This is a genomic window from Proteus sp. MB838 (assembly GCF_054767435.1).
The window spans coordinates 1-57,671 of sequence record NZ_BAABMO010000002.1 but is presented as its reverse complement, the minus strand read 5'-3'; the positions used below and the strand labels follow the sequence as shown (position 1 = coordinate 57,671).

Genomic DNA, 57,671 nt, shown 5'->3' with positions numbered 1-57,671 from the left:
TAAATCTATCATCTTCACCGCCGATCACTTCGCGTAAATGCCACGCGATAGCTTCTCCTTCGCGGTCAAGGTCCGTTGCGAGATAGATATGATCTGCTTTTTCAGCCAATGCTTTTAGTTCAGCGACTACCTTCTCTTTACCCGGCAGAATTTGGTAGTTTGCATGCCAACCATTATAAGGATCGACACCCATACGGCTGACTAAGGCTGATTTCTCATCCTTTTTAACCTTTTTCACGCCTTTCGTGGCGGATGAGTTTTCGCTCTTCTGGCTGCCAGAACCACTTTTTGGCAAATCACGAATGTGACCCACGCTAGATTTTACTACGTAGTCATTGCCAAGATATTTATTGATTGCTTTGGCTTTAGCCGGGGACTCCACGATAACAAGAGCTTTACCCATAATTACCTTTACCTAATTAAACTTTGTCATGACGGTATTGTTTAATACCCTCAGCTCAGAAAACTTTTGAAATCTCTTTTTATATTGCGTTAGTTTTGCAATATATCAACCTGTTTTTATTCAAAGCTTTTGTTTAAACGCAAAACACGTTACTTTTTTTTGAGGTATTTTAATCACCTCATCACTGATTCAGGTCTAAAACATAGCGATGTCTATGTATATAGAGTAGCTAAGCTTTTAAAAATGCCACACTCTACCTGATAAAAAGCGAGGCGCAACAAATTATTTTTCTAAGGAGCATAAATGATGTCGACACAAACTACACCTATTTCCGCAGAGATGCTACTTGAAAAAGCGAATAAAATCATACGTGAACATGAAGACTATTTACAAGGTATGTACGCAGATTCTGTTGAACAAAAAGGCAATGTACTGGTATTTAAAGGCGAATTTTTTTTAGATGAACAGGGCTTACCCACGGCTAAAAGTACCGCTGCATTCAATATGTTTAAACATTTAGCACATGTGTTATCTGAAAAATACCATCTAGCGTGATGATGTTTGCTGACTATTTTGGCACTTATTGCCAAGAAATCGGTTATTAACTATCAATATAAGATATAGAGAAGATTTTCAGAGCCTATCAATTCAATATGTAATATCAATTATATTTATTTTCTCTTTATCGCTATATTGAGTCTTCCTAGAAAGAGGAAATATTGCCCGATTGTTGTTAAAAATTATCAATTATTTTTATGCCAGTGTGTACCTCACTGGCTTTTTTTATTCGAAAAACGCTGAATAAATAATAAAAAAATAGCGATACTCAGCTTACATCTAACTGCTGAATATCGCTAATTTGATAGCAACTCGTTATTTGATAATGCTTATAACAGTGGGTTTTTACCCCTTTGTAGCCAACGCATCATTAATTTATCCACGCTTTCCATTGCGCCACCAGTAACTCGTTCTACCATTTTTTTCTTCAGGATATATTGAACGGATAATACTTCAAAATCATTAATACGACTAATGAGCCAATCATCGCTGACCCCCACTTCATCAATCAGCCCTTTATCTACAGCATCCGTTCCATACCAATACTCGCCGGTTGCAACACTATCGATATCTAATTCAGGGCGATATTTATGTACGAAAGACTTAAATAGCAGATGAGTTTCATTGAGATCTTGTTTAAATTTCTCACGACCTTCATCCGTATTTTCCCCTAATAGGGTTAGCGTGCGTTTATATTCACCGGCAGTATGTAACTCAACATCAATGTCATTTTTCTTTAATAAACGATGAATATTGGGTATTTGAGCGACCACACCGATAGAGCCGATAATCGCAAAAGGTGCCGCAACAATTTTATCAGCGACACAGGCCATCATATAACCCCCACTGGCGGCGACTTTATCGACCACTGCAGTTAATTTGATCCCTTTATCTTTTAAACGAGTTAACTGGGCTGCTGCTAGGCCATAACCATGAACCATACCGCCAGGACTTTCAAGACGAAGCAGTACTTCATCACCCGCTTGTGCCACAGAGAGGATAGCGCTTATCTCTTCACGTAATGCACCAACTTCATGGGCATCCATGCTACCTTTAAAATCAATAACATATAAACAAGGTTTAACAACGCCTTTGCGCCCTTCTTTAGCATTGTTTTTACTCAGTTTTTGCTCTTTCTTTTGTTGTTTTTTAAACGCTTTATGCCACACTTTTAATTCAGCCTCATCCATTTTGGCTTGTTGCATAACACGTTGTTTATCGTGGTAAGACTCAGCAAGATCAGTCACCTTTAATGTGCCTTTTCGATGTTGCTTTTTACTACCGATAACCACAAAAAACGAAACAATAGCAATAATAGCGACAACAACTGTCGCAATCTCAGCTAAAAACAGTCCATATTGTAAAATATACTCCACAAAGGCCTCTTTTAAGGTTAATAAAACACAGTGAAATCATAGCACCTAGTTTAACGAAATTTTACGCTGATGCCAGTAACAAAGGCGCCATTCTGGCAGTTATTATCTGTATCACTAGCCGTTAATCACTTTAAAAATGAGTCGCTAAACTGGTTCTTAAGCACATAAGACGTTACACTTTATTTATTTTTCAATAAACAGGATATTAATATGTTGCAATATCAACCCGATCATACTGTATTAAGAGATAAAATAATTCTAGTAACGGGGGCTGGTGATGGCATAGGTAAAGAAGCTGCTCTCACATATGCTCGCTATGGTGCGACATTAATCTTGTTAGGACGTACCTTATCTAAGCTTGAAGATGTACAAAATGAGATTATCACTTCAGGCGGGCAACAACCGATGCTTTACCCTTTAGATCTACTCACCGCAAGCGAGAACGATTATCAGGAATTTGCTGATACTATCGTAAAACGTTTTCCTCATTTGGACGGTGTATTACAAAATGCCGGCCTACTCGGTGTCGTTGAGCCGATAATTAACCAACCAAGTACACTTTGGCATGATGTGATGCAAGTCAACGTTAATGCAACCTTTATGTTGACTAAAGCCTTAATCCCCCTAATGCTTAAGGCACCTCATGCAAGCCTTATTTTGACAACCTCCAGTGTAGGTCGCCAAGGCCGTTATGGTTGGGGGGCTTATTCTGTCTCTAAATTTGCCACAGAAGGCTTAATGCAAGTGTTACATGAAGAATATAAAGACAGTAGCTTGCGTATTAACTGCATCAATCCGGGTGGAACACGCACCAGTATGCGAGCAAGTGCCTTCCCCGATGAAAATGCACAAAAACTTAAAACGCCAAAAGATCTAATGCCGTTATATCTCTATCTAATGAGTGATGACAGCATTGAAGTGAGTGGTCAATCTTTAGATGCACAACCCGATCGTAAAGCCGGACCTGCTGAATAACTTGAGAATATAAGGTTTATCCTATGAGTGATGCACAACACCAACAGCGCCAACAACGTTTGAAAGAAAAAGTTGATGCCCGAATTGCGCAGGCGCAACGCGAACAAGGCATTTTGATGATTTTTACTGGTAATGGTAAAGGGAAAACCACCGCCGCCATGGGAACCGCTACACGTGCGGTTGGTCATCATAAAAAAGTCGGTGTTGTGCAATTTATTAAAGGGACATGGGAAAATGGAGAACGTAATCTTTTAGAACAAGCCGGCGTTCCCTTCTATGTTATGGAAACCGGTTTTACATGGGAAACTCAAGATAAAGCTGCCGATACACAAGCCTGTTTAAATACTTGGCAATATGCACTGCAATTACTCAATTCACCTGACTATGATTTAGTTGTCTTAGATGAACTTACTTATATGATCAGTTTTCATTATCTACCACTTGAAGATGTGGTTGCGGCTATTACTTCTCGTCCTGATCATCAAAGTGTTATTATTACAGGACGAGGCTGTCATAGACAATTAATAGAATTAGCTGACACCGTTACGGAAATGCGTCCTATTAAGCATGCGTTTGACAGTGGTATCAAAGCACAAAAAGGAATTGATTGGTAAAATAAATGCGTATAATAAACTCGTATTATGTGTTCAGATTGCCGTAATATATTTATATCAATACCGGTTCACCTAATATACCTGCACCAAATATTCTTCCGGTCTCTTTTATTAATTGAAAGTAGGCTTCTTTATCATCCAGTATATCATTTTGTATTTGTTGGCTATAAATCCATGCCATAGACATGATATGCAGATGATAAATATTATAAAGCTCTTGTTTCTTATCAGGATCACGAGACGCTAAATACGAGTAAACTATTTCATAAATAGTATTAGCTTCTTGGACTAATTCTTTATTATTAAAATTTATTTCACTCAGTGTAGGATTAAAATCCTCAGTACGTGTATCTTTTTCATTTATCCAACTAAACTGTTCTTTCTTAGCTTGTTTGGTTAATAAATCGTGATTATTATCGAAATGAATACCATAAGGATATTTGGCTAAAAACGTTTGAAACTCCTCTTGAGAGAAGCATTTAGTCAATACATTGCCTACCCCAGAATTCTTCCAATCTGGTAAATAAGGAGGAATAGGCTCATTTAATGGAATGTCACAACGAAAGATATTGTTGTCGATAAACACAGCATCTGTGCTATTAATGGCACCATGTATTAATTGTCCATTGATCCAAACAGAGCGCGTATCTAAATAAAAGTGTTCTTTATTTTCTTCTGAAGTAAACACGGAAGTAAAGCTATAGTATATTTCCTGAGAGGGATGAATAATCCCCCCATTATTTCCAGGGTAAACCATAAATACTTTCTTTTCACCTGAGTTTGATTCTAATATATGCTCTCCATTGGTTAATGTTATTTTTTTTACCTCACCTTTATTAATCGAAAAATGATTAGTATCAATTTTAAATTGTAACGGCACATTGTTATTGTTACTGATATAAAAAATGCCTGTTTGTGTTGTCGATGTTGTTGCCTCATCACAGCCTAAACTAAGAAAGTTCATACACAACACTGTTGTTAAATAAATATAACGATGCATATTATCGCGTATACCTTATCGTAATAAATACAAATAAAATATTAATATGATAGAAACAGCTTATCATCGTATTAATATAAGCATCATAGTTTTATTTATTATAAAAATAAAGCTATCAAAAAAAGAAGTCTGCTAAAAATTAGCAGACTTCTGTATCTAACTGAAAATTTAATTTGAATTTATCAATAATTATTCGTTTATTTGCTTTTACTTCCCGCTGATTGGCGGCGGCTTGAGGCACGCTTAGCCGGTGAAGTTGAAGTACGCGCAGAAATTTTGGTATGGCGTTTCACCGCCCGACGAATTTGATTTGCTTTAATTCGACGCTGATCTTTTTCGACAGCCACTTTGGTTACTGTCTCATCGTTTAGTTCCACCAGCTGGCGTAAATAGTTAATTTGATTTAAGCCTAGCTCAACCCATCCGCCACGTGGAAGTCCTTTAGGCAAATCAATATCACCATAACGAACACGAATAAGGCGACTAACCTGCACACCTACCGCTTCCCACATACGACGGACTTCTCGATTGCGTCCTTCCGTTAGCGATACATTGTACCATTGGTTAATGCCTTCACCGCCGCGATAAGAAACTGAACGGAATGATGCCGGCCCATCTTCTAATTGTACCCCACGAGTCAATTGACGAATTTTTGCATCATCAATTTCACCAAAAACACGTACCGCATATTCACGCTCAACTTCACGACTTGGGTGCATTAAGCGATTGGCTAACTCACCATCAGTGGTAAAGAGTAATAAACCACTGGTGTTAACATCAAGACGACCAACGGCTATCCAACGCGCACTATTTAAACGCGGAAGACGTTGGAATACGGTCGGTCTGCCCTGTGGATCACTACGTGTACATAGCTCACCTTCTGGCTTGTAATAAGCTAACACTCGACAAACATCTTTTTGTGCTTCGCGAATACTTAATATACGACCATCTAAACGGATTTTGGCTGTAGAATTGGCATCAATACGATCGCCTAATTTTGCCTTCACGCCATCAATACTGATACGGCCTTCTTGAAGATAGCCTTCAATCTCACGTCGAGAACCATGACCAGAACGAGCAAGAATTTTTTGTAATTTTTCAGTACGTTGCGATTTATCGCTCATGAAACAACCTCATGTGTCGCCTTCACAGGCGTCATAAAATAAATTAGTTTTAAAATCAATCAGGTAAAAAATAACCCATGTTTATTAAACTGTTTAACAAACACAGGTCTATTGATTCAGGGATAAGCCATGCCAAAGTGACAATAAAATGAGCATGACAAATAAAATCGTGTTGATAAAATAACGCCTTAGGCTTCCATCGTTACTATGCCGTTTACTTCAAAAACAGCTTTCTTGATGTCACTAACCACAAGATGCGCCCAATGGCTTTATCGCAGTGCGTAAATTTAACACAAGCAATAAATCTCTTCACCTTTTATCTCACTATAATAAGTCCCCTATGATGCATTTACCAAATTTAAAAGGTTATTGAAAAGGCGTAATATCGCCCATTCCTTCACGGACAATAACGGGGCTATCTTCTGTTAAATCAATCACCGTGGTTGGCTTTTGCCCCAAGTAACCGCCGTGGATCACTAAATCAACCTGTTTACCCAATAAGTCATTAATCTCTTCCGGATCTGACTCTGCAAAATCATTACCCGGTAATATTAAGCTGGTAGACATTAATGGCTCACCGATATTTTCCAATAATGCCAGCGCAATAGGATTAGAAGGTACACGTAAACCAATTGTTTTACGTTTATCATTCATTAAACGCTTAGGTACATCTTTGGTGGCTTTTAAAATAAAGGTGTAGTTACCAGGCGTATTATTTTTAATTAAACGGAAAACAACATTATCAACATAGGCATAAGTGGCAATTTCTGATAAATCTCGACACATTAGAGTGAAATTATGATGTTTATCGAGTTGGCGAATTCGACAAATACGCGTCATCGCATCTTTATTATCCAAACAACAACCTATCGCATAGCCTGAATCTGTTGGATAAATTACCACTCCGCCTTTGCGTAAAACATCCGCACTTTGTTCAATTAAACGAGCCTGCGGATTATCAGGGTGAATGTAAAAAAGTTGGCTCATATATCCCTCAACGACTTTTTGATGTTATCCCTGCCATAATGTCCATACAGGTTCAACATTAGCGGGTAACCATAAATTACGTCCTAGCTCTATCCACGAGCAAGGGCGATGAAAATCAGAACCTAACGAAGCTTTAAGATCATAAGCTTGTGCTAAAGCTGCGTGTTGTTCTCGCTCTTGTGGTGGTTGTTGGCATTGTGCCACTTCTATAGCATCACCACCTTGTTGTTTAAAATAAAGCACTAATCGCTTTAACCATTTAGAGGATAGACCATAGCGACCAGGATGTGCCAATACCGCAACTCCCCCCGCTTGATGAATAGCCGTGACAGCGTCACCAATTGAGCACCATTGTGGCGGTACATAACCTGTTTTTCCTTTTGCTAAATAGCGTTTAAATACTTTATTGACCGATGCCACATGCCCTTCATTAACCAAAAAACGCGCAAAGTGTCCTCGTGTCACTTGCCCGCCTTTCGCTAGGGCACTTGCCCCTTCCCATGCCCCAGCAATACCCGCTTTAGCTAAACGTTCGCCGATCATTTTAGCGCGAGTTTCACGGCATTGACTCTGTTTTGCTAGGCATGTCGTCATGGCTTGATGTTCGATATCAATCTGTAATCCAACAATATGGATTTCTATATTCTCCCACAAAGTCGATATCTCGACACCTGATATCAAAGTTAAAGGTAAACTTTTTTCTGCAATATAATTTTTGGCAGGTTGGATAGCAGCAGTAGTATCGTGATCGGTTATCGCTAATACCGTAATTTGTTTTTCAATGGCTCTATCGATTAATTCATCAGGTGAGAGCTCGCCATCTGATGCAGTAGTATGGCTATGCAGATCATAAATCACGCGTAAATCAGATAGCAATTCAGTCATTCCTTCTCCCTGTTTATCCTCAGTGATACAACGAATTTTTAAGAGTATGCCATAAAGTACTTGACGAACCCAATATAATCCAGTTTACTAGTACACAACATGAGCTAGTCTATTAAATATAAACTTATCATCCGCTGTAAGGAGATCTTATGAATATCAATCAACATATTATTGCTCTGTGGTGGCGCAAAACTCTTTTATGGGCGGTTTGATCTCCTGCTTAGCATCAGTGATATCTAAAACCCGCCTACCGCGGGTTTTTTTATATGCCAATTTTGTGCTTATCAGCACCAGAAAAAAGAAAATAGAGCGATAATAATGAATACTTCACTTGCATTCCCATTAACAACTAAGGTAACGGCATTGCCTTATCACAGCGAGCCGGCGTTACTTTTCAATACGTTGTGTGAACATCGTCATCACACCTTATTGTTAGAATCCGCACAAATTGATACCAAAGCCAATTTAAAAAGTTTGTTAATCGTTGATAGTGCATTGCGTATTAGTGCAAACAAAAATCAAGTGACTGTCGATGCGTTAAGTCTCAACGGCCAATATATCTTAGCGTTATTAAAAAACGCACTAAAAGAAAAAAGCACACTCTCCGTAGAGCGAGCGGAACAATGTGTATTTACTTTTGCATCATCATCTTTCCCACAAGATGAAGAGAGCAAGTTAAAAGCGGCTAGCGTATTTGATGTTTTACGTTTTTTCCTAGCAAATAGCACCGCAAAAGAAGCCAATGCTGTTTTTGTGGGAGGGTTATTTGCCTATGACTTAGTGAACGGATTTGAATCCTTACCTGATTTAGAAGCGGTTTTTTCTTGTCCTGACTACTGTTTTTATTTAGCTGAACAGTTAATTGTGATCGACCATCAACATCATCATAGCCAATTAATTTCCGTTGCCTTTACGGATAATCCACAAGAGTGTCAGCGTCTTGATACCCGTCAGGCACAATTAGTTGCACTCGCACAGCAACCTTTAAAACAACCACAACGTCAACCATTAACACCTCAGCAAGCGGTTGTAAGTAGCAATATGAATGACGAAGAGTATGGTGCTATTGTTGAAGCGATGAAAACTTATATTCGTCGTGGCGATATTTTCCAAGTTGTTCCATCGCGCCGTTTTCAAATTAACTGCCCTTCACCACTGGCTGCCTATCAAGTTTTGAAACAAAAAAACCCCAGTCCCTATTTGTTTTATATGCAAGATGCGTTATTTACCGTTTTTGGTGCGTCACCTGAAAGTGCGTTGAAATATCAAGCAAGTGATCGCCAAATTGAAATTTATCCTATCGCAGGTACACGCCCAAGAGGTCGCAATGCCGACGGCTCAATCAATGCTGATTTAGATAGCCGCATTGAGCTTGAAATGCGCACAGATACCAAAGAGTTATCAGAACACCTTATGTTGGTTGATTTAGCACGCAACGATTTAGCGCGAATCTGCCAAGCTGGAAGCCGTTATGTCGCCGAATTAACCAAAGTAGATCGCTACGCTTTTGTTATGCACTTAGTATCAAGAGTGGTAGGAACATTACGTCATGACTTAGATATTTTTCATGCCTATCAAGCCTGTATGAATATGGGGACACTCTCAGGAGCACCGAAAGTCAGTGCTATGCAACTGATTGCACAATATGAAAAAACCAAACGAGGCAGTTATGGCGGTGCAATTGGCTACTTTACTGGTAACGGTGATTTTGATACTTGCATAGTTATTCGTTCTGCTTATGTAGAAAAAGATATTGCAACTATTCAAGTGGGCGCTGGTATTGTGCTCGATTCTGATCCCAAAATGGAGGCAGAAGAAACTCGCAATAAATCACAAGCGGTTATCAATGCCATTTTACAGGCGCATGCTGAAACTCACATGCAGGAGGCTTGCTAATGGCGACGCTCTTACTACTCGATAATATCGACTCTTTTACTTATAACTTAGTCGACCTTTTACGCAGTCAACATCATCAAGTGATCATCTATCGCAATGATGTCAGTGCTTCTTTTATCGAAAAACAATTAAACCTGTTAGATAACCCTATTCTTATGTTGTCTCCCGGCCCTGGTACACCATCACAAGCGGGTTGTATGCCTGAGCTACTTAATCGCATGTTAGGTAAATTGCCTATTATTGGTATCTGTTTAGGGCATCAAGCCATTATTGAAGCTTATGGCGGTAAAGTCTCTTCTTGTGGAGAAATTTTACACGGTAAAGCTACGCTCGCCACCCATGATGGGCAAGCGATGTTTGAACATCTGCCAAATCCTCTACCCGTCGCTCGTTATCATTCACTCTCTGGCGAAATTGTACCTGAGCAACTTATCGTCAATGCGTGGTGTGATAACACCGTGATGGCCGTGCGCCATCGCCAACATCGAACTTGTGGTTTTCAGTTTCATCCAGAATCAATTTTAACCACTAAAGGCGCACAACTTTTACAACAAACCATTGCATGGGCACAAGCACCAAGAGGAGACGCATAATATGGATACTATCTTCAATAAATTATTTGCAGGACAACAATTAAGCTTAGAAGAGAGCCAAACACTGTTTAGTGCGATTATTCGTGGTGAATTAACAGAATCACAGTTAGCAGCCGTATTGATTAGTATGAAAATGCGTGGTGAGCACCCTCAAGAGATTGCCGGAGCGGCTCGTGCCCTATTGGATAATGCCTCTCCTTTTCCACGCCCAGATTATCTATTTTGCGATATTGTGGGTACTGGCGGCGATGGAGCCAATAGCATCAATATTTCAACAGCCAGTGCGTTTGTCGCGGCAGAAATTGGTCTAAAAGTGGCTAAACATGGTAATCGTAGCGTGTCTAGTCGCTCAGGATCATCAGATTTATTAGCGGCATTTGGTATTCCGCTAGATAAAAGTGCCAACGATGCCCGCCAATTGTTAGATGAAATTGGACTATGCTTTTTATTTGCGCCGCTTTATCACAGTGGTTTTCGCTTTGCCGCCCCTGTGCGCCAACAGCTAAGAACACGCACGCTCTTTAATGTGTTAGGCCCATTAATTAATCCAGCGCGTCCGCCTTTAGCATTAATTGGTGTTTATAGTCCTGAATTATTAATGCCTATTGCAGATACCTTAAATGTCTTGGGCTACAAACGTGCGGCAGTGGTCCATAGTGGTGGAATGGATGAAGTGTCATTACATGCTCCCACACAAGTGGCTGAGTTACACAATGGGGAAATCACTCGTTATCAATTAACCCCAAGTGATTTTGGTCTGCGTCCTTGTGCGATAAGTGATCTTGAAGGCGGTACACCTGAGGTTAATCGCCAATTATTGGCTAATTTACTGCAAGGACAAGGTAAACGCGCGCACACTGAATCCGTCGCTGCCAATGTCGCCTTATTAATGCGTTTACACGGACAAGAAGATTTGAAAGCCAATACCGAAGTTGCTATGCACGCAATCTATAGCGGTAAAACCATTAATCGAGTTAATGCGCTAGCCGCAAGAGGATAAAAATAATGACTGTATTAAATGCCATTGTTAAAGATAAAGCCGAATATTTAGTTGCACGTAAAGCACAGCAACCTTTATCAACCTTTATAGATAAGATTGCGCCATCGACACGCTCATTTTATCAAGCATTAACACAATCACACCCAGTGTTTATTTTAGAGTGTAAAAAAGCATCGCCTTCAAAAGGGATTATTCGCTCTGATTTTGATCCCGTTGCCATTGCGAAAATTTATCAACCCTATGCAGCCGCTATTTCGGTACTGACTGATGAAAAATATTTTCAAGGCAGTTTTGATTATTTACGTCAAGTCAGTGATGCCGTTCATCAACCTGTTTTATGTAAAGATTTTATTATCGATGAATACCAAATTTATTTAGCTCGTTTTTACCAAGCTGATGCCATTTTATTAATGCTTTCTGTTCTTAATGATGAACAGTATCGTGCGCTTAGTGCCGTTGCTCACCAATTAAACATGGGAGTATTAACAGAAGTGAGCACCGAAGAAGAGCGTCAGCGAGCCATTGAGCTTAAAGCAAAAGTGATCGGGATTAATAATCGTAATTTACGTGATCTCTCTATTGATTTATCCCGTACCGAACAACTTAGCCAAGGTTTACCGCAAGAGGCTATTGTTATCAGCGAATCTGGAATTCATACCCATCAACAAGTTAAAACACTAAGTCAATATGCTAATGGCTTTTTAGTGGGTAGTGCCTTGATGTCACAAGAGAATATTGCCCAAGCGGTAAGAGCACTTATTTTGGGAAAGCATAAAGTGTGCGGCTTAACCCGTACACAAGATGTTAAAGCGGCCTATCAAGCGGGTGCCTATTATGGAGGATTAATTTTTGCTGAGAAATCACCACGAAGAGTGACACTGTCACAAGCGCAATTATTGATAACACAAGCGCCATTAGCTTTTGTGGGCGTTTTTCAAAACCAATCTATTGAGCTTATTTGTGACTATGCTAAACAACTTAATTTATCTGCGGTTCAGTTACATGGCGCTGAAGATGCACAATTTATAGCCCAACTAAGGGAAAAAATCGCCCCACAATGTGAAATTTGGCAAGCGCTTAATATGGCTTATCACCATGATATTCAGCACATTGCGCAAGTTAACAAATATGTATTAGATAATGGTACGGGTGGCACAGGCAACACCTTTGATTGGCAAACTATTCCGCCTACTTTACGCCATAAAGCATTACTTGCAGGTGGCCTAAACAGTGATAACTGTTTAGATGCTCTAAACACCGGTTGCTTAGGACTTGATTTTAATTCAGGGGTGGAATCTTCAGCAGGTATCAAAGATCCACAACGTCTATCGCAAGTCTTTACACAATTACAACAAAGCAAATTTTCACAAAATTTCTGACAAGGACAACATCACAATGAGAAAACTTAATCCCTACTTTGGTGAGTTTGGTGGTCAATATGTACCAGAAATATTGATCCCTGCATTAGATCAACTTGAACAAGCCTTTATTGACGCACAAAACGATCCGTCATTTCAGCAAGAGTTTCAAGATCTACTCAAAAATTATGCAGGTAGACCAACGGCACTGACACTCTGTCGCAATTTGACCCAAGGTACTCGTACCCGTTTATATCTAAAACGTGAAGATTTATTGCATGGCGGTGCTCATAAAACAAACCAAGTATTAGGCCAAGCACTGCTAGCAAAACGGATGGGAAAAACAGAGATTATTGCAGAAACGGGCGCTGGGCAACATGGTGTTGCCACTGCGTTAGCTTGTACTCTGTTAAATATGAAGTGCCGTATTTATATGGGGGCAAAAGATGTTGAACGTCAATCACCCAATGTATTTCGTATGCGTTTAATGGGTGCCGAAGTTATTCCGGTGCATAGTGGTTCATCAACATTAAAAGATGCGTGTAATGAAGCGTTACGTGACTGGTCTGGTTGCTACGAGCGTGCTCACTACTTATTAGGCACTGCGGCAGGCCCACATCCTTATCCCACTATTGTTCGCGAATTCCAGCGCATGATTGGGGATGAAGCTAAGGCGCAAATTTTAGCCCGTGAAGGTCGTCTCCCTGATGCCGTTATCGCCTGTATTGGCGGTGGCTCTAACGCCATTGGCTTATTCGCCTCATTTATACCAGAAACCTCAGTACAATTAATTGGTGTTGAGCCGGCAGGAAAAGGGATCGAAACAGGAGAGCACGGAGCACCATTAAAACATGGCAAGTTAGGCATTTATTTCGGTATGAAATCACCGATTATGCAAACCGAAGAAGGCCAAATTGAAGAGTCCTATTCTATTTCTGCAGGATTAGATTTCCCATCCGTAGGCCCGCAACATGCGCATTTAAACAGCATTGGCCGTGCCGATTATGTTTCTGTAACAGATGATGAAGCCATTGAGGCTTTTAAAACGCTATCACGCCGTGAAGGGATCATCCCCGCATTAGAATCGTCACATGCTCTGGCCTATGCGTTGAAACTGATTGCCCAAAATCCAGATAAAGAACAACTCTTAATTGTCAATTTATCCGGACGAGGTGACAAAGATATTTTTACTGTTAACGATATTTTAGCTGCACGAGGAGAAATTTAATGAGCCGTTATCAATTATGCTTTGAAGCATTAGCACAAAAACAACAAGGCGCGTTTGTTCCCTTTGTCACTTTAGGTGATCCCGATGCTGAACTGTCGTTAAAAATTATTGACGCATTAATTGAAGGGGGTGCAGATGCGTTAGAGATAGGCATTCCATTTTCTGATCCACTGGCTGATGGCCCTACTATTCAAGGGGCAAACTTACGGGCATTAAATGCTAATGTCACCCCAACCCTATGTTTTGAGTTATTAAGCCAGATCCGCCAAAAACACCCCACTATTCCGATTGGACTATTGGTGTATGCAAATCTTGTTTTTAGCAATGGCGTTGATAATTTTTACCATAAATGCCAACAAGCGGGTGTTGATTCAGTACTGATTGGTGATGTTCCCTTGCGTGAAGCAAAACAATTTCGAGAAGCGGCATTAAGCGCGAATATTGCCCCGATTTTTATTTGCCCGCCCAATGCAGATGATGAGTTATTACAAGAGTTAGCCACCAGCGCAGAGGGATATACTTATCTATTATCAAGAGCCGGTGTTACGGGGACAGATAAACGAGCAGAACAGTCACTCACTCATTTAACCAGTAAACTTAAAGCTTATAATGCACCACCTGCATTACAAGGTTTTGGTATTTCTGAGCCACAACAAGTTTCACAGGCCATTAGTAATGGTGCATTTGGCGCTATCTCAGGATCAGCCGTTGTACAAATTATTGAAAATAACCTACATCAACCTGATGTGATGTTAAAAATGTTGACGCAGTTTGTGCAACAAATGAAAGCCGCAACAATAAGCGTTTAAGTCTAAAATTATTATCGCCGTCTGCTTAGAGAAAACTTTTTCCTAAGCAGATTTTTCCTAATTTAATCATTAACAATCGACCATCACTTCCCCATCAGCCTCTATTCATAGCGCGAGTAATGCTTGATTCGCCTAAACAAGCATAAAACTATTTTTGCTCAGTCAGTTGGCAATCTGTCATTTCTTGCACATACTTTATATAGGGTATACAGCTTTAGGTTTTCTATTCAGTAGTACTCAATCAATAATGTCATTATAAGGAGTTTGATAATGAAACTATGGGCAAAAATTTCTACCGTATTAGCGGCATTACTTATGGCCATGACTTTATCTGCATGCTCTCCAACGGCAACATCAGAAGGCACTGGGGGATATTTTGATGACTCGGTGATCACCACTAAAGTAAAAACAGCTTTAATTGGTGAGAAAAACCTAAACTCAACACAAATTAGCGTTGAGACATTTAAAGGTAAAGTTCAGTTAAGTGGTTTTGTCTCTTCACAGGCTGATGCAAATCGCGCCATAGAAACCGCACGTAAAGTCACTGGCGTTAAAGGTGTCATTAACTCAATGGTTATCCGTTAAGCTATTTTTTATAAGTCAGTAAGAAAAAAGCCACTTCGGTGGTTTTTTTCTTGTCTCATCTAAAGCAATCCACACTCTTTGGTATGAAGATCAATTTTTGACAAATTCTCTGTTTTACTAAAATAAGCCGTTTGTTTTTTGCGGGTAAATTATCCCCAAAAAACCGTTAAAACTAAAGTTATACTTATCTTTTTTCGATGTTATTTTCACCACACTGGTGACTTTCACTTAAATTTGATGCGACCATCATTTTCTTAATAGTACTATTCAATATCAGTAATAATATTTTTGGCCGATTTAGGCGCTATTTTTTAATTATTATTAGGCAATATCATGGGCAGATAAAACATGCAAATAAAATACATCTATACATTCCCATTTATGCGAGCCAATTAAATGCTCATCGAGAATAGTGATTATTTTTTTAACTAATAAAAAATATAAAGATGCATTTTTAATGCACCATTAAAATATACCTCTATTATTTTAGTTATAATCAGCTAAGCCTTAATACACATAATAGAGGTAATAAAATTTTTTAGTCTAAACACGATAACTGTAGATAAGCAATTATGATTAACACAGATAAAAAAAAAGCGGAGCCACTGCCCCGCTGATACTTAATAGCATATTCTGTTATTGCAAGAATAATTAGAAACGATAACCAACACCGAACATAAACACAAATGGGTCTAAGCGAGTATCCACTTTATAGTGGTTTCCATCGCCATCTTTAAATTTGACATCGGTTTCGATATTCATCCACCAAACAGAAGCGTTCAGCATCCAGTTTTTATCTAGGTTATAGTCTAAACCTGCTTGTGCTGCAAAGCCCCAAGAGTTTTTAAGATCAAGATCATTTAATCCAAGTTTGCCTACCGCTGGATTATTATTGAATTTTTCATCAAAGAAGGTCGTAAAGTTTAGACCAGCACCTAAATAAGGGCGTAATTTATCTTCAGCACCACCAAAGTAATACTGTGCCATTAATGTTGGTGGTAAATGTTTAACTTTAGCAATTTCGCCCACACCAGTTAAAGAAACTTTATGCTCAAAAGGTGTTGCTGCTAATAACTCAACCCCAATATTATCAGTTACCATATAACCAAAGGTTAAACCTAATTGAGTGTTGTTATTAGCATCAAAATGCCCACCTAATATAGTATCTGAACCTGTATTAGGACGAACTGTTGCAGTACCCGCACGGAATAAAAAATCACCCGCTTGATGAGCAAAAGAAATAGACGGTGCAAGTGTTGCAGCCGCTAGAATAAGCGCAGAAAGTTTTTTCATTATTTAACCCATTCCTGTAATAAGTAAAATCTCCGCTAAAATATACCCATTAATAAGTAATTATGATCTAATGCCGATCACAACTTTGGAATTATTTTTGCAGAAAGTGTTATTCCTCTCTTTATTATTTATGATGCTGATTATTTATAATTGATCCACATCAAATTTAGCATTAATACAATATTTTCTTATAATTAAATTTATTGTTTTTAAGAATCATTAAATAAAAGAACCTCATTAAAAGATGATATTTGACAACATCGTTATTTAATTGTTAATTTAATGTTTCATCTGATTTGATTATTTAATTTTCATTCACCAAACGAATGAAAAAAACCTTTCAATAACAATAGCTATAGAAATAACAGAAATGATCCCTTTTTGTTGTCTTAAAAGGTACAATATGTCCCATTGACTTAGTCTATTTGTATAGGAGCAGTTTCATGCCTACCCCGGCACGCACAATCTACCGTGATAGTCTTAACTTTTATAAAAATGAACAACGTAGCATTATCACGCTATCTGCAGTTTTGGCCCTCATTTTAGCTGTCATATATCTATTGGTTGGCCCTAATGCACAAGAATCACAAATAATTAATGACTTTATTATTAATTTTCAAAAAACCAGATTCGCTGATGTCTCACCCGCTGAATTAGAAGCGATGAATAACAGTGTTATTGGGGTATTTCAAAAGGTCTTACTGGTCTATGTTTTTGAGCTTTTTCAGCAAAGTATTCTGGTTTTAGTGATTTTAATGTTGGCAATGGCACTTTCTGCCGGTCATAACGTGACATTGAACCAAACGTTTAATGCCAGCTTACCCCGTTTACCGAAGATGTTTCTGCTAATTTTGCTCTGCTCTATTTTAATTAGTGCAGGCTTTATGTTGATTATCCCTGGTATCATTTTATTAGTGGGATTTGCACTAGCGCCAGTCGTACTGGTACGCCAACAATCTATTGGTAGCGCAATACGTCTAGGCTGGAAAATGGGCTTTGGTGAATCAGGGGCGCTGATCCCTGCCTTAGGAATTTGGATTTTATTACAATTTGGGATTGGCTTCTTAAGCAATATTACGGGGGAATTGCCTAACATGATCCACAAATTTTTATATTATTTTTTAAAGAATATTACGTCTGCATGGATGATTATTTATCTATTCCGTCTGTTTATGCTGACTGAAAATAAATATATCACCAAGTAACCCCCTCGCAGCAAACAATGCCGTGCTAATGTGATTAATAGATTAGCACGGCATTGTTATTAACATAATCATTTAAAAATAATCAATTAACCTTACACACCTATCCAGCCACTAAACCCCATGTTATTCATTCTATCCCCTCGTTTCCGTATCCTTGATGAAAGTGGCTTGGTTATCTTCAGCAAACGGCACTTGTTGTTGCTGTTTGTGTTTTTCTTTTATTTGTTGTCGACTTTGATATAAACGAATAACAAAATAGAGATCGGGGGCAATAATTAAATCATCATCATTGATAGTGATCTTGTTACGTGCAATCCAACGATTTAATTCTGTTCTGCGCCCAGCCAATACCAATTTAACGCCTTTGATCCTAAGCTCTCTAATTAGCTCATCAATAACAGCAAAAACACTCACATCGTCATAAGTAAAACTTACGGTAGCATCAACCGCTAACCATGCAGGACGTTGTGGCGCGCTGTCCACTAGCTGTAGTACCCGCTTTTTAAAATAGCCAACATTGAAATAGGTTAAGGGGGAATTAAAACGATACATCATCAATCCTGATATCGATTCAATGCCGTTACCTTGGTTGATTGAGTGGATCATTCCTTGTTCATCAACACCTAATAACTGATCACTTGGGCGGAATACAATACGTAAAAATTGCAATAACCCAAGTAACACAGCAAAACCAATGCCGTTAATCAATCCCGCTAACAACACCGCTAATAAAGTAAACGTTGCTAAGGTAAAAGCTTGTCGATTTCGTTTACGATAAGACCAAATATGACGAATACTTAGCAATGACCAAGAGGAAACAATCAGCACAACGCCTAAAGAAGATAACGGAATGTAGGCAATAAAGTCGGTCATAAAAAGCAACACAACTAAAATCACTAACGCTGCCACAATAGAGACCAATTGTGTTTTACCGCCAACAGAATCATTCACCGCAGTACGGCTACTGGCGGCACTTACTGCAAATCCTTGCGAAAGTGCCGATGCGATATTAGCAATGCCTAATGCCTTTAATTCTTGGTCGGCATCAACATCATAACCATTTTTGCTAGCAAAACTTCTTGCCGTCATCATAAAGCTAACAAAACTAATCACCGCAAGGTTAATAGAAGGAACAATTAATTCACGAAGTGATCCAAGATGAAAGCCACTCATTGAAACGATGGGTAAAAAGAGATCACCGTTGTCTGCTTCTTTATCAACAATAGCAATCCCATAATTGACTAAATCAAATTGCCAACTTAAATAGGTCATCACCACCATAGCAATTAATGGAGCGGGCCAACGTTGTCTAAAATGACGAATACCTAATAGTAATGCTAAGGTTAGCGCCGACATCAACAGTGTTGGCCAATGTGCTTCTTTTAATCGAAAAGGTACTTCAAGTAATTTTTCAATTAAATATTCTGGGGAGGTGGTAAAACCAAATACTTTACTCAATTGCCCCACCATGATAGTGATGGCAACGCCATTTAATAGACCTTGTAATATAGGTCTAGAGAGAAAGTCCGTAAATGCGCCAAAGCGAAAATGACTCGCAAGAATGCACCAAAAACCGGTCATTGCAGTCATTATAATGGCCAGTTGCCAACGGGTATTTTCATCCCCCGCAGAAAGAGGGATGACAACTGCGGCTATCACGGCACAAGTTGCAGCATCAGGGCCAGTAATTAATTGGCGTGAAGTGCCAAATAAAGCATACATGATCATGGGTAAGATACAGGCGTATAATCCCACAATGGCATTGATACCGAGTAATTCGGTATAAGCGATAGCAACAGGCAATGCAACCGCAGCAACAGAAAGCCCTGCTTTAATATCATATCCAAGATATTCACGCTGATAATTAAACAATAAGCCTAATCCAGGCATCCATTTTATTATTCTTTTTCCGTTCATTGATTTCCTCTTATCTGAATTACTTTTTCGCGCATTCATCAAAAAGTCGCGTGAAGAGATAATGGCTCAATGAATCATATACTAGAGTGATGTTTTAATCTCCTACCATAATCAATACTTTATCTTTAAATGACGCAAGATTAAATTAAACCTTATATTCAATGAGTTAATCTAATATAAAACCGCCATATTGTGATAAATAAGCCTGATCTTATTAAAGATATGCAATTGTTTACCCTTTTCATGTCGCTTTGCATTAGAATAACCTAGTTTATAAATTTAACGACAATAGGTTTCTATCGGTTATGAAAAACGGCTGGCTTAAGCAATTACTTGATTTCGCTCCACTATTAGTGTTTTTTATCTTTTATAAATGGCAAGATATTTTCTATGCTTCTGGCGCATTAATTGTAGCAACATGGATTTCAGTCGGTTTAACATGGCTTATTTTCCATAAAGTCGAAAAAGCACCACTGATCACCGCAATCGTTGTAACGATATTTGGTACATTGACTATCGCTTTCCATTCAGATGTCTTTATTAAATGGAAAGTCACCGCAATCTACGCCATTTTTGCGCTAGTGCTTATTGCGATGCAACTCTTTACGCCGAAAACATTAATGGAAAGAATGCTAGGTAAAGAATTAGCGATGCCAGCGACTAATTGGAAAAAACTCAATATCGCTTGGGTACTGTTCTTTTTAGCTTGTGCGCTGGGTAATCTTTATGTCGCATTTTCTTTATCTCAAGAAACTTGGGTAAACTTTAAAGTCTTTGGGTTAACAATATTAACCTTAATCTTTACTGTGATTAGTGTTGTGTATATCTGGAACAACCGGTTACCCGAAGAAGAGACGAAAGAGGAATCAACAGAAAGTCATACATCTGAAACATCAGATAACGGAACAACATCAACATCTAAAGTATTACATAAAGATGTGACATCTAAATCTGAATAATGACCTCTATTTTATCGGGAGACTGCCTCAAGGGAGTCTCCTTAGTTTTAACATTGATAGATAGTATTTCCCCATGACTGAACAACAATCTTTGCCTAATGGTGAGCTAGTATTACGTACGCTTGCCATGCCAGCTGATACTAACGCCAATGGTGATATTTTCGGTGGCTGGATAATGTCTCAAATGGACATTGGTGGTGCCATTTTAGCGAAAGAAATTGCCTTAGGTCGCGTTGTTACTGTAAGTGTAACAGGCATTACCTTTCTAAAACCTGTTGCCGTTGGCGACGTCGTTTGCTGCTATGCTCGTTGTTTAAAAACCGGTAACTCTTCAATTACTGTTAATATTGAAGTGTGGGTTAAAAAAGTAGCGACTGAGCCGGTAGGTCAACGGTATCGTGCCACTGAAGCCGTGTTTACTTATGTGGCAGTCGATGAGAATAATAGCGCTCGTCGCCTACCTGAAGGTAAAACCAATTTTACCTTAGCAAGTACCATGGAATAACCTTTTTAAGCTCAATAAAACCAACAAAAAAGGCACTTATCAAAAGTGCCTTTTTTTATCATTGAGTGATGTGACGCTTTATCAATCAATGGCTTCTTATTAACTTGCAGAAACACCATCTATATTAAAATCAATGATAACCACTTTACCTTTATAAGGGATTTTCTCATAACGCCATTGACGCATTGCTTTTCTCACTTCGCGCTCAAAGACATTTTTTGGGTTAGCAGAGAGAATTTCTACATTATCTACCCGTCCATCGGCATCGATATCAAAGCGTACTTTTATTGAACCCTCAATACCCACTGCCTTGGCACGAGGAGGATAGATAGGTAACCCTTGGCGAAGCACATTAGGTACTTTTCCTTCCCCTTGGCTAGTTGTCGCAACAGGCTTTTCCTCACCTTTATTACTCGGTGTAGCGTTGGGATTAAGATTTTTCATCTCATTTCCCTTGTTCAGCGCCAATGGCTGTTGCTGTGGCCGTTCGACAGGTGGCTTTGGTTTTTCCACCGGTTTTGGCTTAGGTTTTGGTTTCGGTTCGGGCTTCTTCTCTATCGGTTTTTCAATCACCGGTTTTACATCTGGGATCGGTTCTGGTTCTGGCTCAGGTTCTGGCTCGACAACAGGCTCAGGCTCCGGAGGCGTCACCTCTTCAACTACAGGCTCAGGCTCTCCTACCGGCTCATCTGCAGCAAAGGCTAGCATCTGTATAGAGATAGGTTCTGGTGCAATTGGCTTATCTTCTACAACATACAGTATGGCAGCCGCAACAAGCGAGGCATGCAAACACAGTGATATAAATACCCAAAGCTTAAAGCGCATAACTGATCTTATTTCACCTAAACAAAAAATAATGCCTCTAGTTTAAATGCAAATAGCAATCATATTCAATAACGTTTATCAAAATGATTGCTATAACAACTAAAAAAGCTAAAGATCAATTTAGTTCGGTGTATTGCACGAACAACAGCGCTCTATGTTTTCTAGAAGTATCAAGCTTACGCATTTGGTAAATACGTAAGTTACGGCGTGATTGACCCTCTAACCAACGGCGACGGCGACGTAACGCTTGTCTCATCATTCGCCAACGTGCCACTTCATTCCTGCTATGTCTCATTGCAATCAATACCTATTTTTTCAAATAAGTGGTGTATTATAGGACGTTCATTTTATGATCCAAGGGGGGATTGATAATTTGCCTTATTTTTTATTTATGCTTTATACCTTTCTCTCAAAAATAAAATGTATCAAAATAAGTATATAGCGACTTATTTGATGTTTATCTCTTACCAGAGAGATTTGACAGAGAAAATAATCCTGATTTAATAACAACATTTGGCAAATAATAGAAATAATGAACTATTGTTAGTAAATTGCCTCCGACCTATTCATGCGATTCTTTTTCAACGGAAAATAGCTTTACTATGACAACATTTTATACTGTATTAAGTTGGCTAACTTTTTTCTTCTATTGGCTATTGATCGCAGGGGTCACATTCCGTGTCCTAATGCATCGACGACCTGTCACCTCAACGATGACATGGCTACTGATTATTTATATCCTCCCTTTAGTCGGTGTTATCGCCTATTTTGCCTTTGGTGAACTTCATCTTGGTAAACGCCGTGTCGAACATGCTAGGCAGATGTGGCCTTCCGTAGTTGCCTGGCTTGAAGAATTAAAAAAGTGTAAACATATTTTCGCTAAACACTATAGTGATGTTGCGGAGCCCATCTTTCAGTTAACCGCTAAACGCCAAGGTATTAATGGTGTAAAAGGTAATAAGATCCAGCTACTAACAACTTGCGAAGACTCATTAAATGCCATCACGCGTGATATTAATAATGCGCGCGATAATATTGAAATGGTGTTTTATATCTGGCAATCCGGAGGATTGGTAGAGGAAGTCACTGAAGCCCTTATTCAAGCGGCTAAACGTGGTGTAAAATGTCGCATTATGGTGGATTCTGCAGGAAGCCGTAGTTTCTTTCGCACCAATGGTCCTGCAAGAATGCGAGCCGCCGGCATTGAATTTGTCGAGTCATTACAAGTCAATCTGTTCCGTTTCTTCTTGCGTCGTATGGACTTACGTCAGCATCGTAAAATAGTATTAATTGATAACTACATTTCCTATACCGGCAGTATGAATATGGTCGATCCACGCTATTTTAAACAAGATGCGGGTGTCGGTCAGTGGATTGATATTATGGTCAGAATGGAAGGCCCTGTTTCTACGACACTGGGTATTATTTATGCTTTCGACTGGGAAATGGAAACCGGTGAACGCCACTTACCACCGCCACCAGATAACAATATTATGCCATTTGAACAAGCAAATGGACATACTACACAGGTAATTGCCTCAGGCCCCGGCTTTCCTGAAGAACTCATTCAACAATCATTAATTACGGCCATCTATTCAGCCAGAAAAGAATTAGTCATGACAACCCCCTACTTCGTGCCAAGTGACGATCTGGCTCATGCCATTTCAACCGCCGCTATGCGTGGTGTTGATGTCAGTATTATTGTGCCACGAAGTAATGACTCTTTCCTGGTACGTTGGGCAAGCCGAGCCTTTTTTACTGAAATACTTGAGGCGGGTGTAAAAGTTTTTCAATTTGAAGATGGCCTATTACATACAAAAAGTGTAATGGTTGATGGTCAACTGAGTATGGTTGGCTCGGTTAACCTTGATATGCGTAGTTTATGGCTTAATTTTGAAATAACTGTTGTGATTGATGATGAATGTTTTGCTAGTGATCTTAGCATCGTACAATATGATTATATTGCACGTTCAACACAACTTACTCTTGATGAATGGGAAAAACGTCCATTTATGAATCGGGTGTTAGAACGCCTTTGTTATTTCTTTAGCCCACTTCTCTAGAAAGAGTGATACAATCAGCTCAGTAATTATATCAACAATAAAATAGTTAGCGAAAACAGCTAACTATCGATATAAATAGCGCGACAATATTGACATAATTTATAGGCATGACCATGAACCAACCAACCTTAATCAGTGAAGAAGAAGCTTTAGAACAAGCCTATGATCTCTTTTTAGCGCAAGCCGCTGATAATCTTGATGTAGCCGATCAGCTGCTTTTTAATTTACAATTTGAAGAACGAGGTGCAGCTGAAGTTGTTACATTAGGGAATGATTGGCAATTTATTGTCGGTTTACCTGTTTCATCAGCCCGATTTAGTGAAGTGATTATCGGTCTTGCACCGGATGAAAACGCCGATCTTGATGATATTTTTGGTCGTGTATTAATTAGTCGTGATCCCCTGCAACCCATGTACCATATTATTTGGAAATCTTAACTTCTTAATAACCACACAATTTGTCTGTTTAACTACACTGGCGAACTTATCAATTTTAATTTGTTTAAAAGTAGCTTATATAAAGACTAAAAAGGTCGCAAAAGCGACCTTAAAAAATATATTGACTATCGTGTGTGACACCTTTGATTAAAAACGATAACCGATACCCACTACCCAAGTAGTAAAATCAATATCATATAGTTTGGAGTATTCATAAGAAACATCAATAGCCAAGTTAGTGATTGGGTTTACTTGTACACCTAATCCATAAGCCATTGATATCTTATTTTCTTTTTCTCTTTCATCATAGTAGTGAAAGTCTTCATGAAAATAGCCAAAACCTATTAGTCCATATGCACTAACATAATTGTTAAGGCGGTAACTTGGACCTGCCGTTAACGAATAGTAGCTAATCTTTGAAGTACCTGCATATCCCCAATGATCATAACCATCATTTTTATTTTTTGCATATGAAAACGAACTGATAACGCCCCAATCATTAGCTACTTCATGATTATATTTTAAGTTAATACCTTTAAGGTTATCATTTATTAAATCTTCATCGACTTTCAATTTAGATTTAGCATACCCTATCGACACTGTATTTTCTAATGTTGCATAAGCATTAAAAGAAAGAGTAGAAACAACGAGTATTGAAGTTGAAAGCAAAAAATTAAATTTCATTTTTATTCTCTATATAAAATAACAAAAAAACTAAAAAAATTATATTTTTTATGAAGTTAAGCATCTTTAAACAATAAAAACGATACAATAAAAAACATTTATTATAAAGAAATTCTTATTAATAAAAGGAAAATAAAATCTCTCTATTTAATTAGAGTAAACTTATATTATTTTTATCCACCATTAAGTAAATATTAAGAATAGTTATTGTTTTTGATTATTCTAAATTAACCAAAATATAAAAATAAAAAATTATACGCTTATATAAAATAAATATTATTAAATCTATTATTTTATGCTATCTTTATAACATAATTTATCTTATGTTATTTTTTTATTAGTTGAGTTATCAATGTTAAAATTAAATAAAATTCATCATGTGGCGATTATTTGTTCCGATTATAAGATCAGCAAACATTTTTATTGTCAAATACTGGGGCTTACCCTATTAAATGAAAAATACCGTGAAGAAATACAATCTTGGAAAGCTGAGCTTGCGTTAGGTACAGTCTACCAAATTGAATTATTTAGCTTCCCAGATGCGCCAGCACGTTTAAGTTACCCAGAAGCACGTGGTCTACGCCATGTGGCATTTGCAGTGGACGATCTTGATGCTTCAGTTGCTTATTTACAACAAAACAATATTCAATGCGAGCCAATACGTATAGATCCTAGTAGCCAAAAACGTTTTACCTTTTTTCAAGATCCCGATGGCTTACCTTTAGAGCTTTATTCAATATAGTTCACAAAATATAACAAGGCCGCAATAAATAATGCGGCCCAAATTAATATATTATTTATTAATACGTTAAAATATAGACATAAAATGATTAATCTATATTTTTATCAAATACACTATTGACTAAAGTGATTTTTGACTCTGCTTTTGTATATTGTTTAATCATCGGAATGATGCGACGAAAATGTTCACTATTACAATGAATATCTAGTGCTTCTTTATTTGGCCATGATTCAATAAAAATAAAGTGACCGGGATCTTTCTCATCAACAAATAAATCATAGCTAATACAAAGTGCTTCTTGTTGGCTAGCTTTCACCAATTCTTGGTAAAGTGGTAAGACCGTTTCTATTGATCCTGATTTAATAAAATCTTCTGCAATAACCTTTATCATAAATATCCCTTACTATTAATATAGAATGGTGATGAGCTACTATTTACTATTATAGAGGTTATATTATGATTAAAAATAATAGAAAAATTCAAACATAATACCGCCCAAACCAATAGGGTTTAATGGCCCAAAAAGACCAATAGGTAGAAAAGTGGTTGCCATGATCTATTTCCTTAGTTTTATATGCAAGTGTATACGTTGCTATTATTTTTGATAAAAATAGATAAATCAATAAGATAAACTCTACTTTTTAAGATAATATTTACTCTATTCACTTCTGTTCTGTATCACGATGATCTTCCCCCCTATTTTCTACTAAAAAACAACTTACTTTCTGTATAAAAATCATTATTTACGAATAATTATGCTAAAAGTGTATAAAAATAGGCGTTTAAATTTTTCTGTTTATCTTTATATAATAACAGGTCAGCGTTTATATCATGTACAGTAAAAGTATGGGGGTTACTGTGTGGCTTGAACAATTTGGAGTGCTCAATATTTGGACATATCTTGCGGGTATGTTCTTTATTATTATCGTCCCCGGCCCTAATTCCCTTTATGTGCTTAAAACCAGTGCATCAAGAGGAGTTGGTGCAGGTTATCGAGCCGCATTAGGGGTTTTTATTGGCGATGCTATCTTAATTTTCTTAGCATTTATCGGTGTGGCATCAGTTATTAAAGCCTCTCCTGTGCTTTTTACTATTGTCCGTTTCTTAGGTGCTTTTTATCTACTCTATCTCGGTATCAAAATTATTCATGCTAACTTCTTTGCCAAAAAGCAAAGCCATACTGAGACAAACTGTATTCAAGAACATGTATTTCGTAAGGCATTAACATTAAGCTTAACCAACCCCAAAGCGATTTTGTTTTATATCTCCTTTTTTGTGCAATTTATCGACTTTAACTATGCACATACTGGTTTATCCTACTTGATCTTAGCTTCTATGCTTGAAGCATTTAGCTTTGTTTATCTCTCTTTTCTTATTTTTGGTGGTGTAGCATTGGCGCGTTTCTTCGGTTCACGTAAAAATATCGCTAAACTGGGAAATGGTATTGTTGGGCTATTTTTTATGGGGTTTGCCACCAAACTTGCCACACTCTCCTCTTAAATAGACGTCCTTTAGTGACTTAAATAAGGGGCTGTTGTTATCAATAGCGATTATCTTTGATTATCTTTATAGTAATCGCTATTTTCCCCGTTACTATCTTGGTCAGTAAGTCAGCCCCACAGGGTGGCGATTATTTTACTTAGCAGTTTCGAAATGCGCTATGCTTCTGTTATCATTGTCGGCTTATCATTTCCTTGCAATAAGTGGTGATTAAATTTTGCTTTTTAGCTTTATTCGTTTAAACGCATTGATATTATGTTATTCCGATAAAGCACGTCATGCAACAAATTGAAAACAAAGCAGAAAACCCCTTTAAAGTAAGTTAAAAAACCTTAGCAACGATATAGAACCGTAAAAAATGAGCATCCCAAAAGAGCAATATAATTTTAACAAATTACAAAAACGCTTACGCCGTAACGTTGGGCAAGCTATCGCTGATTTTAATATGATTGAAGATGGCGATAAAATCATGGTGTGCCTTTCTGGCGGGAAAGATAGCTATACTCTCCTATCTATCTTAATGAATTTGCAAAAAAGCGCGCCAATACAATTTTCCTTAATTGCCGTTAATTTAGATCAAAAACAGCCGGGCTTCCCTGAGCATATTTTACCTGAATATCTTGAGCAACTGGGTGTAGAGTATAAAATTGTTGAAGAGAATACTTACGGTATTGTAAAAGAGATCATCCCAGAAGGTAAAACCACCTGTTCACTTTGCTCTCGCTTACGTCGTGGTATTTTATACCGTACAGCCACCGAAGTTGGGGCAACAAAAATTGCTTTAGGTCACCATCGTGATGATATTTTAGAAACGCTGTTTCTGAACATGTTTTATGGTGGAAAGCTAAAGGGCATGCCACCTAAATTAATGAGTGATGACGGAAAACATATCGTTATTCGTCCATTGGCTTATGCCCGAGAAAAAGACATTGAGCGTTTTGCTCAAGCAAAAAATTTCCCTATTATTCCGTGTAATCTTTGTGGCTCTCAACCTAACTTGCAACGCCAAGTGATCAAAGAGATGCTAAGAGATTGGGATAAACGTTACCCTGGGCGCATTGAAACCATGTTTAGGGCAACCCAAAATATTGTTCCGTCGCATCTATGTGATACCCAATTATTTGACTTTGCTAATATCAAACAGGGTGATGCGATTATTAACGGCGGTGATCTAGCATTTGATAAGGATGATATTCCAACAAGCCCTATTCTTTCCGATGATGAAGATGAGCGTCCTGATTTTAGCCAAGCTAGATTGGATGTTGTTGAGGTAAAATAAGCATAGCCAGTATTATCCCTAGCAAACCATCGTCGTTGCGCTGGGGTTTAATATGCTTTACTTATGACGAGAATAATAAGCAAAAAAAAACCGATGTTTATTTAACATCGGTGTAATAATGGTCAATTATTCTGTATTAAGAACTCAATATGAGAAAAACTACAATTATGGAGCACAACGTTCATCGCTCAACGTTGTATTCACCTGCGAGAGTTATAATGCCAGATGTTGGCATTTAAAAAATTGATATATCTCAAACAGAGTTAGAGAATTCTTTTTTAAATCCATTTAGTTACGATTAATTTGCTGAAATTTCACAACCACCTACTACGCTTTAACCACCAAGCAACAATCACAATCAAGAAAAACAGTGAAAAGCAAAATATAGCAAAGCCATAAGGAAATTCATTACCGGGGATCCCCCCTAAATTAACCCCAAATAGTCCTGTCAAAAAGGTCGTGGGCAAAAATAGCATCGCCATTAATGACATGGTATATGTTCGCCTGTTCATCGCATCTGCCATCATTGAAGTAATTTCATCAGCAATAACGGCTGTACGAGAAATACTACTATCTAAATCTTCTAATCGACGCGAGAGACGTTCTGATATTTCAACCAAGCTAATGCGATCACTGTCGCTCATCCAAGGTAATTTTTCGATAGAGAGTCGGGAGAATACATCACGTTGTGGCGCCATATAACGACGTAACACAATCAGTTGCTTACGTAGCAATGCCAATTCACCTCGAGCCGGAATTTGCTGATCGAGGATCATATCTTCCAACTCAATTAATTGGTCATGAAGTGTTTCAACAAAATCACCTATTTCATCTGTCACTGCATCGGCCATAGTGATCAACCAACTACCACTATTTTCTGGACCATCACCCACTTCTAAAGAGTGGATCACCGAATCAACGGAATTAACGCGACGATGTCGGCTCGAAATAATCATTTGACCATTAATATAAATACGATACGCAATCAGTTCATCCGGCCGATCATCGGGGTTGTTATTAATCGTTTGCAAATTAATAATAACTCCTTCCCCGATACGCTGTGCCTTAGGTCGAACATTTTCAGCTAAAAGCACATCTTTTGCGATAGGAGGAAGTAACTCAGTCTGATTAATCCACTGATCACTTTTGGGTTTACGATAATCGAGATGAACCCAAAAAGGCCTTTCATTACTTGCTATGCTATTAGCCGTGATCGGCATAATTCCGCCATGCCCATTAAGCTGAGCCGTATAGATAGCATCAGAATCTTCGATTATAGCGTTATTGACACTTTTCATTATTCGTCCTCCTTGATACCATCATTTAAAATATAATTTTATGCTTTTTTCTAAAATCATGTAAACAATCAATAATATTGCCTTTATTTGATTATGTTGCAAGAGGTTAAATCAAGCCACTATTTAGCCTAGATTAACGCCATCACGTCCGCCCATCTACAGCAACATTATTGAGTAAAATATTTTCTACTTTAAGATTTTTACACTAAAATAAGCATTAATTATTAGGTTATGATAGATTTTTCAATATATGCCTATATTTAGGTTATCGATTAGCACTAGATATTAGTCATAAAAATGAAATTTACTTAAAATAAACGCAAATATTTAATTAATTTGTCGCCCCTGAAATAAGGCTACTAATATGAAAAAGTTTCTCACCATTCCTTTATTTTTACTTTTAGCAGGATGCAATACAGCGACAGGAACCAACACCCAAGTTATGAACGATTCGACAAAAACACTGCTTATTGACTCTCAGCTTTATGATTGTGTTGGTGTTGCGCCAATGAAATGCATGAAAGTAAAAGAATTACCTGCTGGTGAATGGTCTCTCTTCTATCAAAATATCGAAGGATTTGATTACCAAGCGGGAACGCAGTACAAAGTAAAAGTCAAAGTTACAGATATTCCTAATCCTCCTGCGGATGCACCAAGCATCAAATATACACTGGTTGAGATCTTAGATAAAAAGTAAGTAACTCACTAGCTAAACAATGGATTTTCGGATCCATTGTTTATTTCGCTATTATTACGCTTTCCTTTAGCTATAAATTATAAATAAGATCCAATAATAATAACGATTATTTATAAAATATCTTATATTATCTAAAATTATAGTAATTACCCTTCTATTAATACCGAAATAATTTCTTTTAACTCAATAAGAATGCTAGTTTTTTTTAAGAATCATTTCAAAGAAATTAACTTGAAATATGTTATTAACTCACTAAAAATATCGCCATCTCCAACAAATTAGATACGCGATAATGAAAAAAAATCTTATTTTATTTATAAGCTTTATTTTACCTTTCTCTACATCAATACATGCTTTTGAGAATAATCAGGCAATTTATGGCGGTTATATATATGGAAAAATAAAAAACCACAAAGCAAATGGTGCAATAATAAGTTATCACTATGGATCCGATATTCACTGGGGAATGTTACTTTCATTGCTGCATATCAAGTCAACACATCAAAGCCATTTTATAGACGCTAGCTCACTTAAACTAGGCACAAAAGATGAACATGCAAAGGTTTCTGCATTGTTAATAGGCCCAACGTATCGAATTACACCTTCTTTGGCTATCTACGCCCAAATGGGGCCTAAAAAATTAAAATATCGCGTTGATAAAAGTTATTCAGGCGTTGCGGTAACCGATACCATTATCGTCGACACCACCAATGTGATGTTTCAAGCGGGTATTGATTATAGCCTTAGAAAAAATGTAGGCATTAATCTTGGCTATTTACATTCAGATACTGAGTCAAACAAACATAATATTAGACTAAATAGTATCCAATTATCCTTAGGCTATCGTTTTTAATGTTTTATAAATATGCGATAACATAAGTTAAAAATAATCTTATCAATTTTATTTGTTGTTAAAATACGTTTACTGACCACTGAAATTATAATTATAAAGCTATATTAAGTAGTTATACCTATAAATAAAAAGTATAAATTTATACTTTGCATCAACTGCACGATTAGTCAAAACATTCATGCAAAATTATATTAACATAATTTTGCAATGTTTATTCCTTTTGAGTCTCCTTCTGTTGCATAACAGAGGGATTTTTTTTCTCTATCTCTCTTCCACTAAAAAAAGTACGCAATAATCATTACGTACTCTTTGCTAATATTTTGGCTTTCTTATCTTATTGCCTGTAACACTTATTTAATGCTTTATAACATACAGCATATGGCTATAAGCGACATCTTCAGGATTCTCAATGGGATAACCTTTTAGCCAAGGTTTGATTAGACGACCATTAGTATACTGATAGATAGGGGCAATAGGCGCCTCTTCCGCAATAACCTGTTCTGCACGATTATAGAGACGATTTCTTTCCTCTTCATCTGTCGTCATATTGGCTTGGACTAAAATCTCATCATATTGCTGGCTCTGATATTTTGGGATGTTTCCAGCATGCTTAGAACCTAATAAAGATAAGAATGTGGAGGGTTCATTGTAATCGCCTATCCATGAAGCTCTTATCACATCAAAATCACCTGAATTACGACTATCAATATAAGTTTTCCACTCTTGATTGCGTAAGTTTACCTTTACGCCTAACTTTTTCTTCCACATAGAAGCGACAGCAATGGCGATCTTTTGATGATTTTCTGAATTATTATAAAGCAGAGAGAGAGTTAAAGGATTATGAGGACCATAGCCGGCTGCTGATAACAATATTTTTGCTTGGCTATCTAATTCATCCTGACTGTATTCATCATATAGTGTTGGCTCAGGCGTAAAATTAGCCGTCACATCAGGAGTAAAGCGATTCGCTGATTTTTCTCCAGTACCAAGGACTTTGTCAGTAATAATTTTTCTATCAATTGCCATAGCTAACGCTTTGCGAACCCGAATATCTTTGGTAGGCCCTGCTTGTGTATTAAATGCATAATAATAAGTACCTAACTGCTCAGGGATATACACTTGATCAGGAATATCTTTCATCAATTTGTGATATAAGTGTTTAGGAAAAGACTCTGTAATATCAATATCCCCAGCTAAATAACGTTTAGTCGCTTGTGATTCATGATTAATAGGCACAAAAGTGACTTTGGTTAACACCGTATTGTGGTGATCCCAATAGTAAGGGTTTGGCGTTAACACAATTTTCTCATTCACAACGCGATCTTTTAGTATAAAAGCCCCATTGCCGACTAAATTACCTACTTTGATCCATTCTGAACCGTATTTTTCGATTGTGTGTTTAGGTACAGGATAAAGTGAAAAATTGGTCGCTAAACTAGGGAAATAAGGAACAGGTCGTTCTAAGGTAACTTTTAACGTTTTTTCATCAATGGCTTCCACACCTAACGAGGCTGGTTTTAATTTACCATCAATAATTTTTTGGGCATTCTCAATAGAAGCTAGGGCTGCATACCAAGCAAAAGGAGAAAGATTTTTTGGATCAACTAATCTTTGCCAACTATAAACAAAGTCATAAGCCGTCACCTTTTCGCCATTTGACCATTTAGCATTATCACGTAATGTAAAAATCCAAACCCGGTTATCTTCTGTTCGCCATGATTGTGCCACTCCAGGGATGGGACGCCCTCGCTCATCTTCTATCACTAATCCTTCAAATAAGTCTCGTTGAACTTGAGCCTCCGTCAAACCTACGGCATTAATGGGATCAAGTGATGCGGGTTCATCTTTTAAATGTCGCACTACTTCCTGTTTTTTGTCGAGTATCGTTCCTGATGGCACCACTGCCGCATTAGCCTGTGATATGAGCAATCCTTGAACGACAAGTGCACATGATATAACGAATATTTTGCGCATGTCTGTTTCGTCCTGTAGTCTATAAGCGAGTTAACTTAATAATTATAAAAGCCTGATAAAAAGGCACAATCACTGATTGCAAAAATTTTATCAATTTTACCGTTTTCACTCTTTTATTTTAGAGATGTAGACAAATTTTAATCATGGTTACGCATTAACGAATATTATCGTTAATAATTTAGTATTAATAATGGTTAGTTCAATAAGTAACAAAGGAGAACAACAATGGCACATCAAGTGACTTTACAAGGTAATGCGGTGACTTTAGCTGGAAATTTCCCCACTGTAGGCCAAAAAGCAGCCGATTTTTCTTTAGTAGGTAAAGATCTAAATGATGTTTCTTTAGCGCAATTTGCCGGCAAACGTAAAGTATTAAATATTTTCCCAAGTGTAGATACTGGTGTTTGTGCAGCGAGTGTTCGCCAATTTAATAAAGTCGCCAACGAATTAAATAATACCGTTGTACTGTGTATTTCAGCAGATTTACCTTTTGCACAAGCACGTTTTTGCGGTGCTGAAGGTTTAGATAATGTTGTCACATTATCAACAATGCGTGGTGCGGAATTTAAAGAAAACTACGGTGTCGCGATTACATCAGGTCCTTTAGCGGGATTAACTAGCCGTGCTGTGATTGTACTTGATGAAAGTAACAACGTTATCTACACCCAATTAGTTGATGAAATCACCACTGAACCTAATTATGACGCAGCATTAGCTGTACTAAAATAATTGACAATAACGTTATTCATACCGAGTAATGTAAAAAATAAACGGGCTAATATAGCCCGTTTATTTAAATAAAAACCATTAACACATTGTAATATAATATTATTTCTCTGTTTTATCCGCTTTTTTACTTGTTAAATCATATTCACGTAATTTATTTGCGATCGCGGTATGAGAAATACCTAAACGTTTAGCCAGTTTACGTGTACTTGGATAATCACGATATAAACGCCTTAAAATAGAAGCTTCAAATCGCTTAGTCATTTCATCTAGCGAGCCTTCAAGCAAATCTTCATCAAATAAAGTATCCGCAGTATGCTCAGGCAAGGCGATATCTTGAGGTCGCAATGTATTGCCTACTAACTGAGCCATGGCTTGATAAATTGTGTTTCTTAATTGGCGAACATTACCAGGCCAGCCATATTGTACTAAATAAGCAGATAAATCAGGGGAAATAACAGGTTTTGATGCTTTCTGCTCTAAACAATATTGATTAATAAAATGCAGTGCTAACGGCATGATATCCGCTTTTCTTTCCCGCAACGGTGGTAGAGTTAATGTCAATACATTAAGTCGATAATAGAGATCTTCCCTAAATAGTCCTTTTTGTACTAATTCCCATAAGTTTTTTTGTGTTGCACAAATTATTCGAACATCAACTTTAACTTCGTGCTCTTCCCCAACACGACGGAAAGTACCATCATTTAAAAAACGCAGGAGTTTAATTTGCATTTGTGGCGACATTTCGCCAATTTCATCCAGCAAAACAGTGCCTCGATTGGCTTGTTCAAAAAAGCCTTTTTTACCTTCGATAGCATTAGGATATGCACCTGCCGCATAACCAAATAACTCACTTTCAACCACATCATCAGGCATAGAGGCACAGTTAAGACCTAAAAATGGCTCTCTGGCTCGAGGACTTAATAAGTGGCAAGCTTTAGCAAATAGATCTTTGCCCGTCCCCGTATCCCCCACTAATAATAAAGGATCATCCATTTTTGCCATTTTCTTAGCGCGTTCAACTAATTGTTTCATGGGGGTGCTAACAGCAATAACTTGTTCAAACCCCGAATTATCATTAACAATTAATTTCGGATGCTCATGAATTATTCCGCGATATTTCAATAAAATGAGTGCACCAACACAATGATTAAACTGATTATCATCAGTCAGTTTTATTGGCACAATCTCCATATCAAAATGTTGTTTTTTTAATTTGATGGAGATAATTTCAGCATGAGGATCTTTTTGTTCTAACCAGCGATGGATATTAAAGTTAGGTATCAGTTGGTTAAAAGATTTTTCATTTTTATCATTTTCATCTAATTCAAACAGATGCCGTGTAGCTGGGTTTAATAACTTAATTTGACCTTTGGTATTAATAGAAAAGACAGGGACAGGTACTGATTCTAATAGTGTCCACATAGCTCGATGCTCTTGCTCTGATGGCATAAAAGCCACAGTACGAACATCGATAACCCCCTCAATTCTTCTGATTTCAGCCATTAAAGGTTGAAATATATTAAAATCGATTTGCGAAAAATTTAGATAAATAAGACCAATAGGAAAGATTTCAATTCCACGCAAATCGATATTTTTTAATACAAGCAGATCGAGTAATTCGCGGGTTAACCCGATGCGATCTTTACAGGTAACTTCTAAGCGCATTTTAAACCTTCTTAATACTGAGTGCCCCTGAACTAATTGCTGATATTATACATTAATATCAATTAAATAAAGGGCTTTGTCAGCAAAAGTTGGCACTATTAGCATTTATTTTTACACAAAAGAGGTGATATTTTGATTATAAATGCTTTTTTAACGCTTTTAAAAAATTAAAACAGAAAAATGTTGAAGGTTGAATGATCTCTTTTAACTCATAAGCGATAAAATGCTTGATCCTTTCCAATAAAAACATAAGTTCTCTTCTTATAAATTTTTTGATTGTACAACAACCATGAGAAAAACAAAAAATGAGATAATCTAGTGCATATATCGCTGCTTTCTTTTTATTATTGTTTTTTACATACTCAAAGATCTGTGCCGTTTCTTTAATTGGTGATAATAGAGCTTGCTTTTGTTGTGCATATTTTATTTTATCAATTGCATCATCCAAAATAGGCGTTAAAAAGGCCAATTGACGGTTAATATGAGTAATATTCAAAGAAGAACCAATATAAAACTTGCGTCTTTGTTTTGAAAGTTTTTTTATTGTTTCAATCTTCATTTTTCTTTCCTCGTACTTTAGATATAAACTAATATAAAAACACTATTATATAAAATACTAACCAGCTAATAATTTAATATTAAACATCATCGCAGTTATACATTTATATTATGTTGACGCTATTTATCATACTAAAGTAAATAAGCTTTACTATCAAAAAAAGAAAAAAACGTTAGCTAAATGTTAAAAAAGAAATAAAAATAAATAAATACAATGAGTTAACCAAGCATCTTAAAGCTATTAATCTTTACTTATAACTATTTTTTTACCAATGTAATACCAACTAACTTTACAACAATAAAATGTATATTTTTTGATAGAAATAAATTATTCCCTTGCACTCATGCACACATCACTTTTATATACACTAACAATTAATTTAGCGATAAAAAAGCCTCAACAATAATACTTATTGTTGAGGCTATTCAATTTATATTGAATTAAAGAATATATTGATAGGCAACTCACTCTTTCTTCTTATTACCTAATGTATTTTTTAATTGACCGATAAGCTCTTTTCTAAAGTCACTCAATTTAGGCTTATTATCAATCCAGGGTAATGGACGGCATAACTCCATTGCTTTAATTCCCAATCGGGCAGTTAATAATCCAGCGCCAATACCTTGAGCAGCACGCGTGGATAACCGAGCAGCCAAATCTTGTGAAAGCCAATCCATTCCCACTTCTCTCACTAATTCAGTCGCCCCAGCAAACGCAATATTGACGAGTACCAAGCGAAATAGCTTTAGTCGGCTATAGTAACCAAGTTCAATACCATATATTTGTGCAATACGATTAATTAACCGAATATTTCTCCAACCAATAAACGCCATATCCACCATTGCTAATGGACTTACTGCAATCATAAGGGTTGATTCCGCTGCAGAACGACTAATTTCAGCCCGTGCTTGCTTATCTAAAATCGGTTGTACTAATTGGCTATATAATTCTAAAATTTCTCTATCGTTATGCGTATCATGTAATGTACTTTGCCAACGAATATAAGCAGGATGTTGTGAATTAATACCTGCTTGTTTGGCTAAATCTTCACAAAAAGGGCGACCATTCCCTATTGCATGACTATAGAGTAATTCTCTCGCTTTATCACGCTCGTCAGCCCGTTGGCGTAAACGATAAATACGACGCCACTCAGTAATTACCGATCCCATACCCGCAATAACAATTAATCCTCCCGCACTGGCTGCACCTAAAGCAATCCAATCAGAATTTATCCATGATTGATAGATCCACTGTCCCGCTTGAGCAATAACACTAACACCTAAAATAGTACTCGCCACTGTTATTAAGCGTTTCCATAAACTTTTTCTAGGCTTTAGGGCCGATTGGATCTCACCTTCTAAACGCCCTTCATTTTCCTGTGCCTCTAATTGCGGATTGTAGGGAACAAATTGTTCATCTTGATTGAAATCAAGCCCTTTTTTTAAGCTGATTTCTTCGTTTTGTAAGGTTAATTGTTTAAAATCAATACGTGATTTTAATGGCTCATTCATTTTAGTTTATCCCCTAATAAAAACTCCAAGGCACTATCCATACGAATATGGGGAACGGCACTGTCTCTCGATATTTGTTGAGGCCGGAAAGATTCAAAACTAAATCCTTGCTTTTGCCAAAATGCCTTTTCAGGCAATCTCTTAGGAACTTCTCCTGGGAAATAAACGAGCGGCTGATTATCCGTTAGTCGGTAGCCTTTTACGGCTGGGATTTTTTCACCATGATGATCGACAATGCCACTTTCTGTCGCAGCAATAGAAGCAAGCCCCATACAATCAATGCTTATTCCTTCAAAAATAGCATTCTGTTTCGCATCTTGAATAAGTTGCTGTAACAAAGAGACTAAATTTTCATGCTGATCTGGCGTGATATGGTCAGCCTTAGTGGCTGCAAATAGCAGTTTATCAATACAGGGGGAGAATAAACGTCTTAATAAGGTTCGTTTGCCATAATGAAAGCTGCGCATTAATTGTGTGAGCGCTTGTCTCATATCATTAAAAACATCCGCACCTTGATTTAGGGGTTGTAGGCAATCGACTAAGACAATTTGTCTGTCAAACCCTTGAAAATGGTCGCGATAAAATCCTTTTACAATATGTTGACCATAATATTCATAGCGCTTTTTTAACATACCAATATTCGTTTTTTTATCAGCATTTTTTAATTTAGCACTATCGTATTGCGTTAAGTCAGCCCAAGGGAAAAATTGTAAAACAGGTGCGCCGGATAATTCCCCCGGTAAAACAAAGCGTCCCGGTTGAATAAAATGTAGTCCCTGTTTTTTACAAGCTAATAAGTATTCAGTATAAGCTGCGGCGATCTCGGCTAACAGCGTTTCATCAGCAGGGGCAAAGGGATCGCATTTTTTTATTAACGACTGCCACTGTTGCACAGGTGCCGTTCGTTGTTGATTAATTCTATTCATCTGCTCAGACCATTCAAAATAGTCTTGCTCAAGCATAGGTAAATCAAGTAACCATTCACCGGGATAATCAACAATTTCTAAATAGAGCGATGAAGTTTCTTTTATAAAACGCGTTAAAGACTCATGAGAGCGATAGCGTAATTGCAAACGTATTTCACTGACACCTTTAGTGGGAACAGGCCAGCTAGGAGGCGTATGGTAAAGTGACTCCATAGCTTCATCATAAGTAAAGCGAGGAATACTTAAGTTATGTTGCGGTATACGTTTAACCCCTAATAACTGTTGGTTGCGTGCCGCAGAAAATAAAGGTAAACGCGCCCCACTATGTACATTGGTGAGTTGATTGACTAAAGAGGTAATAAAGGCTGTTTTACCACTGCGGCTTAACCCTGTAACAGCGAGGCGTAAATGCCTATCTACGCCTCGATTAATCAGTGCAGTTAGTTCATTTTGTAAGCGTTTCATGTTTCTCCCAAGACACGTGACGCGATAACTTATCTAGCCCCATTTTTATCATAGGCTCAGCTATCAATAGAACCAACCAACGTAACGGTTTATAACTCACACGTTTTAATATACCGCCGGTTATTGCGGCTGGCCCAAATAAAGTTAATAACATTAAAGCAAATGTTACCCCTTTTTTCGCCCATTTAGTGAGTTTATTTGTTTTAACGGTTGTCGGTATCAAAGTGGAATTCATCATTCCTCCTTAATAAGCAAATGGTTTATATCCAAATAAAGACGCTCCTAGTATTGGAGCGTCATATTAGATTAAGTGGCAAGAAAATTATAAATCTTGAAAGCGTTTATTGAGCTGATAAGTCGAAGAAGTAATATAACGTTCCATTTGTTGTAAACGTTTTTCACCTTTTGTTAATTGACTATCCACTTCTTTTAAAATAGCTTTTAAATCCTCTTGCTGTTCCTGATGTTGGTTATAATTATCAGGTGCAGGCTCCATAAAGAAACTTAAAACAAGATAAACAACAATGGTTAAGCCAAAAAAACCAGCAAAGAGTGCAATCACCGCAATAACCCTGACTAATAGCACAGGAATATTAAAATAATGGGCAAGCCCAGCACATACGCCACGGATCATGCCTTCTTGTGGCAAGCGATACAATGATTTGCTCTGCATCGTCATTATGATTGCCTCCAGTTAGGATGTTCTGCATCAAGAATATCTTCTAATGTCTTAATGCGTTCCTGCATTTGCTGAGCTTTATCCACCAGCGCGCTCAGTCGCTGCATTTCTTGTTGGGTTAACTGAACCTTCCCTCCCCCTTTTTGGCTGTTATAGTGCAACCATAACCAAATAGGAAGAATAAATAATACAAAAATTGTCAGTGGTATTCCCAGAAATATATAGCCCATTACATATCCTTTATAAGATGGTTATTACGCTTGCTATTACTCTTTATTAGTATTGATTTTAGCTTTTAATGCCGCTAATTGCGCGCTAATTTCATCATCGGCTTTCAGCTCAGCAAACTGTTGTTCTAATGATTTTTCTTTACCCAATCCATAGCTTTGCGCTTCGCCTTCCATATGATCAATTCGACGCTCAAATTGTTCAAAGCGCGCCATTGCCGCATCCATTTTACCGCTATCTAATTGACGACGAACCTGACGTGAAGAGTTTGCAGCTTGGTGGCGAACCACTAATGATTGCTGTTTAGCACGCGTTTCTGTCAGTTTATTTTCTAATTCACTGATTTCACCTTTGAGGCGATCTAATGTTTCATCAATGATAATTAGTTCGTGTTTTAAGGTATCGCACATTGAAGCAATACGTTGTTTTTCAATTAACGCCGCACGTGCTAAATCTTCTTTATCTTTAATCAGCGCGAGTTCCGCTTTATCTTGCCAATCTTTAATTTGTTTTTCTGCTTGCTCAATACGACGCTCTAAGCTTTTTTTCTCTGCTAGCGTGCGTGCAGAAGTTGTTCTGATCTCAACTAACATGTCTTCCATTTCTTGGATCATTAAGCGGATCATTTTTTCAGGATCTTCTGCTTTATCCAGCAAAGAAGCGATGTTGGCATTAATAATATCAGCAAAACGTGAAAATATACCCATGATGTTATCCTTAATAGCTATGATAAATAATAGCCTTGAGTGTTGATTAAATAGCGTTATTAGCAATAACGCCCAGTTGCTATAGTTAATACAATTTGCGTGCCAACTTTTCAAAATAACTTAACACATTAATAAATAACATTTTATTTTTCCTCGCCTATTTTTTACACTACTGATAGACTGGTGAGAAATACCTCAATATGGTGATTTTAACCAATGCAAGAGAATTTAGAGACAATAATTGGTGTTGATAGTCATTTTATCGATGTTTTAGAACAAACCTCAGCCCTCGCTCAACTCAAAAAACCGGTGTTGATTATTGGTGAACGTGGTACAGGTAAAGAGCTTATCGCTCATCGATTACACTATTTATCACCTTGGTGGCAAGGACCATTTATTTCCATTAACTGTTCGGCATTAAACGATAATTTGCTTGATTCAGAGCTGTTTGGTCATGAAGCGGGAGCATTTACCGGAGCGAAAAACCGCCATCAAGGACGTTTTGAGCGTGCCGATGGCGGCTCTCTTTTTCTTGATGAGCTAGCCACTGCACCGATGCTGGTGCAAGAAAAGTTGCTACGCGTTATTGAGTATGGCCATTTAGAACGAGTGGGAGGTAGTCAATCGCTGCATGTCGATGTGCGCCTTATCTGTGCCACTAACGCAGATCTACCGGCAATGGCGGACGAAGGTAAATTTCGTGCTGATTTACTGGATAGATTGGCCTTTGACGTAATTCGCCTGCCCCCTTTAAGAGAGCGTAAAGCCGATATTATGCTACTGGCTGAAAACTTTGCGATTGCTATGTGCCAAGAGTTAGGGTTGCCCTTTTTTCCCGGTTTTAGTGACAATGCCCACCAAATTCTTTTAGATTACCGTTGGCCGGGGAATATTCGCGAACTAAAAAATGTGGTTGAACGTTCTGTTTATCGCCATGGCACCAGTGAGCGTGAACTGGATAATATTATTATCGACCCTTTTGCGCGCTTTTCGTCTTCAACCATAGCTGAGCAACCTCAGCCTCAAAAGGAGATGATCTTTTCATTACCACCATTACCGCTAGATTTACGCCAGTGGCAACATAGCACAGAAAAAAACTTACTAGAGCAAGCATTGAAAGAGAGTCGTTATAACCAGAAGATGGCGGCAGAAAAATTAGCATTGAGCTATGATCAATTACGCGGATTAATAAAAAAACATCACATAAAATTGTCGGTCTAGTTTTGTAAATAAGATGAGCAAAGACAGAATGAAATATAGACAAAAAAAAAGCCAGCACCCGAGCTGGCTAGTAAAATAATACTGGAAGCAATGTGAGCAATGTCGTGCCCTTGTGCGAAAAACCTCTATCGCCAAAGGACAATACGGATGATAATCTTTATCATTAGCGTTTGTAAAGCTTTTTATTGAGAATTTTTCTCAATTTGTTTTTTTTGACAATTTTGGGCTAGCCAGTTTTTTAAGTTACAATAGCCAAATCGTTTATCTAAAAGACATAATTATGCGCCCTATTTTACTTATTAGTACTATGCTACTGGCTTCAATAAGTATGACTTGTATGGCAGAGATAGCTACCAAAGCTACAGAGCTATCTGTCGCGCAAGAGCCTACAAACATTCATCAAAATGGCTTTGTCTATTGTGTTGATGGCAGTGTAAATACCTTTAATCCTCAACTTTCGAGCAGTGGATTAATTATTGATCCCCTAGCCGCGCAACTTTACGATCGTCTTTTAGATGTTGACCCTTATACCTATCGTTTGATCCCAGAAATTGCCGCACGTTGGGAGTCTCTCGATAATGGCGCAACTTATCGCTTTTATTTGCGTAAAAATGTGTCATTCCAGACAACACCTTGGTTTACGCCTACACGTAAACTCACCGCAGACGATGTTATCTTTAGTTTTGAGCGCATGTTTTCTGCCAATAATCCTTATAATCAAGTTAATGGTGGTAAATACCCCTATTTTGATAGTTTAAGTTTGGCGGATAATATCAAATCAATTAAAAAGTTAGGCAAATACACCGTTGAATTTAATCTAAAATCTCCTGATGCTTCATTTTTATGGCATTTAGCAACCCATTATGCGCCTATCCTTTCAGAAGAATATGCCAGTAACCTTGAAAAATCGGGTAATCAATCGCAACTTGATTGGAAACCTGTAGGCTCAGGGCCTTTTTATCTTGATGAATTTCAGCCAGGCCAATTTGTTCGATTACTGAGAAATGAGCAATACTGGAAAGGTCAGCCCAAAATGCAACAAGTGGTTATAGACACGGGTGCAGGCGGTACTGGACGTATATCTAAACTCTTAACGGGAGAGTGTGATGTTTTGGCCTATCCTGCGGCAAGCCAATTAAAGGTCTTACGTGATGATCCTCGTTTACGCCTTACATTACGTTCAGGAATGAATATTGCTTATCTTGCGTTTAATACTAATAAGCCACCGTTTAACGATCTAAAAGTGCGTCAAGCCATCGCTTATGCGATTAATAATGAACGACTAATGGGATCTATTTATTACGGTACGGCTGAAACAGCCGCATCGGTTTTACCTCGTGCCTCTTGGGCTTATGATAATCGCGCTAAAATTACCGAATATAACCCTGAAAAATCGAAGCAAATATTAAAAGAGTTGGGACTTGAAGGACTTAAATTAAACCTTTGGGTTCCCAGTGCTCCGCAATCTTATAATCCCAGCCCGTTAAAAATGGCTGAATTAATTCAAGCTGATTTAGCCCAAGTAGGTATTCAAATGAATATTCGACCTATAGAAGGTCGCTATCAAGAAACCAGTTTGATGGATAGAACTCATGATATGACTTTATCAGGATGGTCAACGGACAGTAACGACCCCGATAGTTTTTTCCGCCCATTATTTAGTTGTGCGGCTATTAGTTCGCAAACCAATTTAAGTCATTGGTGCTCACCGGCATTTGACAATGTGCTACAACAGGCGCTTTATAGCCAACAACTGGCCTCTCGTATAGACTATTATCACCAAGCACAAGATATTTTAGCGCAAGAGCTACCGGTTTTACCATTAGCTAATTCTTTACGTATGCAGGCTTATCGTTATGATATTAAAGGACTTGTATTAAGTACATTTGGTAACGCTTCTTTTGCCGGTGTGTATCGCGAAGCAGAAGTTGATGAGGATAGTCACAACCAAGAGGCTACAACAAACCCATGATTATCTACTCGATACGTCGCTTACTGTTATTAATTGTGACGCTCTTTTTCTTGTCACTGGTGAGTTTTAGTCTCAGCTATTACACACCCAATGGGCCGTTAAGTGGTGCTTCTTTATTTGATGCCTACTTTTTTTATACCCACAATATGTTCCATTTTGATTTTGGAATTTCTTCAATTAATGGCGAACCCATTAAAGCACAACTTATTGAAGCATTTCCTGCCACTATGGAGTTATGTGCATTGGCATTTATCTTTGCCCTACTTATCGGCATTCCTGCGGGGATCATCGCGGGTGTATGGCGCAATAAACCTGCGGATACTTTTATTAGTCATCTCGCACTTTTGGGCTTTTCAGTTCCGGTCTTTGGTCTTGCATTATTACTGACACTTTTCTTTTCATTAAAGCTAGGTTGGCTACCTGTTTCAGGCCGTATTGATTTACTGTATAACTTACAGCCTATAACGGGGATCGCAGTCGTTGATGCTTGGCTATCGGATTCGCCTTATCGTCAACAGATGATCATAAACGTTTTGCAACATTTAATTCTACCCGTGACTACACTAGCTATTGCTCCTACTACGGAAGTTATTAGGTTGATGCGTAATAGTACAGAAGAGATCATGGTCGAGAATTATGTGAAAGCAGCGGCAACCCGTGGCTTATCACGCTTTACTATTATTCGCCGTCATATTCTACATAATGCATTACCCCCTATTATTCCCAAATTAGGCTTACAGTTTTCTACCATGTTAACACTAACGATGGTGACCGAAATTGTTTTTAACTGGCCAGGATTAGGCCGTTGGCTAGTAACGGCCATTCGCCAACAAGACTATTCGGCTATTTCAGCCGGTGTTATGGTTGTTGGTTCAATGGTTATCATCGTCAATGTGTTATCAGATATTGTCGGTGCGATGAGTAATCCAATGAAACACAAGGTGGGATATGCCTTTAGATAGCCAGTTTTATAAAGAGAAAAAAACACCATCACCAGCTGCGGTGATTTGGCAATGTTTTTCTAAAGATATTCTCTCCATGGTGGGCTTTTATGGTGTTATCTTTCTGTTAATATTAAGTATTGTTGGTCCTTATATTGCGCCTTATGCACTCGACCAACAATTCTTCGGTCATCAATTAACACCGCCTTCTTGGTATCAAAACGGTAATGTCACCTTCTTTTTTGGTACTGATGATTTAGGGCGCGATGTCTTTAGCCGTATTTTAATTGGTACGAGTATGACCTTTGGTGGCGCTTTTATTGTCACCTTTGCGGCGACACTGATGGGGTTAATTATGGGTTGCCTTGCAGGAATGACCCACGGCCTAAAATCCGCAGTGTTAAATCATATTTTAGATACACTGTTATCCATTCCATCACTCTTATTAGCCATTATTGTGGTCGCTTTTGTAGGGGCAAGTTTAGAGCACGCCATGATAGCAATTTGGCTAGCACTACTCCCCCGCTTAGTGAGAATGATCTATTCAGCGGTAAATGATGAATTAAATAAAGAGTACGTTATTGCCTCACGTCTTGATGGTGCATCAAATATCTCTATTTTATGGTATACCGTATTGCCGAATATTACCCCAGTATTGGTTTCTGAATTAACTCGGGCTTTTTCTATCGCAATATTAGATATCACGGCATTAGGTTTTCTGAATTTAGGCGCTCAATTACCTTCCCCTGAATGGGGGGCGATGCTCGGCGATTCCCTAGAGTTAATCTATGCTGCACCTTGGACAGTCCTTATCCCCGGAGCCACCATTATGATCAGTGTATTACTTGTCAATTTATTAGGGGATGGCTTACAACGTGCCATTAATGAGGGGGTGGAATAATGCCGTTATTAGACATACGCAACCTAACTATTGAATTTATGACACCCGATGGCCCAGTAAAAGCGGTAGATCGCGTTTCCATTACCCTCAGTGAGGGAGAAGTAAGAGGTTTAGTCGGTGAATCTGGCTCCGGAAAAAGTTTGATCGCTAAGGCAATTTGTGGCGTGACTAAAGATAATATTAAAGTGACTGCGGATCGCTTTCGGTTCGATGATATTGATTTACTTAAATTATCACCAAGAGCACGTCGTCGGGTGATTGGTCATAATGTGTCGATGATTTTCCAAGAGCCTCAATCTTGTCTTGATCCGGCGACCAAAATTGAACACCAGCTTATTCAAGCAATCCCTGGTTGGACATTTAAAGGCCACTGGTGGCAACGTTTTCATTGGCGAAAACGCCGTGCAATTGAGTTACTTCATCGGGTTGGTATTAAAGATCATAAAGATATCATGCGTAGCTATCCTTATGAGTTAACCGAGGGTGAATGCCAAAAAGTGATGATAGCCATTGCCATTGCTAACCAACCCCGTTTACTGATTGCCGATGAACCAACTAATGCGATGGAGCCGGCAACGCAAACACAAATATTTCGTTTACTCACCCGTTTAAATCAAAATAATAATATGACTATTTTATTAATTAGCCATGATTTGCAGTGGATGAGTAAATTAGCCAGTAAAATTACGGTCATGTATTGTGGTCAGACAGTGGAAACCGCCATACCTGAGGAACTATTGGTTACCCCCTATCATCCTTATACACAAGCCCTTATCCGCTCTATTCCTGATTTTACTAACTCTTTGCCTCATAAAAGCCGTTTAAATACACTACCCGGTGCGATCCCCTCTTTAGAGCACCTACCTGTTGGATGCCGTTTAGGCCCTCGTTGTCCTTATGCACAACGTCAATGTATTGAAGCACCTCGATTACGTGCATTTAAAAATCATGCGGTGGCTTGTCATTTCCCATTAAATGTGGAGACGACAGATGTTCGATAAATTACTTGAAGTCAAAAACTTATCAAAAACATTTCGTTACCGTACAGGATTATTCCATCGCCAGCAGTTGAAAGCGGTAAAACCGGTGAGTTTCACTCTTGAACCGAAGCAAACACTGGCGATTATTGGCGCTAATGGTTCAGGTAAATCAACATTAGCTAGAATGTTATCCGGCGTTACAGAGCCAACGGGTGGTGATATTTTTATAAACGGTCATCAATTAAGTTTTGGCGATTACTCTTATCGTAGTCAACGCATTCGGATGATATTTCAAGATCCCACAAACTCACTCAATCCACGTCAGCGTATTGGGCAAACATTAGACTTACCATTACGACTTAATACCGAACTTAGTGGCATAGAGCGAGAAAAACGCATTTATCAAACTTTGCGGCAAGTAGGACTATTACCAGAACATGCTAATTACTATCCACATATGTTTGCCTCAGGACAACGCCAGCGGATCGCCTTAGCTCGTGCACTTATTTTACAGCCACAGGTGATTATAGCGGATGAAGCTATTGCCTCTTTAGATATGTCTTTACGTTCACAAATTATTAATTTGATGTTAGAGCTACAAGAGACACATGAAATTGCCTATATCTATGTGACACAAAATTTAGGAATGACTAAGCATATTAGTGATAAAGTCATGGTGATGGATAATGGTGAAGTGGTCGAGCGTGGTAACACCGCTGAGGTATTAGCATCACCTTTACATGAAGTGACTCGTCGATTAGTGGCTAGTCATTTTGGGGAAGCACTTACGGCAGAAGCTTGGCGACAAGATTTACCTTAATATTAAACAGCATTAACATCATATTAATTGTTTATTATTTCACCCTTTTCCTTCAACTCCTCGGAGGTGCAAGGGAAATTAAACAAATTTACAAATGTCGTGGTAGAATCAGCCACGATTTATTAACAATAAGCGTGATAACCTAACAGATAAATAAAATTCTGCATGATGTTATTATCGCAATTTACGAACAAACAAGGATACAGCTATGGGCTTTATGACCGGCAAACGCATTCTGATTACTGGTGTTGCGAGCAAATTATCAATTGCTTATGGTATTGCCAAAGCCATGCACGATCAAGGCGCTGAACTGGCTTTTACTTATCAGAATGAAAAACTCAAACCTCGCGTTGAAGAGTTTGCAGCCTCATTAAATTCTAACATCGTATTAGAGTGTGATGTGTCAAAAGATGAAAGCATTGACGCAATGTATGCAGAGCTAGCAAAAGTTTGGCCTAAATATGATGGTTTTGTTCACTCTATCGGTTTCGCACCTGCTGACCAATTAGATGGCGACTATGTTAACGCTGTCACTCGTGAAGGCTTTAAAATTGCCCATGACATCAGTGCATATAGCTTTGTTGCAATGGCAAAAGCAAGCCGTGCAATGTTAAATCCAAACTCTGCATTATTAACGCTGACTTACCTCGGTGCTGAGCGTGCAATTCCTAACTATAATGTTATGGGGTTAGCTAAAGCTTCTCTAGAAGCAAACGTACGTTATATGGCAAATGCTATGGGTCCTGAAGGTATTCGTGTTAACGGTATCTCTGCAGGTCCAATTCGTACCTTAGCAGCATCTGGTATCAAAGATTTCCGTAAAATGTTAAGCCATTGCGAATCTGTCACCCCTTTACGTCGCACAGTCACTACTGAAGATGTGGGTAATACTGCAGCTTTCTTATGCTCTGACTTATCTGGCGGGATCACCGGTGAAATCATTCACGTAGACGGTGGTTTTAGCATTGCAGCAATGAATGAATTAGAGTTGAAATAATTTCCCTTTATTTCATTACATTCTTTCTGAAAACCTCGAAATTCTTCGAGGTTTTCTTTTTTCATGAATAAGCTGTACTGTTCACAGATTTACAAAAGCCTATTTTATTTGCCAGATTTGCGTTTGCTAAATTCTTATAACGCCTTATTATCTAATATTAGTGAGGGTATTTCTTATCTTCACGGGTATCACCACTCATTGATAGGGAGTTATTTAAGATGAAATTGTACTACACGCCGGGTAGTTGCTCGCTTTCTCCTCATATCGTTCTACGTGAAACGGGTCTCGACTTTTCTATTGAGCGCATTGATTTACGCACCAAAAAAACAGAGTCAGGGAAAGATTTTCTTGCCATCAACCCTAAAGGGCAAGTTCCGGTTCTTCAATTAGATAATGGTGATATTTTAACGGAGGGTGTTGCTATTGTGCAGTATCTTGCCGATCTGAAGCCAGATAGAAATCTTATTGCCCCACCAAAAGCATTAGAACGTTATCATCAAATTGAGCGGCTAAACTTTCTTGCCAGTGAAGTTCATAAAGGCTACAGCCCTCTATTTTCATCTGATACGCCTGAAAGTTATCTCCCTGTGGTAAAAAACAAACTAAAAAGTAAATTTGTTTATATTAATGATGTACTAAGCAAACAAAAATGTGTTTGTGGTGATCACTTTACTGTGGCGGATGCGTATCTGTTTACGTTAAGTCAATGGGCACCTCATGTGGCGCTAGATTTAACCGACTTAAGCCATTTACAAGACTATCTAACACGCATTGCACAACGTCCTAATGTGCATAGTGCACTAGTCACGGAAGGATTAATAAAAGAGTAAGATTGCTATAAAGGCGAGTCTCATTAATAAACATAAAAAGCGGAAATTAATGACTTCCGCTTTATATTAACAATATGATTAATCTAACTGCGTTGCACAGAAGTTATGGGTTGGGTGCACCATTTGATCTTGAGCGGCGACGAGTTGTAACTCGTACTCATTCATCTCTTTAGTTTTTAACATCACTTCATAAACAGCAGCAGCAACATGCTCTAATGCCGTTTTTAGCTCAACACCTTTTAGTAAATCCACCAGCATTAAACCACTGGTTAGATCCCCGACACCAACAGGCTGACGTTCACCAAAATCAACCAGCGGTCGGCTCACGTGCCAACTGTGATCTGCAGTCACCAGTAACATTTCAAAGCGATCATGACGAAAGCCTGCTCGTGATAAATGTTTTACTAATACAATTTTAGGCCCTTGCTGGCATAATTGACGGGCCGCTTTTACACATTGGTCAACATTATGCAGCGTTGCTCCACCAGCTAATGTTTCAAGTTCTAATAAGTTGGGTGCAATAATATCACTGATGGGCAAGGCATCTTCACAAAGTACGCCAGAAACTTCTGGAGGCACAATACAACCTTTTTCAGGATGTCCCATAACCGGATCACAAAAGTACCATGCGTTAGGATTAGCTTGTTTGACTTTTTTTACAATATCAACAATGCGTCGGCCTTGCTCTGCCGAGCCAAGATAACCACTTAATACCGCATCACACTGTGCTAATTTACCAATAGCAGCGATACCATCAACGATCTCAGTGATATGCTCTGCCGACATCACACAACCCGTCCATTTTTCTGGATATTGTGTGTGGTTGGAAAATTGAACCGTATTTAAAGGCCAAACATTTACCCCCATACGGCGCATTGGAAATTCAGCAGCGCTATTACCTGCGTGACCAAAAACTACATGAGATTGAATAGAGAGTATATTTTTCATGACATAAACCGATTATTGTGAATACACACAACACCCAAGCTTTATTATCATAGGCGAGGTATACACATTTATTTATTGTTATCAAAAAAGGGCAACCTACTGTTGCCCTTTTGTTGTCAATTATTTCCAGATAACAAGGCAGTAATGTTTTTTACCGCGACGTAAAATGGAATAATGACCAAATAAGAAATCTTTTTCTTCAAAGACGTATTCAGGATTATCCTGTTTTTCGCCATTAATAGATACTGCGTTAGAGCCAATCATTGTACGAGCTTGACCACGAGAAGGAACTAATTCTGCATTGACCAGTGCTTGTTGTAAATCATTGCCTTTTTCTAACTCAATAGTTGGCATACCATCTTGCGCTAATTGTTCAAGATCAGCTTGCGTTAAATCTGCAATAGCTCCTGAAAATAGGCTATCGGTAATACGTTTAGCGGCAGTTAAACCTTCTTCACCATGAACTAAACGTGTAACTTGTTCTGCTAACACACGTTGGGCGCGAGGTGCTTGACCGCTGTTTTTATCTTCCTCTTCCAGTGCATTAATCTCCTCAATGCTCATAAAAGTGAAGAATTTTAAGAAGCGATACACATCCGCATCCGCGGTATTGATCCAGAATTGGTAGAATTTATATGGGCTCGTTTTCTTCGGATCTAACCAAACAGCACCACCTTCTGTTTTACCAAATTTAGTACCATCAGATTTGGTAATTAAAGGTACTGTCATACCAAATACTTGTTTTTGGTTGAAACGGCGAGTTAGATCAATACCCGAAGTAATGTTACCCCACTGATCTGAGCCACCAATTTGTAACTCGACACCGAGGTTTTTGTTTAATGACGCAAAGTCATAAGCTTGTAACAGATTATAAGCGAATTCAGTAAAAGAGATCCCCACATCGTCACGGTTTAAACGCTGTTTAACCGCTTCTTTGTTGATCATTTGGTTCACAGAGAAGTGTTTACCGATATCACGCAGGAAGGTTAGCACATCCATTTGACCAAACCAGTCATAGTTGTTTGCTAATTCCGCACTGTTTTCACCACGGTCGAAATCTAAGAAAGGTGACACTTGTTTACGAATTTTTTCTACCCACTCGTGAACAGTATCTTGGGTATTCAGTTTGCGCTCGGTGGCTTTAAAACTAGGATCACCAATAAGACCCGTTGCACCACCCACCAACGCCACAGGCTTATGCCCGGCTAGTTGGAATCGTTTTAAACACAGCAAAGGAACCAAATGCCCCAAGTGCAGGCTATCAGCGGTAGGATCGAAGCCACAATAGAGAGCGATAGGACCTTGCTCCAAACGCTCCACTAAAGCTGCCTCATCCGTGACCTGAGCGATAAGCCCACGCTCCTGCAATTGTGTGATTAGGTTCTTGCTAGACATCAATGACTCCATCGGTTTATTGTTTTTTGTCTATTTAAAATATAAGTGAAACACAAGTGGTATAGCATAAAGCGCCACTACATTAAGTACCAGTAGAAAAAGCCTTTTTGATACAAATTTATTAGCCCAATTAAGGTGCTAAACGTTCAATAGACCATCCTTCTGGTGATTTTTGATATATAAAGCGATCGTGTAGACGATTTTCTCTACCTTGCCAAAATTCAACAGAGTCAAAAGTGACTCGATATCCTCCCCAGAAACTGGGTAGAGGTACTTCTCCATGTTGAAATTTTTGTTTTAACTCCAAAAACTTACTTTCAAGCACCCCACGGGCAGAAATGCGAGAAGATTGTTTTGATGCCCAAGCTGCTATTTGGCTATCTTTAGGACGGCTATGGAAATATTTTACGACTTCAAATGCTGAAAGTTTCTCAGCTTTCCCTAAAAAACAGACTTGTCGCTCTAAAGGATACCAAGGGAAGAGTAAACTGACTCTTTGGTTATGTTCTAAATGACTCGCTTTACGGCTACCTAAGTTGGTATAAAAAACTAAACCTTTTTCATCAAAGTGCTTTAACAGCACAATACGTTGATAAGGTTGTCCATTTTCATCAACGGTTGCCACACACATGGCAGTAGGATCACTTAAGCGAGCTTCACAAGCTTGCTTAAGCCATTTTTCAAATAAAACTAATGGCTGTTCGGTTAATTCATGACGGCGTAATCCACCTTTCATATATTCACGTCGAAGATCAGCAACATCAATAAAATCCAGATCTGTCATTTTTCACTCTCTCTTTTGAGATACTGTGCTCAGCATATCACGCTTATCGAGGATTTGTAGGATAAATCGCCCCTAAAATTGTTTCTCGTGATGCCCCTGTAACAGAAGGTAAATTGCCGGGTTCATTTGCCATTGTTCGTGCGGCCAACCACGCAAAAGCTAATGCTTCCATATCATCGCCACTAAGACCATATTTGTCCGTTAACGAGACTTCTGTACCCGGTAATAAACTAGCAAGACGATGCATAATTTGACCGTTTTTTGCCCCGCCACCACACACCAATAAACGCTCACATCCACCATTGAGTTGTACTTGCTGTGCAATACTGATAGCGGTTAGCTCTACTAAAGTTGCCTGTACATCCTCTGGAAATACATTGGGTACTTTAGCCAAATGATAATGTAACCATTGGGTATTAAAATATTCTCGTCCCGTACTTTTTGGCGCTGAACGAGAAAAATAGGGATCTGCCAGCATTTCCTGTAATAATTGGGTATTCACATTTCCAGTTGCTGCCCATTGCCCATTATCATCATAGGCTGTCTGATTATGAACCCAGTTCCAACTGTCTAACAGCATATTGCCAGGGCCTGTGTCATATCCTTTCACTGCAACGCCAGGTAATAGCAGCGAAATATTGGCAATACCACCAATATTTAACACAATGCGTTTTTCTGTAGGATGGCCTAATACTGCAAGATGAAATGCAGGAACCAATGGTGCACCTTGCCCACCATATGCCATATCACGACGACGAAAATCCCCGACAGTGGTTATTCCTGTCAAGGCAGCCACTCTATTGTTATCACCAATTTGCATGGTAAACGGGATATCACTTTCTGGCTCATGCCAAATTGTTTGACCATGACATCCTATCGCCGTGATATCAGCAGCACTTAATCGCGCTTTCGCTAATAATTCCATAATAGCTTTTGCATAGAGTTCACCCAGTTGCGCATCTAATAAGCCTAACTCATGCAACGTCACAGGTTGGCCTTGGCAAACGGCTAAAATGCGTTGACGCAAGGTTTGAGGATAAGGTAAAAAATGGTTGGCTTGTTGAGCAACCAGTTTATTACTAATGGCTGCCAGCACCACATCAACACCATCTAAACTTGTACCAGACATCACACCAATGTATCGCCCTGCTTTCATGCCCTTTTCCTTATAATCAAGATGATGCAACTTTTTAACATATAATGTTATATTCTTTTTTTCGGAAATCTCTTCTGTGTTTACTTGCGCTCTTTACTATATAGTAAGAGGTATACGATTAAAATCAGTGTCGACATATGCAAAAAATAAGCTATAACTGATATTAAATTAAATTGATATAATCTGAAAAATTATTATCAGATTTCCATTAGGAGTAATTATGTTTAAGCATTTACTTGTTGGTCTTTTTGCTGTGACAACGCTGGCTGGTTGTGTAAATACAAGCTCTTTATCAGGTGATACTTATACGGCAAGTCAAGCTAAACAAGCACAAAACGTAACTTATGGCACCATTGTTTCAGTACGTGCAGTAAACATTCAAGCCGGTAGTGATGAAAATGTTCTTGGTGCTATCGGTGGTGCCGTATTAGGTGGTTTATTAGGTAATACAATTGGTGGTGGTACAGGCCGTAACCTAGCAACCGCAGCGGGTGCTATTGCTGGTGGTATGGCTGGACAACAAGCACAAGGTGCTTTAAATACAACCAAGGGTGTGCAATTGGAAGTACGTTTAGATAGCGGTAAAACCGTGGTTGTCGTACAAAAAGCAGACAATACTGCCTATAGACAAGGTCAACGTGTTGCTGTGATTGGTAACGGCAATAATCTCACCGTTTCTCCACGCTAAGTTTATTTACTTGAGGTGTGTGATAAGCAAAACAGGCAACCATTCTAGTTGCCTGTTTTATTAATAGAAATTATTTTACTTATAATAACCAGTTTTATAACTTATTAATTAATTCAAACATTGCATTATCTATCTTTAATTAATGATAAAAATCACTCGTCTTTTATCATCAATTATTAATTGATAACGCTTTTATTATAAGATCAACAATAGACTTCATAGATAAAATCATCTTATCTACCCTCTAGTAGAATTATAATAAATCCTTTGAAATTAAATAATAAATAGAATTATTACAAATAAAACCATTAGAAATAAAATTGCTGTAAATTAGCCCAATTTAATTAGTCATGTAATCTAATTATATTTTTCTCTAGCTTTTTAATAAGATAAATCAAGTTGTCTATTTCTTCCTTCTTTATACCACTTAATATTTCTTGACGTGTCTTCTCAATAACTGCATAAACTTCTGAAATAAAAGGTTCTGATTCTTTTGTTAACGTTATACGCTTTGCTCTGCGATCACTTGAACAAGTATGTCTACAAATCAGTTTTTTTTCTTCTAACTGATCGAGAGTTCTCACTAATGATGGTTGTTCAATACCAATTGCTTTAGCCAATTGGATTTGAGATTGTTCTGGAGGCAGTTGACTAATATTATACAACGTTACCCAATGAGTTTGAGTCAATTTTAATGGCTTGAGTCGGTGATCAATTAAGGCACGCCATAATCGAACTAAACGCGCTAAATCAGCTCCTAATGTTGATTCCACTTATCCCTCCTTAAATTCGCTTTTCTTTCAGCTTTTACAAAGTTTAGATATGTTCTTTAAAAACACTATTTTGTAAATTACATTATTTATTGATTGATGAGCCGACCTCTTTATCTTATTTTTATAATATTAGAATCCTATTTATTAGATAGGAAATTATTTTTAAGATCCAATTATGTATATTTATCGCCACGAATGAATCTCTATAAAGAATAACCTTGTTATAAAAACTAATCTATATTTTTTTACATAATAATCATTATTATTTCACAAGAAAAGCCGAGAAAACAAAAAAACCTTACAATTCACGGAATTAAAAACCATTAACAAAACAAATATTTACAATGAATATTATTTACCTTAAAAATCAAATAAAATGAACTAACTAAATATAATCAATAAACCAATTAAATTATATTAAAACGTTAGTTTTATTTTAAAATTTAAAAATAAATAATAAATTTAAAATAAATCCAGCTGTTCATTCTCTTTTTCTGTTTCAGACACTGTTTTTTGTTGAGCTCTTAAATATCGTTGTCGACAAAGTCTCAATACATTTCGTTTTTCTTGTTGACTCATCGTTGACCAACTAAAGCGTTCTTGACGACTACGGTAACAACCAATGCAATACCCTTGTAAATTAGATTCACATCGACCAATGCAAGGGCTTGGGATATCGAAGAATTCTAATTGTTCTTGCATTGATTATTCTCCCCAATTATTTGTTACTATAGAGTATAGTAAAAAGAGATATTATCTGCCCATTTACTACAATACTGATGAGTAAAGCGTAAATTGAACTATAGGGCTGTAACGCGTTATAGTACAACACCATCAGTTTATACTGTCGGGTGTCATATTTAACAAACACGAGAGGTTTATATGCGAGTACTTCATACCATGATCCGTGTAGGCGATTTACAACGCTCTATCGATTTTTATACCAAAGTTTTAGGTATGCAACTTCTACGCACCAGTGATAATGAGGAATATAAATACTCGTTGGCTTTTGTTGGCTATGGTGATGAAAGTAGCGGTGCTGTTATTGAATTAACCTATAACTGGGGTGTGACTAGCTACGAAATGGGGACTGCATTTGGCCATGTTGCATTAGGGGTTGATGATGTAGCTGCAACTTGTGAGGCTATCCGTCAAGCGGGGGGTAACGTTACCCGTGAAGCAGGCCCTGTTAAAGGTGGTACAACAATTATCGCCTTTGTAGAAGATCCTGATGGATATAAAATTGAATTAATCGAAAACAAAAGTGCCAGTCAAGCTCTGGGTAACTAAATATTAGTAAAACCAGAAAGGCATTGTATTGCTTTTCTGGTTCCTGATTATTATTAATTTCTGATGTGCTATTTTCATCGGATAAGTACAGTTTAATGCCTGATAAAATAAACCCTAATGAATTATGTAACCGCTTTCGAGGTTACTATCCAGTCGTTATTGATGTTGAAACGGGTGGATTTAATGCCAAAACAGATGGCTTACTTGAAATTGCTGCTATCACTTTAAAAATGGATGAGCAAGGTTGGTTAAAACCTGATAATACATTGCATTTTCATGTCGACCCCTTTGAGGGCGCAAATTTAGAGCCAGCGGCGTTAGAATTTACCGGAATTGATCCTACAAATCCTCTTCGTGGTGCTGTCAGCGAATATGAAGCGTTACACGCCATTTTTAAAATGGTACGTAAAGGAATGAAAGACGCCAACTGTAACCGTGCGATCATTGTGGCTCATAATGCTAATTTTGATCATAGCTTTGTTATGGCGGCAGCTGAGCGAGCAGGTTTAAAGCGTAACCCTTTCCACCCTTTTGCTACTTTTGATACTGCGGCTTTAAGTGGTTTAGTACTAGGACAAACTATTTTAGCGAAAGCCTGTATTACTGCAGGTATCCCCTTTGATAGTAAACTCGCTCATGGGGCTTTATACGATACCAATCGTACATCATTACTGTTTTGTGAATTAGTTAACCGCTGGAAAAAATTAGGTGGTTGGCCACTACCAACGCCCTAATCAAACTTATCTATTTGGCTGTGCCATTTGACACCCTCCACGCCCTAAAGGACGTGGAGCCCTACTGCGTTCAGACTGATGTCTGAATCACCTCGGCGGGTTCCTGCTTCGACGGGCGGTCTGACTGCACCCTCCCTCCACAGGCAAGCA

The 57,671-nt window shown here is 38.0% G+C and carries 58 protein-coding genes and 1 pseudogene (1 of these 59 running past the window's edge); 31 read left to right on the top strand and 28 right to left on the bottom strand.

Annotation, left to right across the window (positions count from 1 at the left end; genetic code table 11):
- On the bottom strand, positions 1 to 403 hold the start of the coding sequence (gene topA, locus ACYUCW_RS01150; protein WP_460408097.1) for a type I DNA topoisomerase. Its footprint begins 2,195 nt before the window's first position; only the first 403 of its 2,598 coding nucleotides appear in the window; the start codon lies at positions 401 to 403; its stop codon lies off the left edge, out of view.
- A gap of 306 nt (positions 404 to 709) precedes the next feature.
- On the opposite strand from topA, the gene ACYUCW_RS01145 reads away from it, so the two are divergent.
- Complete coding sequence (locus tag ACYUCW_RS01145) at positions 710 to 958, top strand: YciN family protein (protein WP_036896103.1); 249 nt, start codon at positions 710 to 712, stop codon at positions 956 to 958.
- Positions 959 to 1,290: 332 nt separating this feature from the next.
- Here ACYUCW_RS01145 and sohB read toward each other — a convergent pair whose 3' ends face one another.
- Positions 1,291 to 2,337 (bottom strand): protease SohB, encoded by a 1,047-nt coding sequence (sohB, locus tag ACYUCW_RS01140; protein WP_004243049.1) that lies wholly within the window; start codon positions 2,335 to 2,337, stop codon positions 1,291 to 1,293.
- Between the two features lie 213 nt (positions 2,338 to 2,550).
- On the opposite strand from sohB, the gene ACYUCW_RS01135 reads away from it, so the two are divergent.
- Complete coding sequence (locus ACYUCW_RS01135) at positions 2,551 to 3,312, top strand: YciK family oxidoreductase (protein WP_026090429.1); 762 nt, start codon at positions 2,551 to 2,553, stop codon at positions 3,310 to 3,312.
- 23 nt (positions 3,313 to 3,335) lie between these two features.
- Entirely contained in the window at positions 3,336 to 3,926 is a 591-nt protein-coding gene (cobO, locus tag ACYUCW_RS01130) for a cob(I)yrinic acid a,c-diamide adenosyltransferase (RefSeq protein WP_004243052.1), read from the top strand.
- A 52-nt stretch (positions 3,927 to 3,978) separates the two neighbouring features.
- On the opposite strand, the gene ACYUCW_RS01125 is transcribed toward cobO, so the two are convergent.
- From ACYUCW_RS01125 to rnm, 4 genes are all read right to left on the bottom strand, one after another.
- A complete protein-coding gene (locus ACYUCW_RS01125; protein WP_460408094.1) occupies positions 3,979 to 4,890 on the bottom strand; it encodes a hypothetical protein in 912 nt (303 codons plus the stop codon).
- Between the two features lie 233 nt (positions 4,891 to 5,123).
- Positions 5,124 to 6,050, bottom strand: coding sequence for a 23S rRNA pseudouridine(2605) synthase RluB (gene rluB, locus ACYUCW_RS01120; protein WP_004243055.1), 927 nt, complete (start codon positions 6,048 to 6,050; stop codon positions 5,124 to 5,126).
- A gap of 366 nt (positions 6,051 to 6,416) precedes the next feature.
- The gene (locus ACYUCW_RS01115) at positions 6,417 to 7,037 is read right to left on the bottom strand and encodes an L-threonylcarbamoyladenylate synthase (protein WP_004243057.1); all 621 of its coding nucleotides are present in this window, start codon (positions 7,035 to 7,037) and stop codon (positions 6,417 to 6,419) included.
- A gap of 24 nt (positions 7,038 to 7,061) precedes the next feature.
- Positions 7,062 to 7,922, bottom strand: a complete 861-nt coding sequence (gene rnm, locus ACYUCW_RS01110; protein ID WP_004243058.1) for an RNase RNM — start codon at positions 7,920 to 7,922, stop codon at positions 7,062 to 7,064.
- A gap of 318 nt (positions 7,923 to 8,240) precedes the next feature.
- Here rnm and ACYUCW_RS01105 point away from each other — a divergent pair, with 318 nt between their 5' ends.
- The 6 genes and pseudogenes from ACYUCW_RS01105 (at position 8,241) to ACYUCW_RS01080 (ending at position 15,391) form a co-directional block, all read left to right on the top strand.
- Entirely contained in the window at positions 8,241 to 9,818 is a 1,578-nt protein-coding gene (locus ACYUCW_RS01105) for an anthranilate synthase component 1 (RefSeq protein WP_036918383.1), read from the top strand.
- Positions 9,818 to 11,411: pseudogene (gene trpD, locus ACYUCW_RS01100) on the top strand (bifunctional anthranilate synthase glutamate amidotransferase component TrpG/anthranilate phosphoribosyltransferase TrpD). Before ACYUCW_RS01105 ends, trpD begins: the two are co-directional and overlap by 1 nt.
- Positions 11,412 to 11,416: 5 nt before the next feature.
- A complete protein-coding gene (gene trpCF, locus ACYUCW_RS01095) occupies positions 11,417 to 12,790 on the top strand; it encodes a bifunctional indole-3-glycerol-phosphate synthase TrpC/phosphoribosylanthranilate isomerase TrpF (RefSeq protein ID WP_017827687.1) in 1,374 nt (457 codons plus the stop codon).
- Between the two features lie 16 nt (positions 12,791 to 12,806).
- Complete coding sequence (trpB, locus tag ACYUCW_RS01090) at positions 12,807 to 13,997, top strand: tryptophan synthase subunit beta (protein ID WP_460408091.1); 1,191 nt, start codon at positions 12,807 to 12,809, stop codon at positions 13,995 to 13,997.
- Positions 13,997 to 14,806: a tryptophan synthase subunit alpha gene (trpA, locus tag ACYUCW_RS01085; protein ID WP_004243068.1), complete on the top strand. Its 810-nt coding sequence runs from the start codon at positions 13,997 to 13,999 to the stop codon at positions 14,804 to 14,806. Before trpB ends, trpA begins: the two co-directional genes overlap by 1 nt.
- A gap of 270 nt (positions 14,807 to 15,076) precedes the next feature.
- On the top strand, positions 15,077 to 15,391 hold the full coding sequence (locus ACYUCW_RS01080) for a BON domain-containing protein (RefSeq protein WP_004243069.1): 315 nt from the start codon (positions 15,077 to 15,079) through the stop codon (positions 15,389 to 15,391).
- 651 nt (positions 15,392 to 16,042) lie between these two features.
- Here ACYUCW_RS01080 and ompW read toward each other — a convergent pair.
- A complete protein-coding gene (gene ompW / locus ACYUCW_RS01075; protein WP_004248133.1) occupies positions 16,043 to 16,684 on the bottom strand; it encodes an outer membrane protein OmpW in 642 nt (213 codons plus the stop codon).
- Positions 16,685 to 17,127: 443 nt separating this feature from the next.
- Between ompW and ACYUCW_RS01070 the strand changes: the two genes are divergently transcribed.
- Complete coding sequence (locus ACYUCW_RS01070) at positions 17,128 to 17,889, top strand: YciC family protein (RefSeq protein WP_004243072.1); 762 nt, start codon at positions 17,128 to 17,130, stop codon at positions 17,887 to 17,889.
- A gap of 132 nt (positions 17,890 to 18,021) precedes the next feature.
- Here ACYUCW_RS01070 and ACYUCW_RS01065 read toward each other — a convergent pair whose 3' ends face one another.
- Entirely contained in the window at positions 18,022 to 19,806 is a 1,785-nt protein-coding gene (locus tag ACYUCW_RS01065; RefSeq protein WP_004248134.1) for a SulP family inorganic anion transporter, read from the bottom strand.
- 305 nt (positions 19,807 to 20,111) lie between these two features.
- On the opposite strand from ACYUCW_RS01065, the gene ACYUCW_RS01060 reads away from it, so the two are divergent.
- Together ACYUCW_RS01060 and yciA are read left to right on the top strand one after the other, a co-directional pair.
- Positions 20,112 to 20,765, top strand: a complete 654-nt coding sequence (locus ACYUCW_RS01060; protein ID WP_004243074.1) for a septation protein A — start codon at positions 20,112 to 20,114, stop codon at positions 20,763 to 20,765.
- A 73-nt stretch (positions 20,766 to 20,838) separates the two neighbouring features.
- Positions 20,839 to 21,270, top strand: coding sequence for an acyl-CoA thioester hydrolase YciA (gene yciA, locus ACYUCW_RS01055; RefSeq protein ID WP_004243075.1), 432 nt, complete (start codon positions 20,839 to 20,841; stop codon positions 21,268 to 21,270).
- A gap of 99 nt (positions 21,271 to 21,369) precedes the next feature.
- On the opposite strand, the gene tonB is transcribed toward yciA, so the two are convergent.
- Positions 21,370 to 22,095 (bottom strand): TonB system transport protein TonB, encoded by a 726-nt coding sequence (tonB, locus tag ACYUCW_RS01050; protein ID WP_012367972.1) that lies wholly within the window; start codon positions 22,093 to 22,095, stop codon positions 21,370 to 21,372.
- 115 nt (positions 22,096 to 22,210) lie between these two features.
- Positions 22,211 to 22,390 carry a YciY family protein gene (locus tag ACYUCW_RS01045; protein WP_004248137.1) on the bottom strand — a complete coding sequence of 60 codons (180 nt, stop codon included), beginning with the start codon at positions 22,388 to 22,390 and terminating at the stop codon, positions 22,211 to 22,213.
- A 307-nt stretch (positions 22,391 to 22,697) separates the two neighbouring features.
- Between ACYUCW_RS01045 and cls the strand changes: the two genes are divergently transcribed.
- Together cls and ACYUCW_RS01035 are read left to right on the top strand one after the other, a co-directional pair.
- Positions 22,698 to 24,158, top strand: a complete 1,461-nt coding sequence (cls, locus tag ACYUCW_RS01040) for a cardiolipin synthase (protein WP_004248139.1) — start codon at positions 22,698 to 22,700, stop codon at positions 24,156 to 24,158.
- A gap of 107 nt (positions 24,159 to 24,265) precedes the next feature.
- Positions 24,266 to 24,595: an HI1450 family dsDNA-mimic protein gene (locus ACYUCW_RS01035; RefSeq protein WP_049203565.1), complete on the top strand. Its 330-nt coding sequence runs from the start codon at positions 24,266 to 24,268 to the stop codon at positions 24,593 to 24,595.
- 147 nt (positions 24,596 to 24,742) lie between these two features.
- On the opposite strand, the gene ACYUCW_RS01030 is transcribed toward ACYUCW_RS01035, so the two are convergent.
- Complete coding sequence (locus ACYUCW_RS01030) at positions 24,743 to 25,279, bottom strand: Ail/Lom family outer membrane beta-barrel protein (RefSeq protein WP_004243080.1); 537 nt, start codon at positions 25,277 to 25,279, stop codon at positions 24,743 to 24,745.
- Positions 25,280 to 25,631: 352 nt separating this feature from the next.
- Between ACYUCW_RS01030 and gloA2 the strand changes: the two genes are divergently transcribed.
- Positions 25,632 to 26,021, top strand: a complete 390-nt coding sequence (gene gloA2 / locus ACYUCW_RS01025; protein WP_004243081.1) for an SMU1112c/YaeR family gloxylase I-like metalloprotein — start codon at positions 25,632 to 25,634, stop codon at positions 26,019 to 26,021.
- An 88-nt stretch (positions 26,022 to 26,109) separates the two neighbouring features.
- Here the strand turns inward: gloA2 and ACYUCW_RS01020 are convergent, their stop codons facing one another.
- Positions 26,110 to 26,412: a putative quinol monooxygenase gene (locus tag ACYUCW_RS01020; RefSeq protein WP_004251042.1), complete on the bottom strand. Its 303-nt coding sequence runs from the start codon at positions 26,410 to 26,412 to the stop codon at positions 26,110 to 26,112.
- A gap of 440 nt (positions 26,413 to 26,852) precedes the next feature.
- On the opposite strand from ACYUCW_RS01020, the gene leuE reads away from it, so the two are divergent.
- On the top strand, positions 26,853 to 27,521 hold the full coding sequence (gene leuE / locus ACYUCW_RS01015; protein WP_004243084.1) for a leucine efflux protein LeuE: 669 nt from the start codon (positions 26,853 to 26,855) through the stop codon (positions 27,519 to 27,521).
- Positions 27,522 to 27,879: 358 nt separating this feature from the next.
- Positions 27,880 to 28,800 (top strand): tRNA 2-thiocytidine(32) synthetase TtcA, encoded by a 921-nt coding sequence (gene ttcA, locus ACYUCW_RS01010; protein WP_004251032.1) that lies wholly within the window; start codon positions 27,880 to 27,882, stop codon positions 28,798 to 28,800.
- Positions 28,801 to 29,114: 314 nt separating this feature from the next.
- Here ttcA and zntB read toward each other — a convergent pair whose 3' ends face one another.
- Entirely contained in the window at positions 29,115 to 30,098 is a 984-nt protein-coding gene (gene zntB / locus ACYUCW_RS01005) for a zinc transporter ZntB (RefSeq protein WP_004243087.1), read from the bottom strand.
- Between the two features lie 364 nt (positions 30,099 to 30,462).
- Between zntB and ACYUCW_RS01000 the strand changes: the two genes are divergently transcribed.
- Positions 30,463 to 30,795 (top strand): DUF4377 domain-containing protein, encoded by a 333-nt coding sequence (locus tag ACYUCW_RS01000; protein WP_004248145.1) that lies wholly within the window; start codon positions 30,463 to 30,465, stop codon positions 30,793 to 30,795.
- Between the two features lie 292 nt (positions 30,796 to 31,087).
- Complete coding sequence (locus ACYUCW_RS00995; protein WP_036894981.1) at positions 31,088 to 31,648, top strand: outer membrane beta-barrel protein; 561 nt, start codon at positions 31,088 to 31,090, stop codon at positions 31,646 to 31,648.
- Between the two features lie 354 nt (positions 31,649 to 32,002).
- Here the strand turns inward: ACYUCW_RS00995 and ACYUCW_RS00990 are convergent, their stop codons facing one another.
- Entirely contained in the window at positions 32,003 to 33,622 is a 1,620-nt protein-coding gene (locus ACYUCW_RS00990) for a peptide ABC transporter substrate-binding protein (RefSeq protein WP_049202937.1), read from the bottom strand.
- 225 nt (positions 33,623 to 33,847) lie between these two features.
- On the opposite strand from ACYUCW_RS00990, the gene tpx reads away from it, so the two are divergent.
- Positions 33,848 to 34,351 carry a thiol peroxidase gene (gene tpx / locus ACYUCW_RS00985; RefSeq protein WP_004243092.1) on the top strand — a complete coding sequence of 168 codons (504 nt, stop codon included), beginning with the start codon at positions 33,848 to 33,850 and terminating at the stop codon, positions 34,349 to 34,351.
- Between the two features lie 99 nt (positions 34,352 to 34,450).
- Here the strand turns inward: tpx and tyrR are convergent, their stop codons facing one another.
- The 8 genes from tyrR to pspA form a co-directional block, all read right to left on the bottom strand.
- Positions 34,451 to 36,016, bottom strand: a complete 1,566-nt coding sequence (tyrR, locus tag ACYUCW_RS00980; RefSeq protein ID WP_004243093.1) for a transcriptional regulator TyrR — start codon at positions 36,014 to 36,016, stop codon at positions 34,451 to 34,453.
- A 136-nt stretch (positions 36,017 to 36,152) separates the two neighbouring features.
- Positions 36,153 to 36,575 carry a hypothetical protein gene (locus tag ACYUCW_RS00975; RefSeq protein ID WP_004243094.1) on the bottom strand — a complete coding sequence of 141 codons (423 nt, stop codon included), beginning with the start codon at positions 36,573 to 36,575 and terminating at the stop codon, positions 36,153 to 36,155.
- A 464-nt stretch (positions 36,576 to 37,039) separates the two neighbouring features.
- Positions 37,040 to 38,086, bottom strand: a complete 1,047-nt coding sequence (locus ACYUCW_RS00970) for a YcjF family protein (protein ID WP_460408084.1) — start codon at positions 38,084 to 38,086, stop codon at positions 37,040 to 37,042.
- Positions 38,083 to 39,477 carry a YcjX family GTP-binding protein gene (locus tag ACYUCW_RS00965; protein ID WP_049198985.1) on the bottom strand — a complete coding sequence of 465 codons (1,395 nt, stop codon included), beginning with the start codon at positions 39,475 to 39,477 and terminating at the stop codon, positions 38,083 to 38,085. Before ACYUCW_RS00965 ends, ACYUCW_RS00970 begins: the two co-directional genes overlap by 4 nt.
- Positions 39,458 to 39,715, bottom strand: coding sequence for a phage shock protein PspD (gene pspD, locus ACYUCW_RS00960; protein WP_004243098.1), 258 nt, complete (start codon positions 39,713 to 39,715; stop codon positions 39,458 to 39,460). Before pspD ends, ACYUCW_RS00965 begins: the two co-directional genes overlap by 20 nt.
- 84 nt (positions 39,716 to 39,799) lie before the next feature.
- A complete protein-coding gene (gene pspC, locus ACYUCW_RS00955) occupies positions 39,800 to 40,156 on the bottom strand; it encodes an envelope stress response membrane protein PspC (RefSeq protein WP_004243099.1) in 357 nt (118 codons plus the stop codon).
- A complete protein-coding gene (pspB, locus tag ACYUCW_RS00950) occupies positions 40,156 to 40,386 on the bottom strand; it encodes an envelope stress response membrane protein PspB (protein ID WP_004243100.1) in 231 nt (76 codons plus the stop codon). Before pspB ends, pspC begins: the two co-directional genes overlap by 1 nt.
- 36 nt (positions 40,387 to 40,422) lie before the next feature.
- Positions 40,423 to 41,091, bottom strand: a complete 669-nt coding sequence (pspA, locus tag ACYUCW_RS00945; protein WP_004243102.1) for a phage shock protein PspA — start codon at positions 41,089 to 41,091, stop codon at positions 40,423 to 40,425.
- Positions 41,092 to 41,307: 216 nt separating this feature from the next.
- On the opposite strand from pspA, the gene pspF reads away from it, so the two are divergent.
- The 8 genes from pspF (at position 41,308) to gstA (ending at position 49,753) form a co-directional block, all read left to right on the top strand.
- A complete protein-coding gene (pspF, locus tag ACYUCW_RS00940; RefSeq protein ID WP_049202938.1) occupies positions 41,308 to 42,312 on the top strand; it encodes a phage shock protein operon transcriptional activator in 1,005 nt (334 codons plus the stop codon).
- Positions 42,313 to 42,592: 280 nt separating this feature from the next.
- Positions 42,593 to 44,284, top strand: a complete 1,692-nt coding sequence (sapA, locus tag ACYUCW_RS00935; protein WP_004243105.1) for an ABC transporter substrate-binding protein SapA — start codon at positions 42,593 to 42,595, stop codon at positions 44,282 to 44,284.
- Positions 44,281 to 45,246, top strand: coding sequence for a putrescine export ABC transporter permease SapB (gene sapB / locus ACYUCW_RS00930; protein WP_017628082.1), 966 nt, complete (start codon positions 44,281 to 44,283; stop codon positions 45,244 to 45,246). The genes sapA and sapB overlap by 4 nt, the downstream gene beginning before the upstream one ends.
- On the top strand, positions 45,233 to 46,126 hold the full coding sequence (gene sapC / locus ACYUCW_RS00925) for a putrescine export ABC transporter permease SapC (RefSeq protein ID WP_004243108.1): 894 nt from the start codon (positions 45,233 to 45,235) through the stop codon (positions 46,124 to 46,126). Before sapB ends, sapC begins: the two co-directional genes overlap by 14 nt.
- Positions 46,126 to 47,127, top strand: coding sequence for a putrescine export ABC transporter ATP-binding protein SapD (gene sapD / locus ACYUCW_RS00920; RefSeq protein WP_004248150.1), 1,002 nt, complete (start codon positions 46,126 to 46,128; stop codon positions 47,125 to 47,127). Before sapC ends, sapD begins: the two co-directional genes overlap by 1 nt.
- The gene (gene sapF / locus ACYUCW_RS00915; RefSeq protein ID WP_004243110.1) at positions 47,117 to 47,926 is read left to right on the top strand and encodes a putrescine export ABC transporter ATP-binding protein SapF; all 810 of its coding nucleotides are present in this window, start codon (positions 47,117 to 47,119) and stop codon (positions 47,924 to 47,926) included. Before sapD ends, sapF begins: the two co-directional genes overlap by 11 nt.
- A 208-nt stretch (positions 47,927 to 48,134) precedes the next feature.
- Positions 48,135 to 48,923 carry an enoyl-ACP reductase FabI gene (fabI, locus tag ACYUCW_RS00910; RefSeq protein ID WP_004243111.1) on the top strand — a complete coding sequence of 263 codons (789 nt, stop codon included), beginning with the start codon at positions 48,135 to 48,137 and terminating at the stop codon, positions 48,921 to 48,923.
- A 218-nt stretch (positions 48,924 to 49,141) separates the two neighbouring features.
- Entirely contained in the window at positions 49,142 to 49,753 is a 612-nt protein-coding gene (gene gstA, locus ACYUCW_RS00905) for a glutathione transferase GstA (RefSeq protein ID WP_110706619.1), read from the top strand.
- Positions 49,754 to 49,831: 78 nt separating this feature from the next.
- Here the strand turns inward: gstA and pdxY are convergent, their stop codons facing one another.
- From pdxY to anmK, 4 genes are all read right to left on the bottom strand, one after another.
- On the bottom strand, positions 49,832 to 50,701 hold the full coding sequence (gene pdxY, locus ACYUCW_RS00900) for a pyridoxal kinase PdxY (protein ID WP_004248153.1): 870 nt from the start codon (positions 50,699 to 50,701) through the stop codon (positions 49,832 to 49,834).
- Between the two features lie 120 nt (positions 50,702 to 50,821).
- On the bottom strand, positions 50,822 to 52,096 hold the full coding sequence (gene tyrS, locus ACYUCW_RS00895) for a tyrosine--tRNA ligase (protein ID WP_004248155.1): 1,275 nt from the start codon (positions 52,094 to 52,096) through the stop codon (positions 50,822 to 50,824).
- A gap of 130 nt (positions 52,097 to 52,226) precedes the next feature.
- Positions 52,227 to 52,880 carry a pyridoxamine 5'-phosphate oxidase gene (gene pdxH, locus ACYUCW_RS00890; protein WP_004243118.1) on the bottom strand — a complete coding sequence of 218 codons (654 nt, stop codon included), beginning with the start codon at positions 52,878 to 52,880 and terminating at the stop codon, positions 52,227 to 52,229.
- A 43-nt stretch (positions 52,881 to 52,923) separates the two neighbouring features.
- Positions 52,924 to 54,036, bottom strand: coding sequence for an anhydro-N-acetylmuramic acid kinase (gene anmK / locus ACYUCW_RS00885; protein WP_004243120.1), 1,113 nt, complete (start codon positions 54,034 to 54,036; stop codon positions 52,924 to 52,926).
- Between the two features lie 220 nt (positions 54,037 to 54,256).
- Between anmK and ACYUCW_RS00880 the strand changes: the two genes are divergently transcribed.
- Positions 54,257 to 54,724 carry an outer membrane lipoprotein gene (locus tag ACYUCW_RS00880; RefSeq protein ID WP_004243121.1) on the top strand — a complete coding sequence of 156 codons (468 nt, stop codon included), beginning with the start codon at positions 54,257 to 54,259 and terminating at the stop codon, positions 54,722 to 54,724.
- Positions 54,725 to 55,068: 344 nt separating this feature from the next.
- Here the strand turns inward: ACYUCW_RS00880 and slyA are convergent, their stop codons facing one another.
- On the bottom strand, positions 55,069 to 55,497 hold the full coding sequence (slyA, locus tag ACYUCW_RS00875) for a transcriptional regulator SlyA (protein WP_004243123.1): 429 nt from the start codon (positions 55,495 to 55,497) through the stop codon (positions 55,069 to 55,071).
- A gap of 462 nt (positions 55,498 to 55,959) precedes the next feature.
- Entirely contained in the window at positions 55,960 to 56,199 is a 240-nt protein-coding gene (locus ACYUCW_RS00870; protein WP_004243130.1) for a DUF1289 domain-containing protein, read from the bottom strand.
- 180 nt (positions 56,200 to 56,379) lie between these two features.
- Between ACYUCW_RS00870 and gloA the strand changes: the two genes are divergently transcribed.
- Together gloA and rnt are read left to right on the top strand one after the other, a co-directional pair.
- Entirely contained in the window at positions 56,380 to 56,787 is a 408-nt protein-coding gene (gene gloA, locus ACYUCW_RS00865; protein ID WP_004248157.1) for a lactoylglutathione lyase, read from the top strand.
- A gap of 95 nt (positions 56,788 to 56,882) precedes the next feature.
- A complete protein-coding gene (gene rnt / locus ACYUCW_RS00860) occupies positions 56,883 to 57,521 on the top strand; it encodes a ribonuclease T (RefSeq protein WP_004243132.1) in 639 nt (212 codons plus the stop codon).
- Positions 57,522 to 57,671 lie beyond the last annotated feature (150 nt).

What these genes read in the sequence shown, in the direction of transcription:
- gloA2 (WP_004243081.1), top strand. Translation starts at nt 25,632, where the DNA reads ATGTTAAAATTAAATAAAATTCATCATGTGGCGATTATTTGTTCCGAT.
- ACYUCW_RS01030 (WP_004243080.1), bottom strand. Translation starts at nt 25,279, where the DNA reads ATGAAATTTAATTTTTTGCTTTCAACTTCAATACTCGTTGTTTCTACT.
- rnm (WP_004243058.1), bottom strand. Translation starts at nt 7,922, where the DNA reads ATGACTGAATTGCTATCTGATTTACGCGTGATTTATGATCTGCATAGC.
- ACYUCW_RS01070 (WP_004243072.1), top strand. Translation starts at nt 17,128, where the DNA reads ATGCCTACCCCGGCACGCACAATCTACCGTGATAGTCTTAACTTTTAT.
- pspC (WP_004243099.1), bottom strand. Translation starts at nt 40,156, where the DNA reads ATGACGATGCAGAGCAAATCATTGTATCGCTTGCCACAAGAAGGCATG.
- zntB (WP_004243087.1), bottom strand. Translation starts at nt 30,098, where the DNA reads ATGAAAAGTGTCAATAACGCTATAATCGAAGATTCTGATGCTATCTAT.
- ACYUCW_RS01145 (WP_036896103.1), top strand. Translation starts at nt 710, where the DNA reads ATGTCGACACAAACTACACCTATTTCCGCAGAGATGCTACTTGAAAAA.
- trpB (WP_460408091.1), top strand. Translation starts at nt 12,807, where the DNA reads ATGAGAAAACTTAATCCCTACTTTGGTGAGTTTGGTGGTCAATATGTA.
- ACYUCW_RS01125 (WP_460408094.1), bottom strand. Translation starts at nt 4,890, where the DNA reads ATGAACTTTCTTAGTTTAGGCTGTGATGAGGCAACAACATCGACAACA.
- pdxY (WP_004248153.1), bottom strand. Translation starts at nt 50,701, where the DNA reads ATGAAAAATATACTCTCTATTCAATCTCATGTAGTTTTTGGTCACGCA.
- ACYUCW_RS00975 (WP_004243094.1), bottom strand. Translation starts at nt 36,575, where the DNA reads ATGAAGATTGAAACAATAAAAAAACTTTCAAAACAAAGACGCAAGTTT.
- sapB (WP_017628082.1), top strand. Translation starts at nt 44,281, where the DNA reads ATGATTATCTACTCGATACGTCGCTTACTGTTATTAATTGTGACGCTC.
- ACYUCW_RS01020 (WP_004251042.1), bottom strand. Translation starts at nt 26,412, where the DNA reads ATGATAAAGGTTATTGCAGAAGATTTTATTAAATCAGGATCAATAGAA.
- ACYUCW_RS00970 (WP_460408084.1), bottom strand. Translation starts at nt 38,086, where the DNA reads ATGAATGAGCCATTAAAATCACGTATTGATTTTAAACAATTAACCTTA.
- ttcA (WP_004251032.1), top strand. Translation starts at nt 27,880, where the DNA reads ATGAGCATCCCAAAAGAGCAATATAATTTTAACAAATTACAAAAACGC.
- leuE (WP_004243084.1), top strand. Translation starts at nt 26,853, where the DNA reads ATGTACAGTAAAAGTATGGGGGTTACTGTGTGGCTTGAACAATTTGGA.
- sapC (WP_004243108.1), top strand. Translation starts at nt 45,233, where the DNA reads ATGCCTTTAGATAGCCAGTTTTATAAAGAGAAAAAAACACCATCACCA.
- rnt (WP_004243132.1), top strand. Translation starts at nt 56,883, where the DNA reads ATGCCTGATAAAATAAACCCTAATGAATTATGTAACCGCTTTCGAGGT.
- pdxH (WP_004243118.1), bottom strand. Translation starts at nt 52,880, where the DNA reads ATGACAGATCTGGATTTTATTGATGTTGCTGATCTTCGACGTGAATAT.
- trpCF (WP_017827687.1), top strand. Translation starts at nt 11,417, where the DNA reads ATGACTGTATTAAATGCCATTGTTAAAGATAAAGCCGAATATTTAGTT.
- ACYUCW_RS01065 (WP_004248134.1), bottom strand. Translation starts at nt 19,806, where the DNA reads ATGAACGGAAAAAGAATAATAAAATGGATGCCTGGATTAGGCTTATTG.
- tyrR (WP_004243093.1), bottom strand. Translation starts at nt 36,016, where the DNA reads ATGCGCTTAGAAGTTACCTGTAAAGATCGCATCGGGTTAACCCGCGAA.
- ACYUCW_RS00880 (WP_004243121.1), top strand. Translation starts at nt 54,257, where the DNA reads ATGTTTAAGCATTTACTTGTTGGTCTTTTTGCTGTGACAACGCTGGCT.
- pspF (WP_049202938.1), top strand. Translation starts at nt 41,308, where the DNA reads ATGCAAGAGAATTTAGAGACAATAATTGGTGTTGATAGTCATTTTATC.
- ACYUCW_RS00995 (WP_036894981.1), top strand. Translation starts at nt 31,088, where the DNA reads ATGAAAAAAAATCTTATTTTATTTATAAGCTTTATTTTACCTTTCTCT.
- gstA (WP_110706619.1), top strand. Translation starts at nt 49,142, where the DNA reads ATGAAATTGTACTACACGCCGGGTAGTTGCTCGCTTTCTCCTCATATC.
- anmK (WP_004243120.1), bottom strand. Translation starts at nt 54,036, where the DNA reads ATGAAAGCAGGGCGATACATTGGTGTGATGTCTGGTACAAGTTTAGAT.
- sapF (WP_004243110.1), top strand. Translation starts at nt 47,117, where the DNA reads ATGTTCGATAAATTACTTGAAGTCAAAAACTTATCAAAAACATTTCGT.
- trpA (WP_004243068.1), top strand. Translation starts at nt 13,997, where the DNA reads ATGAGCCGTTATCAATTATGCTTTGAAGCATTAGCACAAAAACAACAA.
- ACYUCW_RS01105 (WP_036918383.1), top strand. Translation starts at nt 8,241, where the DNA reads ATGAATACTTCACTTGCATTCCCATTAACAACTAAGGTAACGGCATTG.
- ACYUCW_RS00965 (WP_049198985.1), bottom strand. Translation starts at nt 39,477, where the DNA reads ATGAAACGCTTACAAAATGAACTAACTGCACTGATTAATCGAGGCGTA.
- ACYUCW_RS01060 (WP_004243074.1), top strand. Translation starts at nt 20,112, where the DNA reads ATGAAAAACGGCTGGCTTAAGCAATTACTTGATTTCGCTCCACTATTA.
- rluB (WP_004243055.1), bottom strand. Translation starts at nt 6,050, where the DNA reads ATGAGCGATAAATCGCAACGTACTGAAAAATTACAAAAAATTCTTGCT.
- pspA (WP_004243102.1), bottom strand. Translation starts at nt 41,091, where the DNA reads ATGGGTATATTTTCACGTTTTGCTGATATTATTAATGCCAACATCGCT.
- fabI (WP_004243111.1), top strand. Translation starts at nt 48,135, where the DNA reads ATGGGCTTTATGACCGGCAAACGCATTCTGATTACTGGTGTTGCGAGC.
- ACYUCW_RS01045 (WP_004248137.1), bottom strand. Translation starts at nt 22,390, where the DNA reads ATGAGACATAGCAGGAATGAAGTGGCACGTTGGCGAATGATGAGACAA.
- ACYUCW_RS01035 (WP_049203565.1), top strand. Translation starts at nt 24,266, where the DNA reads ATGACCATGAACCAACCAACCTTAATCAGTGAAGAAGAAGCTTTAGAA.
- gloA (WP_004248157.1), top strand. Translation starts at nt 56,380, where the DNA reads ATGCGAGTACTTCATACCATGATCCGTGTAGGCGATTTACAACGCTCT.
- sapA (WP_004243105.1), top strand. Translation starts at nt 42,593, where the DNA reads ATGCGCCCTATTTTACTTATTAGTACTATGCTACTGGCTTCAATAAGT.
- ACYUCW_RS00990 (WP_049202937.1), bottom strand. Translation starts at nt 33,622, where the DNA reads ATGCGCAAAATATTCGTTATATCATGTGCACTTGTCGTTCAAGGATTG.
- tonB (WP_012367972.1), bottom strand. Translation starts at nt 22,095, where the DNA reads ATGCGCTTTAAGCTTTGGGTATTTATATCACTGTGTTTGCATGCCTCG.
- tpx (WP_004243092.1), top strand. Translation starts at nt 33,848, where the DNA reads ATGGCACATCAAGTGACTTTACAAGGTAATGCGGTGACTTTAGCTGGA.
- ACYUCW_RS01000 (WP_004248145.1), top strand. Translation starts at nt 30,463, where the DNA reads ATGAAAAAGTTTCTCACCATTCCTTTATTTTTACTTTTAGCAGGATGC.
- ACYUCW_RS01080 (WP_004243069.1), top strand. Translation starts at nt 15,077, where the DNA reads ATGAAACTATGGGCAAAAATTTCTACCGTATTAGCGGCATTACTTATG.
- cobO (WP_004243052.1), top strand. Translation starts at nt 3,336, where the DNA reads ATGAGTGATGCACAACACCAACAGCGCCAACAACGTTTGAAAGAAAAA.
- pspD (WP_004243098.1), bottom strand. Translation starts at nt 39,715, where the DNA reads ATGATGAATTCCACTTTGATACCGACAACCGTTAAAACAAATAAACTC.
- yciA (WP_004243075.1), top strand. Translation starts at nt 20,839, where the DNA reads ATGACTGAACAACAATCTTTGCCTAATGGTGAGCTAGTATTACGTACG.
- tyrS (WP_004248155.1), bottom strand. Translation starts at nt 52,096, where the DNA reads ATGTCTAGCAAGAACCTAATCACACAATTGCAGGAGCGTGGGCTTATC.
- sapD (WP_004248150.1), top strand. Translation starts at nt 46,126, where the DNA reads ATGCCGTTATTAGACATACGCAACCTAACTATTGAATTTATGACACCC.
- ACYUCW_RS00870 (WP_004243130.1), bottom strand. Translation starts at nt 56,199, where the DNA reads ATGCAAGAACAATTAGAATTCTTCGATATCCCAAGCCCTTGCATTGGT.
- pspB (WP_004243100.1), bottom strand. Translation starts at nt 40,386, where the DNA reads ATGGGCTATATATTTCTGGGAATACCACTGACAATTTTTGTATTATTT.
- cls (WP_004248139.1), top strand. Translation starts at nt 22,698, where the DNA reads ATGACAACATTTTATACTGTATTAAGTTGGCTAACTTTTTTCTTCTAT.
- ACYUCW_RS01115 (WP_004243057.1), bottom strand. Translation starts at nt 7,037, where the DNA reads ATGAGCCAACTTTTTTACATTCACCCTGATAATCCGCAGGCTCGTTTA.
- ompW (WP_004248133.1), bottom strand. Translation starts at nt 16,684, where the DNA reads ATGAAAAAACTTTCTGCGCTTATTCTAGCGGCTGCAACACTTGCACCG.